The organism is Pseudomonas sp. PIC25, assembly GCF_002286785.1.
In the GTDB taxonomy this organism is placed as follows: domain Bacteria; phylum Pseudomonadota; class Gammaproteobacteria; order Pseudomonadales; family Pseudomonadaceae; genus Pseudomonas_M.
The window spans coordinates 1-57,268 of record NZ_MUJY01000185.1 but is presented as its reverse complement, the minus strand read 5'-3'; the positions used below and the strand labels follow the sequence as shown (position 1 = coordinate 57,268).

The 57,268-nt window shown below is 61.3% G+C and carries 52 protein-coding genes and 1 pseudogene (1 of these 53 cut by a window edge); 12 read left to right on the top strand and 41 right to left on the bottom strand.

Annotated features, from left to right (window positions below):
• A protein-coding gene (locus BZL41_RS25475; protein ID WP_095601845.1) for a GTP-binding protein crosses the window boundary here: on the bottom strand, nt 1-801 show its 5' portion. It extends 162 nt beyond the left edge of the window; only the first 801 of its 963 coding nucleotides appear in the window; the start codon lies at nt 799-801; the stop codon falls past the left edge of the window.
• 78 nt (nt 802-879) lie between these two features.
• Between BZL41_RS25475 and BZL41_RS25470 the strand changes: the two genes are divergently transcribed.
• Entirely contained in the window at nt 880-1,233 is a 354-nt protein-coding gene (locus BZL41_RS25470; RefSeq protein WP_095601844.1) for an NADH:ubiquinone oxidoreductase, read from the top strand.
• 5 nt (nt 1,234-1,238) lie between these two features.
• Here the strand turns inward: BZL41_RS25470 and BZL41_RS25465 are convergent, their stop codons facing one another.
• Genes BZL41_RS25465 through dksA form a run of 3 tightly spaced genes read right to left on the bottom strand, consistent with a single transcriptional unit; the run spans nt 1,239 to nt 3,495 of the window.
• Nucleotides 1,239-1,874 carry a DUF1826 domain-containing protein gene (locus tag BZL41_RS25465; protein WP_095601843.1) on the bottom strand — a complete coding sequence of 212 codons (636 nt, stop codon included), beginning with the start codon at nt 1,872-1,874 and terminating at the stop codon, nt 1,239-1,241.
• A complete protein-coding gene (gene zigA / locus BZL41_RS25460; protein ID WP_095601842.1) occupies nt 1,874-3,079 on the bottom strand; it encodes a zinc metallochaperone GTPase ZigA in 1,206 nt (401 codons plus the stop codon). The genes BZL41_RS25465 and zigA overlap by 1 nt, the downstream gene beginning before the upstream one ends.
• An 11-nt stretch (nt 3,080-3,090) precedes the next feature.
• Nucleotides 3,091-3,495: an RNA polymerase-binding protein DksA gene (gene dksA, locus BZL41_RS25455; protein ID WP_095601841.1), complete on the bottom strand. Its 405-nt coding sequence runs from the start codon at nt 3,493-3,495 to the stop codon at nt 3,091-3,093.
• A 75-nt stretch (nt 3,496-3,570) separates the two neighbouring features.
• Here dksA and folE2 point away from each other — a divergent pair, with 75 nt between their 5' ends.
• From folE2 to BZL41_RS25435, 4 genes are read left to right on the top strand one after another with little or no spacing between them, the layout of a single operon-like run.
• Nucleotides 3,571-4,470: a GTP cyclohydrolase FolE2 gene (gene folE2, locus BZL41_RS25450; protein WP_095601840.1), complete on the top strand. Its 900-nt coding sequence runs from the start codon at nt 3,571-3,573 to the stop codon at nt 4,468-4,470.
• The gene (locus BZL41_RS25445; protein ID WP_095601839.1) at nt 4,467-5,135 is read left to right on the top strand and encodes a metal ABC transporter ATP-binding protein; all 669 of its coding nucleotides are present in this window, start codon (nt 4,467-4,469) and stop codon (nt 5,133-5,135) included. Before folE2 ends, BZL41_RS25445 begins: the two co-directional genes overlap by 4 nt.
• The gene (locus BZL41_RS25440; protein ID WP_095601838.1) at nt 5,135-5,992 is read left to right on the top strand and encodes a metal ABC transporter permease; all 858 of its coding nucleotides are present in this window, start codon (nt 5,135-5,137) and stop codon (nt 5,990-5,992) included. The genes BZL41_RS25445 and BZL41_RS25440 overlap by 1 nt, the downstream gene beginning before the upstream one ends.
• 11 nt (nt 5,993-6,003) lie before the next feature.
• On the top strand, nt 6,004-6,876 hold the full coding sequence (locus BZL41_RS25435; RefSeq protein WP_095601837.1) for a metal ABC transporter substrate-binding protein: 873 nt from the start codon (nt 6,004-6,006) through the stop codon (nt 6,874-6,876).
• Between the two features lie 62 nt (nt 6,877-6,938).
• On the opposite strand, the gene BZL41_RS25430 is transcribed toward BZL41_RS25435, so the two are convergent.
• From BZL41_RS25430 to rpmH, 36 genes are all read right to left on the bottom strand, one after another.
• The gene (locus BZL41_RS25430; protein ID WP_095601836.1) at nt 6,939-9,059 is read right to left on the bottom strand and encodes a TonB-dependent siderophore receptor; all 2,121 of its coding nucleotides are present in this window, start codon (nt 9,057-9,059) and stop codon (nt 6,939-6,941) included.
• A 290-nt stretch (nt 9,060-9,349) separates the two neighbouring features.
• Nucleotides 9,350-9,892: a DUF3617 domain-containing protein gene (locus tag BZL41_RS25425; protein ID WP_095601835.1), complete on the bottom strand. Its 543-nt coding sequence runs from the start codon at nt 9,890-9,892 to the stop codon at nt 9,350-9,352.
• Nucleotides 9,893-9,959: 67 nt separating this feature from the next.
• Nucleotides 9,960-10,322 carry a GFA family protein gene (locus BZL41_RS25420; RefSeq protein ID WP_095601834.1) on the bottom strand — a complete coding sequence of 121 codons (363 nt, stop codon included), beginning with the start codon at nt 10,320-10,322 and terminating at the stop codon, nt 9,960-9,962.
• 110 nt (nt 10,323-10,432) lie between these two features.
• A complete protein-coding gene (locus tag BZL41_RS25415; RefSeq protein ID WP_095601833.1) occupies nt 10,433-10,861 on the bottom strand; it encodes a DUF1850 domain-containing protein in 429 nt (142 codons plus the stop codon).
• The gene (locus tag BZL41_RS25410) at nt 10,858-12,888 is read right to left on the bottom strand and encodes a TRAP transporter permease (protein ID WP_095601832.1); all 2,031 of its coding nucleotides are present in this window, start codon (nt 12,886-12,888) and stop codon (nt 10,858-10,860) included. The genes BZL41_RS25415 and BZL41_RS25410 overlap by 4 nt, the downstream gene beginning before the upstream one ends.
• Nucleotides 12,889-13,055: 167 nt before the next feature.
• Entirely contained in the window at nt 13,056-14,012 is a 957-nt protein-coding gene (locus BZL41_RS25405; protein WP_095601831.1) for a TAXI family TRAP transporter solute-binding subunit, read from the bottom strand.
• A gap of 372 nt (nt 14,013-14,384) precedes the next feature.
• Nucleotides 14,385-15,731 (bottom strand): sigma-54 dependent transcriptional regulator, encoded by a 1,347-nt coding sequence (locus tag BZL41_RS25400; RefSeq protein WP_095601830.1) that lies wholly within the window; start codon nt 15,729-15,731, stop codon nt 14,385-14,387.
• A gap of 132 nt (nt 15,732-15,863) precedes the next feature.
• Nucleotides 15,864-17,615, bottom strand: coding sequence for an ATP-binding protein (locus BZL41_RS25395; protein ID WP_095601829.1), 1,752 nt, complete (start codon nt 17,613-17,615; stop codon nt 15,864-15,866).
• A gap of 97 nt (nt 17,616-17,712) precedes the next feature.
• Nucleotides 17,713-18,897: a C17 cyclopropane fatty acid synthase CfaB gene (gene cfaB / locus BZL41_RS25390; protein WP_095601828.1), complete on the bottom strand. Its 1,185-nt coding sequence runs from the start codon at nt 18,895-18,897 to the stop codon at nt 17,713-17,715.
• A gap of 81 nt (nt 18,898-18,978) precedes the next feature.
• Nucleotides 18,979-19,764, bottom strand: a complete 786-nt coding sequence (locus BZL41_RS25385) for a DUF2063 domain-containing protein (protein WP_095601827.1) — start codon at nt 19,762-19,764, stop codon at nt 18,979-18,981.
• Nucleotides 19,755-20,600: a DUF692 domain-containing protein gene (locus tag BZL41_RS25380; RefSeq protein ID WP_095601826.1), complete on the bottom strand. Its 846-nt coding sequence runs from the start codon at nt 20,598-20,600 to the stop codon at nt 19,755-19,757. Before BZL41_RS25380 ends, BZL41_RS25385 begins: the two co-directional genes overlap by 10 nt.
• Nucleotides 20,601-20,656: 56 nt before the next feature.
• On the bottom strand, nt 20,657-20,908 hold the full coding sequence (locus tag BZL41_RS25375; protein ID WP_084339254.1) for a hypothetical protein: 252 nt from the start codon (nt 20,906-20,908) through the stop codon (nt 20,657-20,659).
• A 123-nt stretch (nt 20,909-21,031) separates the two neighbouring features.
• Nucleotides 21,032-23,158: an NEL-type E3 ubiquitin ligase domain-containing protein gene (locus BZL41_RS25370; protein ID WP_095601825.1), complete on the bottom strand. Its 2,127-nt coding sequence runs from the start codon at nt 23,156-23,158 to the stop codon at nt 21,032-21,034.
• A 12-nt stretch (nt 23,159-23,170) separates the two neighbouring features.
• A complete protein-coding gene (locus BZL41_RS25365) occupies nt 23,171-23,659 on the bottom strand; it encodes a CesT family type III secretion system chaperone (protein WP_168191069.1) in 489 nt (162 codons plus the stop codon).
• Between the two features lie 123 nt (nt 23,660-23,782).
• Entirely contained in the window at nt 23,783-25,771 is a 1,989-nt protein-coding gene (locus BZL41_RS25360) for an NEL-type E3 ubiquitin ligase domain-containing protein (RefSeq protein ID WP_168191068.1), read from the bottom strand.
• A 394-nt stretch (nt 25,772-26,165) separates the two neighbouring features.
• Entirely contained in the window at nt 26,166-28,016 is a 1,851-nt protein-coding gene (gene glmS / locus BZL41_RS25355) for a glutamine--fructose-6-phosphate transaminase (isomerizing) (RefSeq protein ID WP_095601822.1), read from the bottom strand.
• Nucleotides 28,017-28,026: 10 nt separating this feature from the next.
• Nucleotides 28,027-28,800, bottom strand: a complete 774-nt coding sequence (locus BZL41_RS25350; protein ID WP_095601821.1) for a DeoR/GlpR family DNA-binding transcription regulator — start codon at nt 28,798-28,800, stop codon at nt 28,027-28,029.
• A 105-nt stretch (nt 28,801-28,905) separates the two neighbouring features.
• On the bottom strand, nt 28,906-30,282 hold the full coding sequence (gene glmU / locus BZL41_RS25345) for a bifunctional UDP-N-acetylglucosamine diphosphorylase/glucosamine-1-phosphate N-acetyltransferase GlmU (protein WP_095601820.1): 1,377 nt from the start codon (nt 30,280-30,282) through the stop codon (nt 28,906-28,908).
• 160 nt (nt 30,283-30,442) lie between these two features.
• Nucleotides 30,443-30,868, bottom strand: coding sequence for a F0F1 ATP synthase subunit epsilon (locus tag BZL41_RS25340; RefSeq protein ID WP_084339261.1), 426 nt, complete (start codon nt 30,866-30,868; stop codon nt 30,443-30,445).
• Between the two features lie 39 nt (nt 30,869-30,907).
• Entirely contained in the window at nt 30,908-32,284 is a 1,377-nt protein-coding gene (gene atpD, locus BZL41_RS25335; RefSeq protein ID WP_084339262.1) for a F0F1 ATP synthase subunit beta, read from the bottom strand.
• Between the two features lie 28 nt (nt 32,285-32,312).
• On the bottom strand, nt 32,313-33,173 hold the full coding sequence (gene atpG, locus BZL41_RS25330) for a F0F1 ATP synthase subunit gamma (protein ID WP_095601819.1): 861 nt from the start codon (nt 33,171-33,173) through the stop codon (nt 32,313-32,315).
• A 50-nt stretch (nt 33,174-33,223) separates the two neighbouring features.
• Nucleotides 33,224-34,768: a F0F1 ATP synthase subunit alpha gene (atpA, locus tag BZL41_RS25325; RefSeq protein WP_095601818.1), complete on the bottom strand. Its 1,545-nt coding sequence runs from the start codon at nt 34,766-34,768 to the stop codon at nt 33,224-33,226.
• Between the two features lie 21 nt (nt 34,769-34,789).
• On the bottom strand, nt 34,790-35,326 hold the full coding sequence (locus BZL41_RS25320) for a F0F1 ATP synthase subunit delta (RefSeq protein ID WP_095601817.1): 537 nt from the start codon (nt 35,324-35,326) through the stop codon (nt 34,790-34,792).
• Nucleotides 35,327-35,338: 12 nt separating this feature from the next.
• A complete protein-coding gene (locus BZL41_RS25315) occupies nt 35,339-35,809 on the bottom strand; it encodes a F0F1 ATP synthase subunit B (RefSeq protein ID WP_084339266.1) in 471 nt (156 codons plus the stop codon).
• Between the two features lie 58 nt (nt 35,810-35,867).
• A complete protein-coding gene (gene atpE / locus BZL41_RS25310; protein ID WP_003097235.1) occupies nt 35,868-36,125 on the bottom strand; it encodes a F0F1 ATP synthase subunit C in 258 nt (85 codons plus the stop codon).
• A gap of 153 nt (nt 36,126-36,278) precedes the next feature.
• Nucleotides 36,279-37,145 (bottom strand): F0F1 ATP synthase subunit A, encoded by an 867-nt coding sequence (atpB, locus tag BZL41_RS25305; protein ID WP_095601816.1) that lies wholly within the window; start codon nt 37,143-37,145, stop codon nt 36,279-36,281.
• A gap of 16 nt (nt 37,146-37,161) precedes the next feature.
• Nucleotides 37,162-37,569, bottom strand: coding sequence for a F0F1 ATP synthase subunit I (locus tag BZL41_RS25300; protein WP_095601815.1), 408 nt, complete (start codon nt 37,567-37,569; stop codon nt 37,162-37,164).
• A 144-nt stretch (nt 37,570-37,713) separates the two neighbouring features.
• Complete coding sequence (locus BZL41_RS25295) at nt 37,714-38,586, bottom strand: ParB/RepB/Spo0J family partition protein (protein WP_095601814.1); 873 nt, start codon at nt 38,584-38,586, stop codon at nt 37,714-37,716.
• Nucleotides 38,587-38,595: 9 nt separating this feature from the next.
• A complete protein-coding gene (locus BZL41_RS25290) occupies nt 38,596-39,384 on the bottom strand; it encodes a ParA family protein (RefSeq protein WP_084339270.1) in 789 nt (262 codons plus the stop codon).
• A 10-nt stretch (nt 39,385-39,394) separates the two neighbouring features.
• The gene (gene rsmG / locus BZL41_RS25285; protein WP_095601813.1) at nt 39,395-40,042 is read right to left on the bottom strand and encodes a 16S rRNA (guanine(527)-N(7))-methyltransferase RsmG; all 648 of its coding nucleotides are present in this window, start codon (nt 40,040-40,042) and stop codon (nt 39,395-39,397) included.
• Entirely contained in the window at nt 40,042-41,934 is a 1,893-nt protein-coding gene (gene mnmG, locus BZL41_RS25280) for a tRNA uridine-5-carboxymethylaminomethyl(34) synthesis enzyme MnmG (protein WP_095601812.1), read from the bottom strand. The genes rsmG and mnmG overlap by 1 nt, the downstream gene beginning before the upstream one ends.
• A gap of 505 nt (nt 41,935-42,439) precedes the next feature.
• Nucleotides 42,440-43,807 carry a tRNA uridine-5-carboxymethylaminomethyl(34) synthesis GTPase MnmE gene (mnmE, locus tag BZL41_RS25275; RefSeq protein ID WP_095601811.1) on the bottom strand — a complete coding sequence of 456 codons (1,368 nt, stop codon included), beginning with the start codon at nt 43,805-43,807 and terminating at the stop codon, nt 42,440-42,442.
• Nucleotides 43,808-43,882: 75 nt separating this feature from the next.
• Entirely contained in the window at nt 43,883-45,550 is a 1,668-nt protein-coding gene (gene yidC, locus BZL41_RS25270; RefSeq protein WP_095601810.1) for a membrane protein insertase YidC, read from the bottom strand.
• 2 nt (nt 45,551-45,552) lie between these two features.
• The gene (gene yidD, locus BZL41_RS25265) at nt 45,553-45,798 is read right to left on the bottom strand and encodes a membrane protein insertion efficiency factor YidD (RefSeq protein ID WP_095601809.1); all 246 of its coding nucleotides are present in this window, start codon (nt 45,796-45,798) and stop codon (nt 45,553-45,555) included.
• Entirely contained in the window at nt 45,791-46,195 is a 405-nt protein-coding gene (rnpA, locus tag BZL41_RS25260; RefSeq protein WP_095601808.1) for a ribonuclease P protein component, read from the bottom strand. The genes yidD and rnpA overlap by 8 nt, the downstream gene beginning before the upstream one ends.
• Nucleotides 46,196-46,209: 14 nt before the next feature.
• Complete coding sequence (gene rpmH, locus BZL41_RS25255; RefSeq protein ID WP_003100258.1) at nt 46,210-46,344, bottom strand: 50S ribosomal protein L34; 135 nt, start codon at nt 46,342-46,344, stop codon at nt 46,210-46,212.
• 522 nt (nt 46,345-46,866) lie between these two features.
• Here rpmH and dnaA point away from each other — a divergent pair.
• The 7 genes from dnaA (at nt 46,867) to BZL41_RS25220 (ending at nt 56,291) form a co-directional block, all read left to right on the top strand.
• The gene (gene dnaA, locus BZL41_RS25250) at nt 46,867-48,375 is read left to right on the top strand and encodes a chromosomal replication initiator protein DnaA (protein WP_095601807.1); all 1,509 of its coding nucleotides are present in this window, start codon (nt 46,867-46,869) and stop codon (nt 48,373-48,375) included.
• A gap of 35 nt (nt 48,376-48,410) precedes the next feature.
• The gene (dnaN, locus tag BZL41_RS25245) at nt 48,411-49,517 is read left to right on the top strand and encodes a DNA polymerase III subunit beta (protein ID WP_095601806.1); all 1,107 of its coding nucleotides are present in this window, start codon (nt 48,411-48,413) and stop codon (nt 49,515-49,517) included.
• Between the two features lie 8 nt (nt 49,518-49,525).
• Nucleotides 49,526-50,629 carry a DNA replication/repair protein RecF gene (gene recF, locus BZL41_RS25240; RefSeq protein ID WP_095601805.1) on the top strand — a complete coding sequence of 368 codons (1,104 nt, stop codon included), beginning with the start codon at nt 49,526-49,528 and terminating at the stop codon, nt 50,627-50,629.
• Nucleotides 50,626-53,043, top strand: coding sequence for a DNA topoisomerase (ATP-hydrolyzing) subunit B (gene gyrB, locus BZL41_RS25235; RefSeq protein WP_095601804.1), 2,418 nt, complete (start codon nt 50,626-50,628; stop codon nt 53,041-53,043). Before recF ends, gyrB begins: the two co-directional genes overlap by 4 nt.
• Nucleotides 53,044-53,464: 421 nt before the next feature.
• Entirely contained in the window at nt 53,465-54,301 is an 837-nt protein-coding gene (gene dinD, locus BZL41_RS25230; protein WP_095601803.1) for a DNA damage-inducible protein D, read from the top strand.
• Between the two features lie 101 nt (nt 54,302-54,402).
• Nucleotides 54,403-55,146, top strand: a complete 744-nt coding sequence (locus BZL41_RS28255; protein ID WP_143518158.1) for a hypothetical protein — start codon at nt 54,403-54,405, stop codon at nt 55,144-55,146.
• A gap of 98 nt (nt 55,147-55,244) precedes the next feature.
• Nucleotides 55,245-56,291 carry a hypothetical protein gene (locus BZL41_RS25220; protein ID WP_095601801.1) on the top strand — a complete coding sequence of 349 codons (1,047 nt, stop codon included), beginning with the start codon at nt 55,245-55,247 and terminating at the stop codon, nt 56,289-56,291.
• 10 nt (nt 56,292-56,301) lie between these two features.
• Here BZL41_RS25220 and BZL41_RS25215 read toward each other — a convergent pair.
• Nucleotides 56,302-56,534, bottom strand: a pseudogene (locus tag BZL41_RS25215) (hypothetical protein).
• Nucleotides 56,535-57,268 lie beyond the last annotated feature (734 nt).

Genomic DNA, 57,268 nt, shown 5'->3' with positions numbered 1-57,268 from the left:
CACCAGCTTGGCCCGTCGCCAGGGCAGACTGGCCAGCCAGAGCTGGACACGCATCAGTTCGAAGCGCTGGCTCGGGTGCCAGCGCCAGCCGATACTCCAGCCTTCGGCCTGGGCATGGGTCTGGCAGATGGGCTGCGCCGGATCGCGCCAGAGCGCCGGCAGCGCCGCCGATCCCTCGGGCTGAGGCAAGGACGCGGCGCCCGCCCCCGGGCGCCGGTCGATGCCGGGCAACCGCCCCAGCGGCAGCGCCCCTTGGGACGTCCAATGCAGTGTGATGGGTGGCAACGCCTCGGCCAGCCGGGCACGGGTCGCCTCGTCGAGATGTTCCGCCTTGTTCAAGACCAGCAGCGCCGCTTCCGGCAGGGCGTCGTGCTGGCTGCCCGGCAGGGGCTGGCCGGCCACCATGGCCTGGGCATCCAGCACCATGACGCACGGTTGCACGGCCAGTACGCCTTCCCAAGGCGGCTCGCGCAGTTGCCGCAGCAGTTCGCCCGGGTGGCCGAGGCCGGAGGGTTCGATGAACAGGCGGTCGGGCTTCGCCTTACGCAGCAGCCGGCCCAGTCCGACCTGGAACGGCGCGCCGTTGACGCAGCACAGGCAGCCGCCCGCCACTTCGCCCAGGGCGATGCCGTCTTGATCGGTGGTCAGCAACGCCGCGTCCAGGCCGATCTGGCCGAACTCGTTGATCAGGATCGCCCAGCGCTCGCCGGCCGGCTTCTGTGCCAGCAGGTGGCGGATCAGGCTGGTCTTGCCCGCACCCAGGGGGCCGGCGATCAGGTGGGTGGGAATGTGTTCGAGCATGGGCTTATGGTGAGGCCTGTCCGGGCCGCAGACAAATCCACTCTGTTAAAGTGCGCGTCCGTCATCGGGAGATCGTTCATGCGCCGTTGGTTCCTTTCCTTACTGGCCGCCCTGCCCCTGTTCGCCCAGGCCGAGGCCTGCATCGTGCACAGCCGTGCCGAACGGCTGGACGTGAAAGTCTGCCAGCAGAACCGCAGCATCCCCGAAGCGCTGTTCCGCAGCGGCTTCTGCCAGCCGAAATTGCAGGGGCAGGAAGTCGAGGTGGAATTCGTCGAGCAGTGCCCGCAGGGCGCCTTCGGTATTTGCAGCGACGCCCAGGCGAGCAACATGCCGTACCGGCAGGATATCCATTACTACGGCGTGGCCAGCGATGCCGCCTTCCTCAAGCCCTATTGTGAGCAGCAGAGCAAGGGGAATTGGCTGAAGCCCTGAGCGACTCAGCCAAGCCAATCCAGCGTCAGCAACAACCGGCGTTCGCCCGGCGCCGGTTGCGGCGAGCGGTGGATGAGGCCGGCGCCTTCGTTGCCGATCCACTTCTCGCCCTTGAGCAGCGCCACATGGCCAGTCTCGATCTGCCGGATACCCTCCGACGGTTCGGCGGCCGGATCGCCCAGGCGGCGGCGATCCATCGTCCCCTCTTCCAGCCATTGGCTGCCGACCCCGGCATAGGTGGTCACCAGCCGCAGCGGCACGTGGTCGACGTGAAAGCGCGGGCACATGGCCTTGTCCAATACCCGCAGACGCAAACCGATGCGCCGGGCCTCCAGCAGGCATGCGTAGGCCCGCACCAGCCAGGCCACGTCGGCGACGAAGTCAGCGTGGCCGGGCAGCGCGGAGAAGTCTCCGGCCAGCGACGGCAAGGAGGGCTCGGCTTCGCCCTCGATCTCCAGGGTGACGGACTGCGCCAGCGGTTCGCCGCTGGCCAGCAGCCGGGCGGCGAACGCTGCCACGGCCTCGGGCAAACCGCGCTGCCACACCGCCAGATTGACCCCGTCGAGCAGCACATCGGCGAGCACGTCCGGCTGCGCGCCCAGCCGCTGCCGCACCGTTGGAGCCCATCGCCGCGCCAGCATCAGGCGGCCTCCTCGGTCCAGCGGCTGAAGGGGTCCGGCAGGCGCCGCCAGGCGTCCACGCCTTCGTTCCATTCGGAATCGGTCAACAGGCAATCATCGAGTTCGGCGCTCAGCCGGGCGAAGTCGATGTTCTGCCCGATGAACACCAGCTCCTGACGGCAGTCGCCCACCTCGGCGGTCCAGTGGCGCATGATCGCCGCCAGACTTTCCTCATCCTGCGGCCAGTGTTCGCGCGGCACGAAGCGCCACCAGCGTCCGGCGAAGCCATGCCGCATCAGACCGCCGGCCTGGGACCAGCTACCAGCGTCCTGGGGCCGGCTGGCCAGCCAGAAATAGCCTTTGGAGCGGAGCAGGCGGCCATTGGTCCATTCGCGGTCGAGGAAATCGAAGAAGCGCTGCGGATGGAAGGGCCGACGCGCCCGGTACGCCGTGGAGGCAATTCCGTATTCCTCGCTTTCCGGCACGTGTTCGCCGCGCATCTCCTTCAGCCAGCCGGGTGCCTGGGCGGCACGCTCGAAATCGAAGCGGCCGGTATCGAGGATCTTCTCCAGCGGCACCTGACCCATGACCATCGGGATGATCTCCGCCGTGGCGTTCAGGCGCCCGAGGATGGCCAGCAGTTCGTCGCGCTCGGCCTGGCCGATCAGGTCGATCTTGCTGATCAGGATGACATCGGCGAATTCCACCTGCTCGATCAGCAGGTCGGTGATCGAGCGCTCATCTTCCTCACCCAGGGTCTCGCCCCGGCTGGCCAGGCTGTCCGCCGCCTGGTAGTCGCGCAGGAAATTCAGCCCGTCGACCACCGTGACCATGGTATCCAGCCGCGCCAGGTCGGACAGGCTGCGACCCTGTTCGTCGCGGAAGGTGAAGGTCTCGGCCACCGGCAAAGGCTCGGAGATACCCGTGGACTCGATCAATAGGTAATCGAAGCGACCTTCCCGGGCGAGCCGGCTGACTTCTTCCAACAGGTCTTCACGCAGGGTGCAGCAGATGCAGCCGTTGCTCATCTCGACGAGCTTTTCCTCGGCGCGATTGAGACTGACGTCGCGCTGGACCTCGCTGCCGTCGATGTTGATTTCGCTCATGTCATTGACGATCACCGCGACCTTGCGGCCCTCGCGATTCTTCAGCACGTGGTTGAGCAGCGTGCTCTTGCCGGCGCCGAGAAAACCGGACAGCACGGTGACAGGCAGGCGTGGGTTCATGGCATTCCTCATCAGACGTTACGCAGGTGTTTTTCCAGTTGCTCCTGGCGCTCCTTGGCCTCGATGCAGAGCGTCGCGGTGGGGCGCAGGAGCAACCGTTGCAGGCCAATCGGCTCGCCGGTTTCGGCGCACCAGCCGTATTCGCCCCGGGCCAGGCGCTCCAGGGCTTCGTCGATCTTGTCGAGCAGCTTCTTTTCCCGTTCCAGCAGGCGCAGTTGCCACTGGCGCTGCTCCTCGCGGGTGGCCAGGTCGGCATCGTCCGCCGGGCGATCCTGCTCGCGCAGTTCGTCGAACTCGCCGTCTATGCGGCTGCGCAGCGATTCGCGCTGGCGCAGCAGCAGTTCCTTGAAAAAGGCTTGCTGGGCCTCGTTCATGTAGGCCTCGGGGGGCTGTTGGAGCAGTTCTTCTTCGGTCATGGCTGAATCCGGTTGGCTTCCGTTATTGTTATAACATAACATTTATGTTCGACCATTGCTGCCGAGCGAATCCCGATGAACGCCATAACCCTGCCGGATATCGCCATCCAGCCCAGCCAACAGCAGCAGCCCCTCGACTGGGTCGGCATGTGCGGCATCGCCCTGCCTCTGCTGCTCAATGGCCACCGCATCCAGGCCCATGCAGATGCCGGCGTCAGCCTGGACGACGGCAGCGCCCGCGGCATTCATATGTCGCGCCTGTACTTGGCGCTGGCCGAACTGGAGCACGAACCGCTGACGGTTCCGCTCGTGCGGCACGTGCTGGAACGCTTCCTCCAAAGTCACGAAGGGCTTTCCCAGCGCGCGGAGCTGCGCCTGCGGGGCAATCTGCTGCTCAGTCGTCCGGCACTGGTCAGTCCGCTCAGCGGCTGGAAGACCTATCCCTTCGAGGTTCTGGTGAGGCTGGATGCCGCTGGGTTTCACGTGGAACTGCAAGTGGAGATCGGTTATTCGTCCACCTGCCCCTGCTCTGCCGCGCTGGCCCGGCAGCTCATCCAGCAGCGCTTCGTCGAGGATTTCGCCCAGCGCCCGCTGAACCGCGCCGACGTACTGGCCTGGCTGGGCAGCAGCCAAGGCATCGTCGCTACGCCCCACAGCCAGCGCAGTACCGCCAGCCTGCGCGTGAGGTTGGATGGAGATGCCGTGGACTTTCCCATCGAGCGCTTTGTGGATTGCGCCGAAGCAGCGTTGTCCACGCCCGTGCAAACCGCGGTGAAACGCGCCGACGAGCAAGCCTTTGCCCTGGCCAACGGGCAGAACACGATGTTCTGCGAAGACGCGGCTCGCCGACTGCATCAGGCACTACGCGGCCTCGACGATGTCAGGGGTTTCCGGATACGCGTCGTCCATGCCGAGAGCCTGCATGCCCACGATGCCGTGGCGGAGAGCCGCTGGAGCTGGGAGGAAGTCCGATGATCCGCTGCCTGGGCTTGCAATGGGGACCGGCCGGTCGGCCACTCACTCCGCCCCTGGACCTGCATCTGCCGGCCGGCAGCCTGACCGCGATCACTGGCGCCAACGGCAGCGGCAAAAGCAGCCTGCTGAAGGTACTGGCCGGGCTGCATAAGCCCCTGGCCGGGCAACTGCGCCTGGCGGTTCCCTCGCTCGGTGGGGTCGGCTACCTGGCCCAGCAACAGAGTTTCGACCGGCAGTTTCCCATCGACCTGCTCGGTCTGGTCGCAGCAGGCAGTTGGCGCAGCCGGCTTTCCCGCATCGAACGCCGGCGGCGGCTCGAACAGGCGCTGGCCAACTGGGTGCTGGACGGACTGCAAGACCGTCCCTTGCAGGCGCTCTCCGGCGGGGAACTGCAACGCGCCCTGCTCGCCCGCCTGGAGCTGACCGACGCGCCACTGCTCTTGCTCGACGAGCCGGCAGCCACCCTCGACGAAGCCGGCCAGACGCTCCTGTGGCAGCAGATCGCCCGCTGGCAGCGCGAAGGCCGTACCCAACTCGTGGTCTGCCATGATCTGGACATCGTTCGCCGCTATTTCCCGAATAACCTTAAAATCGCCGCAGATGGCTGCCGTTTCACTTCCAATATCTGCGATTCGTTCTCCGTGCGTGGGCTGCGGGTTGCCTGATGGATGCGCTCTGGCAGCCCTTCGTGGAGTTCGCCTTCATGCGGCGCGCGCTATTCGGCGGGATCGCGCTGGCCATCAGTGCGGCGCCTCTGGGTGTCTTTCTGATTCTGCGGCGGATGAGCCTGATCGGCGACGCCATCGCCCATGGCATTCTCCCTGGCGCCGCGCTGGGCTTCTGGCTGGCCGGCCTGAGCCTGCCGGCCATGACTTTCGGCGGTCTCGGCGCCGGCCTGGCCATGGCTGGACTGGCCGCCTGGATCACCCGCCGCACTGGGTTGCGCGAGGACGCCAGTCTGGCGGCGATCTATCCCATCTCCCTGGCCAGCGGCGTGCTCCTGCTCGGCCTGTCCGGTAAGCGACTCGACCTGCTGCACCTGCTGTTCGGCTCCGCCCTGGCCGTGGACGAAACGACCCTCCATGGCATGTTGCTGGTCGCCTCCGTCAGTCTCGCAATTCTCGTGGCGATCTATCGCTGGCTCGCCCTGGATAGCTTCGACCCGCTCTTCCTGCGCAGCGTCAGCCGGCTCGGCCCGCTGGCCCACGGGCTGTTCCTGATGCTGGTGGTACTCAACCTGGTGGTGGGTTTCCAGGCCATCGGCGCGCTGATGGTGGTCGGGCTGATGATGCTGCCGGCCGCCGCGGCGCGTTTCTGGAGCAGGCGCCTGCCCGTCCTGCTGCCCCTCGCCGCCCTGCTCGCCGCCGCCTGCGTCTGGCTCGGCCTGCTGTTTTCCTACTACGCCGCGCTGCCCAGCGGTCCGTGCATCGTCCTGCTGGCCGGTGCGGCCTACCTGCTCTCCGTACTGGCCGGGCCGGTCCACGGCTTGCTGCGCCGTATTCCTTCGCCGATCGCTACCTGAGGTTCCCTTCGATGCGCCTGTTATTCGCCGCTTTGCTCCTGCTTCTGCCGCTTTCCCTATCCGCTGCGGAAAAGCTGAAGGTGGTCGCCAGCTTCAGCATCCTTGCTGACATTACCCGGCAGATCGCGGGAGACGAGGTGGTGCTGCGGACATTGGTCGGCCCCGACGAAGATGCCCACGTCTACGAACCCACTCCGGACGATGCCAAGGCCCTGCTGGCGGCCGATCTGGTGATCGCCAACGGTCTCGGCTTCGAACCCTGGCTCGACCGGCTGCTGGCCTCCGGCGAGGCGCGCGGCCAACGCATCGACGCGAGCCGGGGCGTGGTGCCGCTGACCATCGATGAGAACGGGCATCGCATCCCAGACCCGCATGCCTGGCAGAGCCTCGCCAACGGCGAAATCTATGTGCGCAACATCGCCCAGGCGCTGATGGCCGCCGATCCGACGCATGCCGATACCTACGCCCAACGCCGCGACGCCTACCTGCAACGCCTGCAAGCCCTGCTCGCCAAGGCCAGGGAGAGCCTCGGCCGGCTGCCGGCGGACAAGCGCCGCGTCATCACCAGTCACGACGCGTTCGCCTATCTGGGACAGGCCTATCAGTTGCAGTTCCGTGCACCGCAAGGGCTGTCCACGACCGACGAGCCGTCGGCCGCCGAGGTCGCCGCCCTGATCCGGCAAATCCGCAACGAGGGTGTGCAGGCGGTGTTCGTCGAAAACATCCGCGATCCGCGCCTCGTCGAGCAGATAGCCGCCGAAGCCGGCGCCAGGGTCGGCGGCACGCTGTACTCCGACGCCCTGGCGGCGGAAGGTCCGGCCAGTACCTACCTGGGCCTGTACGAGCACAATCTGGATGCGCTGATGGACGCCCTCACACCCTGACGCCCGATATGAAAAAAAAAGCCCCACGGCAGCGGTCTGCGCGTGGGGCTTCAAGGCAGGGATCAGTACTTCCAGCTGACCGACATGCTGGCGTTGCGCGGTGCGGCGTAATAACCCTGATCCCAATACAGGCTGGTCAGGTATTTCTCGTCGGTCAGGTTGTTGAGGTTGGCCGAGACGGTCCAGTGCGGGTCGATGTCGTAGCTGGCCATTAGATTGACCACGGCGTAGTCGTCCTGCTCGATCTGGGCGCCAGCACCACTCGGCAGGGTCACGTCGCGATGGATATCGTCCTGCCAGTTCACACTGGCGCCGACCTTCAACTGTTCCAGGGACGGAACGCGGTAGGTCGCGGAGGCACGTACCAGGTGCTTGGGTACATAGGTCTTGCCGTGCTCGTGATTCTCGTCCTGGATATCGACGTAGGTGTAACCGGCAACGGCCTGCAAGCCCGGCAGCACCTCGCCGGAGACTTCGAACTCGTAGCCTTCGCTCAGGTAGTTGGCGCCCGAATAGGCTTGGCGACCATTCACGAAGCCGGCACTTTCGGCAATGTTGTCTTGCTTGGTTTTGAATACCGCTGCGGAGACATTCAGCCGGCCATCGAACAACTCACCCTTGACGCCTGTTTCGTAGCTGGTCCCTTCGACCGGCGCGAGACGATTGCCACTAGCATCGAGCCTCGACTGAGGGTCGAAGATTTCCGTGTAGCTGGCATAGACCGAGAAGAGGTCGTTGATGTCGTATACCAAGCCGGCGTAAGGCGTGATGTCGTCATCGGAGCGAGACTTCTGAACGCCGTAGCTCAACCCTTCGCTATCCAATTTGGTCGCCCGCGCGCCGACGATCAACGACAGCTTGTCAGTCAGGCTGAAGCGGGCAGCGGAATAGACACTCTTCTGTTTGTCCTCGAAGGAACTGCCATCGATTGCAGCGTCGTAGAGCGGTTCCGGATAATCACCACTCCAGTCGCTCAGAGGCGGCAAGGCCGTACCGATTCCTCTTCCGTAGCGCGAAACGTCTTCAAGCTCGGACTTCGACCAGTTGGCGCCCAGCGTCAACTCATGCTCACGACCACCCAAGGCGAAGGGGCCGCTAACGTAGACATCGGCGAGCCACTGCTTGGTTTCCTCATGGTACGCGGAGGGATAGCTGAACAGCCCCAGGCCGGTATCTCTATCCGGCGTACCGTAGACATAGAACAGCTGGGAATCGCTTTTCTTCTCGACCCGTGTCAGCACACCCTTGGCTTCCCAGCCATTGTCGAAGCGGTGGCTCAATTCGGCGAAGGTGCGGTTTTCCTGGTTGTCCCAATAGGCCCAGTCCGACGAAGTGCTGGTGGAGCGGGAAAGATGTGTGGGCGAACCGTCCGTGTTGTAGAGCGGCAGCGCCCCCCACATCGGGCTGTTGGAATCGGTCTTCTGCAGTGTATGGCCGAGGGTAAACAGGGTGCTGTCGTCCAGATCGAATTCCAGTACGCCGTGGAAAACATTCTTCTCCCGGGAATAGCGATCCAGGTAGGAATTCTTGTTTTCGTTGGCGTAGACCACACGGCCGCGAACGTTGCCGGACTCGGTCAGTGCACCCGACACGTCGGTGTCGATGCGACGCAGGTCCCAGGAGCCGGCGGTCAGGTCGATGCGGGCCTGGGGCTCGAGGGTCGGTCGCTTGCGTACGAAGTTGACGGTGGCGGACGGATTGCCGGTGCCTGTCATCAGACCGTTGGCACCGCGTACGATCTCGATGCGCTCGAACGGCGCGGTATCGATGCTGCCGTCGAGGTTGCCATAGACGAAGGGCGTGCCGAGGCCGTCGTATTGGAAGTTGGTGATGTCGAAGCCGCGCGCGGTGAAGTAGGTCCGGTCGGTTTCCACTTCTTCCACGGAAATACCGGTGGTGTTCTTCAACGCGTCGTTGACACTGGTGAGCTTGAAGTCGTCCAACTGCGCACGGGTGATAGTGGAGATGGACTGCGGTGTTTCGCGCGGCGTCAGGTCCAGCTTGGTGGCGGCGCTGCTGCTCTTGGCCTTGTAGGAATCCTGCTCGGCCTCCTTGGTGTCACCGACCACGGTGAGCGTATCGAGTACTGCCGCATCGGAGCTTTCCTGGGCGATGGCCCCTTGCAAAAGGCCGAGCGAAAGCGCGGACGCCACGCAGGTGGCCAGACCGGTCTTCTTGATCACTGTTTTTCCCCGTAGATATTGGTTGGCCTCGTCCGCCTGACTCCGAAGCGGCGACGGCCTTTTAAGCGAGCATCGTCAGGCCGGGGCTATCCGAGCCAACCAGAGCCAGAAACGAATGCTAATAATTATCGATAAATAATCGCATCGGGACGTGGCCAGGTCAACGCAATTGAGGCTGATTAGCATTTGCCAGGCGGGAATGGGGCGAAGCAAGCCGTCCGCGCAAAAAAGCGCGGCAAGTATGTCGGGAAAAATCGAGCGCTGCGCCGGTCAGGCCGACGCAGCCGTGGTCAGGGTTGCAGCCGCACCGGGGGGACGTTGCCGCAGTCCTCGCCAATCCAGCGGGAAACGTATTCCATCTCGCTCTGCTGGGCCTCCTGGCCGCTGCGTTGGTGGGTGCCGGTTATCCGCGTGACGTATTCGCGATCGCTGATGAAGCGGGTCTCTCCTTCGCCACTGGCCTCCGGACAGGTGAAACGGAACGCCCAGCGTTCGGCACTGCGCTCGGTGAACTCATTCTTGCAGCCACCCTGTTGGTGCTGCAGCGGAATGTTATCCGCCTTGACCTGCTCGGCCGTCAGGCAGATGCGTACACCCTTGTCGCCCACCTGGACGCCCTGCTTGGCCATCATGTCTTCCATCATCTTGCGCTGCTCGGGCGGCAGGCTCTTCATGCGCTCCAGCATTTCCTGCATACCGGGTAGTTGCTGCCCGTCGACCTGCATCTTGTTGGAGCTGACTTCCCACAAGCCGGGCCGGATCACCTGAGCATGGGCCAGGGGAGCCAGCAGGCAGACCGCCGTCGCAATCGTCGTCGCAAGGTGTTTTTTCATGGCTGGGCATCCGATTCGCCGAAGATTCGAACTGCAAGCGTAGAACATCGTTCTGGAACCATACCCATCAGAAGCTACGGCCGTCGACCTGAACCACCTTCAAGCCGGAACGGTCCAGCTCGGGCAGGCAGCGGACATTGACCGCCGCAGTCTCCGTCCCACTGGGGTCCTTGCCGAAGCCGAAGGGCGCACAACCGCACACCGGGCAGAAGTGATGGTCGATGACGTGCTTGTTGAAGCGATAGGTCGCCATGTCCGCCTCCGGCGTGACCAGCCGCAACTGCCGTCTCGCCACGAACCACAGCAGGTATCCCTTCCGGCTGCAGTGGGAGCAGTTGCACTCTATGACCTGTTCGATTTCGCCCTCCACTTCGAAGGTAATTCGTCCACAGTGGCAGCTTCCCTTGTGGATAACCGTATGGGTGTTCATGGCTTCCTCCTGAAAAGACGGTGCCCTTCACCATAGTCGAAGCAATCGAGAACGCGGAAAAGAAAAACCCCGGCACTTGGCCGGGGTTCTTCCGATACGACGCGGGCTTCTCAGCCCTGCCCGCTTCCCTCGCGGGTCGCGGGGCTGCCCGGCGTGGTGACCGCACAGCTCCAGAGTTCCAGCGCCGGCTGGCTCGCTTTTGGCGGGCCGAGCCATTCACTCAAGTCGTGACAACGCTGGTCGAAACACAGTTGGTAATCCCCCGCCTCGGGCGTTCTGCCCAAGCGCAGCGGCTGCAAGGGCGGTAGCTGGCGCTGGTAGTGCCAGGTGCCCTCGCGAAGTTCGGCGCCGTCCGGTATTTCCATGCCGGCGCCAGAACCCTTGACCCGCGCCTCGCCGAGCAGCAGGCCGCTCGTCGTCACGCGGTAATCCTCTTCCCAGCGCACCTTTTCGATGGTGTGCCGCCAGGCCAGGGTGAAGGCCGGGACGGGCAGTTCCGCCCAGACGGCCCCGGCCAGTCCCATGCACAGACCGATCACGCGACCACCGGCTTGCCATCGCGGCGCAGGCGCCAGAAGTGCACGGCGAGCATGCCAACGCCAAGGGCGAAGCCCAGTTCGTCAGTGATCGGCAGTGCCATGACCAGGCAGGCCCCGGCGGCCAGACCGAGCAGGCGCTCCCACCAGAACAGCTTGCCGTGCAGGTAGCCCACCGAAGCCACACCCCAGAGAGCGATGGCGAACATGGCCTTGACCGCCACGTAGGCCGTCATCATCAGGCTGTCGCCTTGCAGCATCAGCGCTGGCGAATACACCGCCATGAACGGCACGACGAAACCGGCGATGGCGATACGCACCGCCCACAGGCCGATCTTCAGGCCGGTTTCCTTGGCGATCGGAGCGGCAGCGAAGCAAGCCAACGCCACGGGCGGGGTGAGGTCGGCGAGGATGCCGAAGTAGAAGACGAACATGTGCGAGACGATCAGCGGAACGCCAAGTTCCAGCAGCGCCGGCGCCGCGATCGAGCTGGTGATGATGTAGTTCGGGATCGTCGGGATACCCATGCCCAGGACTAGGCAGGTGAGCATGGTCAGCACCAGCGAGAGCAGCAGGTTGTCCTGGCCGATGGCAAGAATGTAGCCAGCGAAGGTGGAGGCCACGCCAGTCAGCGAAACCACGCCGATGATCACGCCGACCAGGGCACAGGCGATGCCCACCGGTACCGCATGGCGCGCACCTTCCACCAGCGCATGCAGGCAGATGACCAGGGTGTCGCGGCCGCCCTTGAGGAACCAGCAGGTCGCCACCAGCACACCGATCACTGCGAACACGACGCCGATACCCAGCTGGAAGAACCCGGCGCAGAGCAGCCCCAGGGCCACCCAGAAGGCGACCCGCAGGCCCTTGGACGATACCCGCAGGATGATTGCCGAGCCGAGGATCACGATGGCCGTCAACGCCAGCCCCACCATGCCGGAGAACAACGGCGTGCGGCCAGAGAACAGCAGGAAGACCAGTATGCCCAGCGGAATCAGCAGGAACCAGCGTTCCTTCACCGCCTTCCACGGATTCGGGCACTGGTCTTTCGGCAGACCCTTGAGGTTGGCGCGCTTGGCTTCCAGGTGCACCATCCAGAACACCGAGCCGAAATACAGCAGCGCCGGAATCAGGGCCGCCTTGGCGATTTCGACGAAGGGCACGTTGATGGTTTCGGCCATGATGAAGGCCACGGCGCCCATCACCGGCGGCATCAACTGGCTGCCCATGCTGGAGGTCGCCTCCACGGCGCCGGCGAAGGCCGGGCGGTAGCCGAAGCGCTTCATCAGCGGAATGGTGAACTGGCCAGTGGTGACCACGTTGGCCACGCCGGAACCGGTGATGGTGCCCATCAGCGCGGAAGACACCACGGACACCTTGGCCGGACCGCCGAGCTTGTGGCCGAACAGGCCCATGGCGAAATCGGTGAACAGCTTGATCATCCCGGCCTGCTCGAGGAACGAGCCAAACAGGATGAACAGGAAGATATAGGTGGCGGATACATAGGTCGGGGTGCCGTAGAAACCTTCGGTACCGAACGCCAACTGGTTGACGATCTGGTCGAAACCATAGCCCCGGTGCGCCAAGTCGCCCGGCAGGTACTCGCCGAACAGCCCATAGGCCAGGAACAAGCCACAGATTATCGGCAGCGCGATACCCATGACCCGCCGCGCCGCTTCGAACACCAGCACCATCAGGACCAGGCCGATCACCATGTCGCCGCTGGTGAGGTCACCGGAGCGCTGGATCAGGTCGGCTTCGAAAATCCACTGGTAGGCCGCCGTGCCCATACCGGCGAGGCCGAGCAGCCAGGCCAGCGGCTGCCAGGGACGCCCCTTGCCGAACGCCGGGAAGCTGAGGAAGACCAGCATCAGCAGGAAGCCGATGTGCACCGCCCGCAGCACCTGGGTGGAAACCAGCGGGAAGGCGGCGGTGAAAACCTGGAAGGTGGAAAACGACAGAGCGACGAAGAACAGCGCCTTCGGCCAATCGCCCGTCGCGGCCGCAAGGCCTTGATGATGCTCACTCATGGAGGGTTTCCCTCATCTACTGCAGGTGATGCCCGGAAAAACCGCTAACAAAACCTGCCGCTACCCCCAGTCAGGATAGCGCTGGTTTTATTAGCGTCTCTGCGCGGGTAAAGCCCCTCTCCTCGCGGAGAGGGGGCTGAACGGGAACAAACGTTGACGGCAGCGGCTCACTTGAGCACGCCGGCCTCCTTGTAGAAACGCTCGGCGCCCGGGTGCAGCGGGATCGGCAGGTTCTGGGTGGCGGACTCCAGCTTGATGTCCTTGGCTGCGGAGTGGGAAGTGGCCAGGCGATCGAGGTTGTCGAACATCAGCTTGGTCATCTTGTAGGCCACGTCATCGGAAACGCCTTCATGGCTCACCAGAATGTTCTGGATCGCCACGGTGGGAACGTCTTCGTCCTGACCGTCATAGGTCTTGGCCGGGATCACAGCGGCCTGGTAGGCGGCGTTGTCGATCTTGCCGACGACATCCTGCGGGATCGCGACGAAGCTGATCGGCATGGTCGCGGCCAAGTCGCGGATCGCAGCCATGCCGAGGCCGGACGATTGCAGGGTGGCATCGAGCTGGCGGTTCTTGATCAGTTCGACGGACTCGGCATACGGCAGGAATTCCACCTTGCCCATGTCCTCGTAGCTCAGGCCGGCGGCCTTGAAGATGGCGCGGGCGTTCAGCTCGGTGCCGGATTTCGGCGCGCCGACGGAAATGCGCTTGCCCTTCAGGTCAGCCAGGGTCTTGATGCCGGATTCCTTGCTGGCCACGATCTGGATGTAGTTCGGGTAAGTCGAACCGATGGCGCGCAGCTTCTTCAGCGGGGCCTTGAAGCCGGCGTCTTCCACGCCGTTCCAGGCATCGGCCACCGAGTCGCCCAGGGCCAGGGCCAGTTCACCACGCCCGGCCTGCAGGAGGTTGAGGTTCTCCACGGAAGCCTTGGTGGCCTGCACGGAGGTTTTCGAGCCTTCGATGCCGTTACTGTAGATCTGCGACAGGCCGACGCCGATCGGGTAATAGACGCCGCTGGTGCCGCCGGTGAGGATGTTGATGAAGGTCGGCGCCGCGAGCGCGGCGGTGCTGGCAGTGAAGGCCGCGGCAGCGGCGAGAAGGCTGAAACGCTTGATCAGTCTCATGGAAGAATCTCCGTCGTTGTTATTTGGTTGTTGCAGAGTTTTTCACTGTAGACGAGCTCACACGGGTGAGTACCCGTCCGGTTTTTTCACAGGAAAACGAGCACCGATGCGAACCCGGCGGTTGGCATCCGATGAAGGGAAGTCGAAGTCGTGCGGGGGAGATGGCAGTTCATACAGGCCTCTTGTCTTTTTTATTGGACCGTCGCGGAGTTCCGCGCAATCGAAGCCTGTTATTGCAGGGGCCGTGCCAAAGCCGGTTGGCAGCGGTTTAGAGCGTTCCGGACGGGAAGCGGCGCCGGCAATGAGCGGAATTCCGCCCATGAAGAAAAGTCGCTCGGCAAAAATCCGCTCCCTCAGGCACTCGGATGAGGCTCACTCTTCCTCGCTACTACCCGCCGGCAGGTAGCTGCTGCGGCTGAGGCCGTGGCGCTGCATCTTCTCATTGAGCGTGCGCCGGGGGATCTGCAACAGCGCCATCACGTCACTGATATTGCCCTGGCAGCGCTGCAAGGCGGTGTGCAGGCACTGCGCCTCGAACGCTTCCATCTGCTCGGCCAGCGACTGTGGCCCTTGCTGGGTCTCCTCCGAAGAGGTCAGACCGAGGGCATACCGTTCGGCCGCGTTGATCAGCTCGCGGACATTGCCTGGCCAGTTATGCGCGACCAGCCGCGACAGCTCCTGCGGCGTCAGCGGTTGCAGTTCGCGGTTATGACGCTCGGCGGCGACCGCCGCGAAATGGTTGAACAACAGGGGAATGTCTTCGCGTCGTTCGCGCAACGGAGGAATGCGCAACTCCGCGACGTTTAAGCGGTACAGCAGGTCCTCGCGGAAACGCCCGGCACGGACTTCGTCCTGCAGGTCCGGCTTGGCTGCGCTGATCACCCGCAGGTCGACCTGGATGCTGCGATTCGATCCGAGGCGCTCCAGAGTCTTTTCCTGCAATACCCGCAGCAGCTTGACCTGCTGCGCCAGCGGCAGGCTCTCCACTTCGTCGAGGAACAGCGTGCCGCCGTCGGCATGTTCGATCCGCCCGATGCGCTTGCCCTGGGCGCCGGTGAAAGCACCGCTTTCATGGCCGAACAGCTCGCTCTCGAAGATGCTTTCCGGAATCGCCGCACAGTTCAGCGCCACGAACGGCTTAGCCACTCGCGGGCTGAAGTCGTGCAGGCAGCGGGCGACCCGCTCCTTGCCGCTGCCGGTTTCGCCGCGAATCAGCACGTTGACCGAGGTACCGGCCAGTTCGAGGATTTGCCGGCGCAGGTTTTCCATGGGACGGGAAACACCGAGCAACTGGGCTTCGATGCGGTCCTTGAGGGCAAACTGTTGGCGCAGCTGGCGGTTCTCGCAGACCAGCCGGCGTTTATCCAGCGCGCGCCGCACGCTGTCCAGCAAACGCTCGGGATTGAACGGCTTTTCGATGAAATCGTAGGCGCCCTGGCGCAACGCCTGCACGGCCATCGGCACGTCGCCATGACCGGTGACCATCAGTACCGGCAGGTCCGGATCCAGATTCTGCAGGCGTTCGAGCAATTGCAGGCCATCGCTGCCGGGCATGCGCACGTCGCTGACCACCACGCCGGGAAAGTCCCGGTCGACCAGGGCCAACGCCTGGGCTGCATCGACGCACACGCGCACCGTGAAGCCGGACAGTTCCAGCCACTGCTGCACCGCCTCGCGGATAGCCGCTTCGTCATCGACAAAAATGACCTGACCGTTCATGACGTTACTCCTGCTCGATGCCTGGACCTCACGAGCCTTCCCGCAAGCCCGCGCAGTTTAGCCACGCGACACCCGCCACGCCCATGTTCCCTGGCGACCGGCGGGGCACCATTGCCGTCAGTGCGACCGGTGTCACGCTGGCGCAGCGGGAAGCCGCAAGGTGAATACCGCTCCTTCTTCGCCGTTCGAGGCCTCCAGACTGCCGCCCAGTTCGCGGACGATGCCGTAGGACACCGCGAGACCCAGGCCCAACCCCTGGCCCACCGGCTTGGTGGTGAAGAACGGGTCGAAGACGTTACCGATATGTTCCTCGGCGATACCGCCGCCGCTGTCCTCGATACTGAGCTGCCACTGCCCGCCCTGGGCCTCGATAGTCATCCGCAGCATCCGCCGCTCCTGGCCGGCCATGGCATCCAGCGCGTTGTGCAGCAGATTGAGCAGCACCTGTTCGAGCCGGATGGCGTCGCCGAGGACCTGGGCCACGGGCTCCAGGTGCTTGATCACCTCCACCTGTTCGGCGCGGATACGCGGGGCCAGCAGTTGCAGCGCCTGCTCGAGGACGTGATTCAGGCTCAGGCGCTCGCGCAGCCCGCCCGGGCTCTTGCGGGCGAAGGTCTTGAGGTGGCCGGTGAGCGCGGCCATGCGCTGGAGCAGTCCGTCGATCCGCGCCAGTCCGTCGCGCACGTCGTCCTGGCGACCGCCGTCGAGCAGCAGGCGCAGACTGCCGAGCTGCATCTGCATCGCAGTCAGCGGCTGGTTGATCTCATGGGCCAGCGCCGCGGACATCTGTCCCAGGGCGGCCATCTTGGCGGCATGCACCAGTTCGTCCTGGGCGGTACGCAACTCGGCGGTGCGCTCTTCCACCAAGCGCTCCAGCTCCTCGCGGCTGCGCTGCTGGAGACGCCGATTCTTCTCCCGCTGGGCCAGGTAGAGCAACAGGAACGCGAAGGTCATCCAGATGCCGGCGGCGGCCAAGCGGTAGCTGCGCACGCTGTCGGCAACCAGGGTCGGCTCCATCAGCAGGTTCAGGCTCCAGCCCTCCTCCGGCAACGCCAGCCGCTGCCAGAGATAGACGCGCCGGCCTTCCGGGCCATCCACGCGACGCAACTCGGCATCCTCGGCGACGGTCTGCAGCGGTTCGCTGGGCAGAGGCTGCAGGTTCTGCTCGGCATATTTGCGCGATTCCACGAGTTCGGCCCGCACCGGATCGCTCAATTCGTTCAGATAGCGGAAACGCCACGCCGGACGATTGGACAGGATGACGATATCGTGGCTGTCGGCGACCAGCATGGTGCCCGGCTGGCTGGCCCATTCGCGCTGCAGGTCTTCCAGCTCCAGCTTCACTACCAGCACCCCGAGCGGCTGGCCGCCGCCGTCCTTCACCACGTGGGAGAGGAAATAGCCCGGAATACCGGTGGTCACGCCCACCGCGAAATAGCGCCCGGCGTCGTGACGGATCGCATCCTGGAAGTACGGGCGGAACGCGTAGTTGTTGCCGACGAAGCTGCTCCATTCGCGCCAGTTGCTGGAGGCAATGGCTTCGCCGCCGCTGTCCAGCAGATAGAGCACCGCAGAGCCCGCCTCGGTGTTCAGCCGCTCCAGGCGGCGATTGAGCGCCTGGCGCAGGGTCGGATTGGCCGGGTCGTCGAGCAGGCTGCGGATGTCGCTGTCCAGCGCCAGCAACGCCGGTACCGAGCGGAAGCGCTCGACCAGGGTGTGCATGGTCTGGGCATAAAGGGCGAGTTGTCCGCGCGCCTCGACGCTGCGCTCCTCCCAGGCGCGCCGCTCGGCAAAACGCCCGGCGAGGAGCATGCTTATCAGCAACCCGAGAAAGATCAGCAGAACGATCAGGGCAACGCGAAAACGCACGAGAATGGCTGGCATGAACGACTCTGGCGAAACGGATCGCCCATGTTAAGCCATCTCTCGCGCCGCGCCACGCTCCCGCAGCGCTCGATGCCGCCGCTCCGCCAGGCGGCGCTCAGACGTACAGGTCGCGGCGCGACCAGGGCAAATCGTGGGAACCGTCCCCGTACGGCTTCACAGCGAGAATCTGGTGGAGGTTGATCCAGCCCTGCTCGAAACCGTAGGCGCAACCGGCCAGGTACAGCCGCCAGATGCGCAGCGCCTGTTCCGGCACCAACCGGACCGCTTCCTCCAGGCGTGACTCCAGGTTCGAGCTCCAGAAATTCAGGGTCCGTGCGTAATGCAGGCGCAAGCCTTCCACATCGACGACTTCCAGGCCCGCCTCGCTGATCCGCGCGGTCATGATGGCCACATGCGGCAATTCGCCGTGGGGAAACACGTAACGGTCGATGAACTCGCCAGCTCCGCGGCCGACCTGGCGACCATCGGTGTGCTTGGCGGTGATGCCATGGTTCATCACCAGACCGCCGGGACGCACCGCGCCATACAGCCGCTCGCAATAGAGCGCCAGGTTGGCATGGCCGACATGCTCGAACATGCCGACGCTGACCACCTTGTCGAAGCGGCCGTCCTGCGGCAGGTCGCGGTAGTCCAGCAGTTCGAGTTCGACCCGGTCGTCCAGGCCCTCGGCCTTGACCCGTTCCCGCGCCAACGCAAGCTGTTCGCGGCTTAGGGTAATACCGAACACCCGCGCGCCGAACTCACGGGCGGCGAAGCGAGCCAGGCCACCCCAGCCACATCCGACGTCGAGCAGGTAATCGCCAGGCTTCAACCGCAACTTGCGGCACAGGTGGCGGAGCTTGGCCTGCTGGGCCTGTTCGAGGTCTTCCTGCCCGGTTTCGAAATAGGCGCAGGAATAGACCATGTCGCGGTCCAGCCAGAGCGCATAGAAGTCGTTGGACAGGTCGTAGTGGTAGGAGATCGCCGCCGCATCGGTGTCCTTGTCGTGGGCGCGGCGCTCGGGCGGGGTGGTGTTTTCATCGGAGATCAACGCCCGGCTGAGGGCATCGCAGAGACGGATCACCTCGCTGATGGAGCCCTCCATTTCCAGGCGTCCTTCGACAAAGGCCTCTCCCAGGGCACCCAGGGTAGGTTGTTCGAACTGGGTGATCAGGCCGGGGTCCTTCACGACCAATGTCACACTCGGGATGGGGCCCAGTTCGAGTTCATACCCGTTCCATAGGCGCAGCCGCAAAGGCAGCTGGATTTCCCGCAACACTGGTGGAAGCAACGCCAACATGAGGTGTCCCCCCCGGTTCGCATAACTCTCAGCAAGCGTAGACCACTATAATCCTTCTCCACTCTATGAAGCTGATAGGTCTCAGCTATCGTCCGCTCTACCGGAAAACCCCGCCAGCAGCCCCTCACCGACCCAGCGCTTCAACCACACGGCCGTCTGCAACGCGGCGTTCTCGCTCCGCTCGCTCAACATGGCGCAGAGTTCGGCAAAGCAGAGCCTATCCACGGCCATGCCTTTCAACGCCTCGGCTTCGCCATCTTCCAGGCTGCGGTAGCGGCTGATCAGGTCCTGACGCCAGATCAGGCAGTGGTTTATCTCATTCAGCCTCCGGCTTCCGGGCAGGCCGCTGCCTTCCTTGTGCGAACGCCAGACCTCCACACTGTTGTAGCGACAACTCAGCCACTGCGCGCTGGGTTGTAGGCGAACCCGCAGACCGGGCCAGTCATCGGCGGGCATCGCCGCCATGTCCGCGAGCGTCAACGGCTCCCCTTGGGCGGCATCGAACGCCAGGGTGAACGCCCACTCCAGGCGCGCCAGTTCGGCCAGGGCCTGATCCCCGCGTTGTTCGATGAACGCGGGCAGACGCTCGCCCAGCCAGCGCAGGCTGTAGTGACGAGAGGGACAGTCGCGCAGGTAGTCCAAGGCCATGCCCTCGAACGCTTCGCCGAGCCTGGCACTTACGGCCGGATAATCTTCGGCCAGGGCCTGAATCAACCGGGCACGGTAGGCGTTGTGGTAGATCGCCAGGCCTTCGTCGACGCTGAGGGCAGGACTGCCGACCAGACTGGCGCGCAGCGCGGCATCCGGCTCCGTGCGATCGTCCAGCAGGTAGGCTTCCATTTGCCGCTGCCATTCGCTCAGACGCATGCGGCCTCCCGAGCGAGCACTGCTTGCCCCAGCGCCCTGGCCTTGCCCAGTTCGGCCAGCAATTCGTCCAGCGGAGGGAAGTTGTCGTCGCGTTCGAGCAGCGTCGCCACCGGCCCCAGGTGCGCCAGGGTGCGCTGGTAGAGCTGCCAGACCGGATCGCTCACCGGCTGGTCGTGGGTATCGATGAGGTAGGCGCCGTAATCGCTATGCCCCGCCAGATGCAGTTGGCGGATGCGTGCTTTCGGCAGCCCGCTGATGAATGTCCAGGGGTCAAAACCATGGTTGCGGGCGCTGACATAGACATTGTTCACGTCCAGCAGTAACTCGCAGCCGCTAGCTTCGCTGAGCGCGGCAAGAAACTCCCATTCGCTGAACGACGCCTCGGCGACACGCACGTAACTGGAAACGTTTTCCAGCACCAGCGGACGTTCGAGGAGGTCCTGCACCTGGCGGACCCGCTCGGCGACATGCCACAGGCTTTCTTCGGTGTAGGGCAGCGGCAGCAGATCGTGCAGCTGGTGAGCGCTGCCACGGCTCCAGCACAGATGGTCGGAAATCCACGCCGGGCGAACGGTTTGTGCCAGACGCTTGAGACGTTGCAGGTAGTCCCTGTCCAACGGGTGTGGGCCGCCGATGGACAAGGACACGCCGTGCATCACCAGCGGGTAACGCTCGCCAATGGCCTCCAGGTAATACAGCGCCTTGCCGCCATCGACCAGATAGTTTTCCGAAACGATTTCGAACCAGTCCACAGGCGGATGGTTTTCGAGAATGTCCTGGTAGTAGGCCGTGCGCAACCCCAGGCCATAACCGAGACAGGAATCGGCAATCGACATAAGGCCCTCCTTTCAAGACTGGGCGGGAAGCCGGAGAGGCGTCCCGCCCGGAGGCATCAGTCGCCGACCTTGCCGCCCGCGGACTGGCACTCGGCCAAGGTCATGCTCTTGAAGCCCTGTCCCTTGCAGGCGCCCTGCCCTTTGCACGAGTTCTGTGCAGTCTTGCAGTCGTTCTGCCCCTTGCAGGCATTCACGCCATAGCAATGCACCATGGCTTCCTCCGCCACGACCTGGGCTGGCAAGCTGGCGAACAGCCCCGCAGCCGCCAAAGCCAGTGCCGCACCGGTGATGCTGGTTTTTGCGCTCATTCCATTTGTCCTCTTCTGATATTTGGGTGGTCGGCGTTGCTGATAGATCAATCCCGACAGACAGGTAGAGTCGCCTTTCCTGAAAGCGTTACAGCCGCTTCGCAAAATCGCTCCGGCGCCCCCTCAACCCAACCGCGGACGCTTGCTGGACGACGGCTCCCCCGACAACGGCGAGTACGACGGAAGATTGGTCTGAGTCAACTCGTTCAGCTTGCTCGCGCAAAGCTCATGGAACGCCTGTTCGCGCTGCTTACCAAGCTCCGCGAGCGCCTTCCAGTCGGTTTTGCCACCCTGCCCGTAGGCCTGCTCCTCAAGTTCCCGAAACTTGCGCTCGGTGGCTCGCCATTCCACGCCATACCGAAGTTTGACCATGCTCCGCATCGGTTCCCAGTCGGCCAGAAAACTGCGCAACATGCCGGGAGCCTCCAGCGAGGCCTGGATTCTTCGCTCTGCCAGCCGCAGATCCTTGTCGCGCACCTGGGAACAACCCCGGTACAGCATGTCCTGGTTTCCGAACGTCAGGCCGAACGAGCGTTGCAAACCGACCTGGAAGGCCAAGTGCACCTCCACCTCGTCCACTCCTCTCAAGCCTTTCACCTTGTCCTTGGCGATATGGTCGATCTGGTCGCGGATGAACATTTCACGCCCCAGAGCCAGGAGCTGCTTGCTGCTCACTCCACCTTGCCCCGCGCGATCATTGACCTGCTGCAGTTCCATGTTGTTCAGGCCCACCGCGATGCGGTCCCGGCAGGACGAAGTGGCTTCTTCGGCGATACCGAGATAGATCGACAACCGGGTATCGTCCGGGTCCTCCAGCATGCGGGTCAGGTCGCCCAGCATGTTCCGCATCCGCTGCTCGAGACGGGGACGAGTCTGCTCGTTCTTGAAATCCGCTGTCTGGTCCATGAATTCCAGCCAAGTATTCAAATGCCCAGCCCGCTCCTCGCGGCCGAACGCTTGCCACTTCTGTAGCTGCTCGGGCGTCAGGTCCTTTATCCACTTGGCCACGTTGGTGTCCAGCGGCTGGGTCGCGCGCTCAACCGGGTCCCCCTCGTCTTCCGTATAGGAAATCAGCGGCCCTCCTTCTTCGTGAATACGAGCGAAGTGACTGCGTATGCCCTCGGACAATGGGTTTCCTCCCACCTCCACGTCGCAACTGTGGGGAAGCTGGGCGATTTCCTCCGGCAGCGACGTCAAGCGGCAGTGGGCGACATCCAGGACGGCGAGATTATTCAGTTGCGCGATTTCCGGCGGGAGCAGCGAAATCTGATTCAAAGAGAGTTTCAGCACCTCCAGAGACTCGATCGACAGGATCACGGGAGGAATTTCCTGAAAGCCGATCTGGTTGGCCTTCAACTTGACCAGCGGCAGGACGGCCAGGTCATCGGGAAGCTCTTGCAGCATATTCGAACCAATATTCAGGTTCTGCAGCGACGTCATCCCTTTCATGCCATCTGGCAACCTGCTGATCTGGTTGAATGAGACGTTCAGCTTTTCCAGGTTACTGAGTCGGGTCAGCGAATCCGGCAGGGCTTCCAGGTTGTTGCTGTCTACAGCCAGCCGTTTCAGATTGGTGAGCTTTCCGATGTTTTCCGGCAGTCTGGTCAGTTCGTTGTCCGGCAGATGAAGCGTTTGAAGCTTCGGCATGTTGCCGAATTCGGGGAGTTCGGTGATGGGACAACCCAGCACACTCAGGTGCCTCAACTCAGGTAGATCCAACAGCGTAGCGGGAAGCCTGTCGACATCGCAGCAACTGATCTCCACCGTCTTCAACCGCTCCCGGATATCGGGATGGCCGAAAACATCCGGCAGTTCGCCAAACTTCAGGTTCTCCAATACCAGCAGATCGCGATTGCGCCTCAGAACATCCAGAATCCTAGATTCCGCAATACGCCTGTCAGCGGCCATCGCGGGATTATCGGCCCCGTCCACCCATTGCCTCAGTTCAGCCTCCAGCGCATTGGATGGTGCGGAAGAACTGGCTTCGCCCACAGCCGCCTGAGGAATCTGAGGCAACACCCAACCCGGGCCGAGCATGGGGAGGTGGATGTTGCCCTGATAGGTCGCCAGAAGCTGCGCTATCGGATGAAGCTGTCCCGCATCGGGAACATGTAGACCAGGAGGTAACTGAAGAGCCGGGGCCCGATTGCCCGGCTCCCAGTGAAGGTTGTCGGCTTCCGACCCGGAGGTCTGGGATGAAGAGGTACGAGACGAGCTGGAAACGCTCGGCGAAAGGGGCGGCGTATTCATCGAAGACTCCGATCAAGCAAAACGTTGACGAAACGAAAGGGACGGGTGGAAAGCCCCTGGAGGCTCCGGTTTCGACGATGCCGCGGCGGAGACGATAGCTTTTCCCAACTCATCGCGCAGATGGACGCATCGACCGATGAAATGCCGCAGGGTCTTGGGGGCATCCAGCGTGGCCTTATCGATCGTCACCACGCGATGGAGCAGCAGTTGCCGGGTCTCGGGATTGAGGCCGATATGGGTGCCCTGCATCAGGACGGCTTGCAGATTGAGGGCGAGCGCCATGGCCAGGAAATGGCCATCGCTTCTCGGGTCGATTTCTTTCAGGGAAGCATAGAGATGCCAGCGAGCATCGTGATCGGGAATCCAAAGCAGGCAACTGACGCCTTCCGGCGCATGTACGACAGCCTGTCCCTGGGCATCGAAAACGAGCGTATTACCGAGGCCGGTTCGCCCGCGTGAAAATGCTTCCGTGAGCCAGGCTCGAGCATCTTGGGGGTACATGGGAAATCTCGCGTTGCGGTGGGAACAAATGGTGTGTGGCGATCCCCGGTCGGAGAGTTCCCGGTCAATGATGGCCGATACCAAGCGTAAGGCCCGTAGCAGAGCCTTTCGTTTTGCCATCACTCAATCCAGGCGGGCGCGTTTTGCCGCCGGTTCTTCCGGGTCGCGCGATGCGGATGGCAGTTCCCTTTTCAGTAATTCCTCGACCTTGTTCGCGCACAGCTCGCGAAAAGCCTGCTCCCGCCTTACGCCCAGCCCCGCAAGTGCCGCCCAGTCGGTATTTCCATCCTGGCCATAGGCCTGATCTTCCAGCGCTTCGAACTCTTTTTCGATATTCCGCCATTCCGCCGGGTGCCGCTGGTTCACCAACTGCCGTATCGGCTCCCAATCGGCCAGGAAGGTGCGCAACACGCCGGGCGTGTCCAATTGCTGCCGAATTTCCTGAGCCGCACGCTTCAGATCCTCCCCGTCAACCTCGGATAAAGACGAATAGAGCAGGTCCTGGCTGCCCAGTGTCAGGCCCAGTTGGTCACGCAGACCGACCAGATAGGTGAGATGGACTTCCACGCCCTCTTCCTCATCGTCCCCTTTGGGTAGCTCCTTTGCCTTTTCCTCCGCTATCAGGGAAATCTGATCGCGAATGAACATCTCACGCCCCAGGGCGATCAATTGGCTGTCGTTGTAATCGCCACGACTCGCTCGCTCACTGACCTGTCGCAGCTCCATCCCGTCCAACCCCATCAGGGCACGATCCTCACATCTCGAGACGGCGTCCCGGGCGATCTCCAGATAGGTTGGCAACGGACTTTCCCTGGGGAGACGAGCGGGGTCGATGTTTTCCAGCATGCGGGTCAGGTCTTCGAGCAGGGATTGCATCCTGTGTTCGAGGTGAGGGCGGGTCTTCTCGTTCCTGTAATCCGCAGTCTCGCGCATCGCCTCCAGCCAGGAGTTGAATTCTCCGACTTGCGCACCGAGCTCGACGTTATTCGCCAGCCGTTGCCATTTCATCACTTGTTCGCGCGAAATATCCTTCAGCCATCCGGCTATGTTCGTCTCCAGGGATTGGGTTGCTTGTTTTCCGACATGGATCTGCGGCCCTCCAACTGCGTGTCGCAACCGGTCAACAAGGGCCCGGGGAAGCGGATTACCACTCAACTCGACATTACATGTCTCTGGCAACTGGCCAATTTCTTCGGCAATCGAGGTTATCCGGCATTCGGAAAGATCCAGGTACTGTAGGTTGCTCAATTGGCCGATTTCCGGGGGGACCGACGCCAGGGCCGTGTTATTGAGTCGTAGCTCTTCCAACGACGCCATGGCGAATACCACCGGCGGTATTTCTCGAAGTTCGGGCATTCCGTTGATGAACAGTTGCTCGAGCGGCAACCGGCCCAACGACTCGGGGAGGTCGCTCAAGCGGTTGAAACCGACATCAAGCTTCTCCAGGTCCAGCAGATCGCCCAGGCTATCCGATAGTCCATGCAGGCGGTTGCCTGGGACAGTAAGCTCTCTCAGCGCCGTGAGACGCCCAATGGATTCCGGCAGAAACTCCAGTCGGTTCCTATCGAGAATGAGCGCTAAGGGAGAACCCATCCTGCCAATGCTCTCTGGCAATTCAGTCAATCGGTTATGACTGAGGTTCAGGGATAGCAATCCGGGCATTTCTCCGAACTCGGGAAGATGGCTGAGGCCGGCGTTTTGCACACTCAGAATCTCCAGTCGAGGGAGTTGCAGGAGCGAAGCCGGGAGCGTATCGAGCCGGCAGTCGTTCAGTCTCACGGATCTCAACCCCTCCTTGACCTCGGCCCGATCGAAGATGTCGGGCAAGGTTCCCAGCGCCAGGCCATTCAGAACCAGTTCCTCTTTCCCTTGCAGCACCTCCTGGAGATGCTGCGCGGCCGTCGCTCGCGAGGCGCGCATGTCCGGCGTGCCGGCTTCTTCCAGCCAATTCGTCACGCTCGGATCCATGGCATGGGCCGATGTCGTTGACCCGCCCGCCTCTGGCTGCGGAATGCGAGGCAGAACCCAGCCCAGCCCGACACTCGGTAACTGGAAGGCGCCCTGAAAAGCGCTCAGAGCGCCCCTCATCAAGCCCAGGATATTGCTCGTCATGGGTGGCGGTTGGAGCGCCGGAACGGGGTTTCCCGGTACCGATTGCGCGGTGTCGTCCAAGGCCTCGGACGAATGGCTGCTGCAGGAATGGAAGGAAGTGGAAGGTGAGTGAGGTATCCGATCCATTCATAGGGCTCCGACTAATGACGAAAGGCATTGCCAGGCCGAAACCATCCAAACGTTCACTGAAAAGACGCTACAGCCTCATGGACTGAAGCGTCAGGACGTTGGTCTGAATGGATATGCCGTTGCGGCAACTCTGCCTTGAGTGGCATTCGCGACGAAGAAATTCCGGGCGAAGGACGAGTTGACAGGCAGAGGAGAGTTTCTGCCTGTGGCGAACCCGGCCGCGCGAATATTGATGATGCGCGCGCCAGCCGGGATGATCAGCCGGTTACTCGACGGTTACCGACTTGGCCAGATTCCGTGGCTGGTCGACGTCGGTGCCTTTCAGTACGGCGACGTGGTACGAGAGCAGTTGCAGCGGCAGGGTGTAGAGGATCGGCGCCAGCACGTCATGGATGTGCGGCATGTTGACCAGATGGGTGCCCTCGCCGTTCTCGATACCCGCTTCGCCATCGGCGAAGACGATCAGCTCTCCGCCGCGCGCGCGGACTTCCTGCAGGTTGGACTTGAGCTTTTCCACCAGCTCGTTGTTCGGCGCCACGGTCACCACCGGCATGTCGGCGTCCACCAGGGCCAGCGGGCCGTGCTTGAGTTCACCGGCCGGATAGGCTTCGGCGTGGATGTAGGAGATTTCCTTGAGCTTGAGCGCTCCCTCCATGGCAACCGGATACTGGGCGCCACGCCCCAGGAACAGGGTGTGGTTTTTCTCGGCGAACAACTCGGCGACTTTCTCCACGGTCTTGTCCATGGCCAGCGCTTCGCCAAGGCGGGTCGGCAGGCGGCGCAGCTCTTCCACCAGTTCGGCTTCGACGCCTTCCTCCAAGCCGCCGCGCACCTTGCCCAGGGTGAGAGTCAGCAGCAGGAGCGCCACCAGTTGGGTAGTGAAGGCCTTGGTCGAGGCCACGCCGATTTCCGGGCCGGCCTGGGTCAACAGACAGAGGTCAGACTCGCGCACCAACGAGCTGGTGCCGACGTTGCAGATCGCCAGGCTGGCCAGGTAGCCCCCTTCTTCTCTGGAACGTGCCTTGGCATTGCGCAGCGCGGCCAGGGTATCGGCGGTCTCGCCCGACTGGGAGATGGTGACGAACAGGCTGTCCGGCTGCACCACCACCTTGCGATAGCGGAATTCGCTGGCGACTTCGATCTGGCAGGGAATCCCTGCCAAGGCTTCCAGCCAATAACGCGCCACCATGCCGGCGTGGTAGCTGGTGCCGCAGGCGACGATCTGGACGTTCTTCACCTTGGTGAACAGCTCGGCAGCCTGGGGGCCGAATGCCTGGACCAACACCTGCTCCTGACCGATGCGGCCCTCCAGGGTGCGCTGGACCACCTTCGGCTGCTCGTAGATTTCCTTCAGCATGAAATGGCGGTATTCACCCTTGTCGGCGGCTTCCGCGCCTTCGTGATACTGCACGGCTTCGCGCTGCACCGGCTGGCCGGCGCTGTCCCACAAGCTGATGCGGTCGCGACGGATCTCGGCGATGTCGCCTTCTTCCAGATACACGAAACGGTCGGTGACTTGGCGCAGGGCCAACTGGTCGGAAGCCAGGAAGTTCTCGCCGATACCAAGACCGATCACCAGCGGGCTGCCACTGCGAGTCGCCACGAGGCGGTCGGGCTGGTCAGCGCTGATCACCGCCAGGCCATAGGCACCGTGAAGCTCTGGCACCGCTGCCTTGAGCGCGGCAGTGAGGTCGCCGGTTTCCTTCAGCTTGTGGTGGAGCAGGTGGACGATCACCTCGGTATCGGTATCGGAGACGAAGGCGTAGCCCAATCCTTTCAGGTGGATGCGCAGTTCTTCGTGGTTTTCGATGATGCCGTTGTGCACCACCGCCAGACCGTCGCCGGAGAAATGCGGGTGGGCATTTCGTTCGCACGGTGCGCCGTGGGTAGCCCAGCGGGTATGGGCAATCCCCAGGCGACCGGCCAGGGGCTCGTCCTTCAGCGCCTGTTCCAATTCGGCCACCTTGCCGGAACGGCGGCAGCGCTGTAGTCGGCCGGCCTCATCCAGCACCGCCACGCCGGCGCTGTCATAGCCGCGATATTCCAGACGCTTCAAACCTTCCAGCAGGATGGCGGTGATGTTGCGTTCGGCAATGGCGCCAACGATGCCACACATAGAGTTCTCCTCAGGCTTCCACGGCGACGCAGAGCAGGGTGATGCCGCGTGCCGTTATCTGTTCGCGCGCCTCGGTCGAGAGGCGTTCGTCGGTGATCAGGGTATCGACGCTGCTCCAGGGCAACTCGAGATTGGGAATCTTGCGGCCAACCTTGTCGGCCTCGACCATCACGATGACTTCCCGGGCCACTTCGGCCATGACACGGGAGAGTCCGAGCAATTCATTGAAGGTGGTGGTACCGCGTTCGAGATCGATGCCATCGGCACCGATGAACAGTTGGTCGAAATCATAGGAGCGCAGGACCTGTTCGGCGACCTGCCCTTGGAAGGACTCCGAATGCGGGTCCCAGGTGCCGCCGGTCATCAGCAGCACTGGCTCGTGCTCCAGCTCGCGCAGCGCATTAGCCACGTTCAGCGAATTGGTCATCACTACCAGCCCAGGCTTGTGGCCAAGCTCCGGGATCATCGCTGCGGTGGTGCTGCCGCTGTCGATGATGATCCTCGCATGCTCGCGGATGCGCCCGGCGGCAGCGCGCGCGATGGCTTTCTTGAAGGGAGAAACCGGCTGGGTATCTTCGCCGATCAGCTCGTGGGGAACGGGCACTGCACCGCCATAACGGCGCAACAGCAGTCCATTCTTCTCCAGCGCGGCGAGGTCCTTGCGGATGGTGACTTCGGAAGTGGCGAAACGCTTGGCGAGCTCGTCCACGCTCACCTCGCTCTGCTCGGCGAGCAAGGCGAGAATGGCATGGCGACGTTGCGGAGTGTTGCGTTTCGACATTATTAAGTTTCGATTCGAAAGTTAATGGTGCGAATCAAAACATAAACAAGCGGCAAGCGGCAAGCGCTCAGTGCGGGACGGCCGCGTGCCGCCAAGCTTTTACTTGGGTTATGGCTTGCGGTTTGTAGCTGCTTTGGTCGGCCTTTTCCAGCCTTCGATATTGCGCTGGCGGGCACGTCCTACGGCAAGGCTGTCCGCCGGCACATCGGCCGTGATGGTCGAGCCCGCCCCGGTGGTGGCGCCGTTCCCCAGCGTCACGGGAGCGACCAGAGCGGAATTGGAGCCGATGAATACGTCTTCGCCGAGAACCGTGCGATGCTTGTTGGCGCCATCGTAGTTGCAGGTGATGGTGCCCGCGCCGATGTTGGTCCGGGCGCCGATCTCGGCATCACCCAGGTAGCTCAGGTGACCTGCCTTGGCGCCCGCCCCCATGTGCGCGTTCTTCAGTTCGACGAAGTTGCCCACATGTGCCTTGGCCTCCAGCACTGTGCCGGGACGCAGACGGGCAAACGGACCACAGTCGCTACCCTCGCCCATCTCGGCACCTTCCAGGTGGCTGTTGGCCTTGACCACCGCGCCCTTGCGCAGGGTGCTGTCCTTGATCACACAGTTCGGGCCGATCTCGACACCCTCCTCGATCACCACCCGGCCTTCGAGAATCACGTTGATGTCGATCAGCACGTCGCGGCCCACCGTCACCTCGCCGCGCACATCGAAACGCGCCGGGTCGCGCAACGTCACGCCCTGAGCCATCAGGCGGCGGGCAGCACGCCGCTGATAATGGCGCTCCAGCTCGGCAAGCTGGATGCGGTCATTGGCGCCCTGCACTTCCATCGCATCGTCGGGCTGCTCGGTAGCGACCACCAGGCCGTCCTGTACCGCCATCGCAATCACGTCGGTCAGGTAGTACTCGCCTTGGGCATTGTCATTGGAAAGCCGCCCCAGCCAATCGGCCAGACGCTTGCCCGGTACCGCGAGGATGCCGGTATTACCCTCGCAGATTTGTCGCTGGGCAGGCGTTGCGTCCTTGTGCTCGACGATAGCTTTCACTACGCCGTTTTCGTCACGGATGATGCGACCGTAACCGGTCGGATCGTTGAGATCGACGGTGAGCAACGCGATCTGCTCGGGCCCGACTTTTTCCAGTAGGCGGCGCAGGGTTTCCACCTCGATCAACGGTACGTCGCCGTAGAGGATCAGCACGCGTTCGGCCGACAACACCGGCAATGCCTGGGCAACGGCATGCCCGGTGCCCAGTTGTTCGCCCTGCAGGACGAAATCCAGATCGTTTGCGGCCAGCCGTTCCCGGACCTCGTCGGCGCCATGCCCGATCACCACGTGGATTCCCTGCGGCGACAGTTGGCGAGCCGTGTCGATGACGTGGCCCAGCATGGGTTTTCCGGCTACGGGATGCAGCACCTTCGGCAGGGAGGAGCGCATGCGAGTGCCTTGGCCAGCGGCGAGAATGACGATATCGAGGGACATGACGAATCCTGGTGTCGGAGGCTGGAGAAACCTCGATGCAGACAGCTTTCGCTCCGCCGGGTTTCGCTCTTGCCAGCCCATGGGTGGAACGGCAGAAAAAGAAAAGGGTAGCCAAGGCTACCCTTTTACTCGCTTGCGATGAAGCCGAAGCAGGGGCCGGTCAGCCACCGAACTTCTTGCGCATCTGCTGGACGGTACGCAGCTGGGCTGCGACTTCCGCCAGATGGGCGGCGGCGGAACCGTAATCGAACTCCGCGCCCTTCTCGTGCAGTGCCTTCTCGGCGGCCTTGAGGGCCTCCTGAGCTGCAGCTTCGTCGATATCGGCCGCGCGCTGAACGGTATCGGCAAGCACCTTCACCATGTTCGGCTGCACTTCCAGGAAGCCGCCGGAGATGTAGTACACCTCCGCCTCGCCGCCCTGCTTGATCAGGCGGATCGGGCCCGGCTTCAGGTCAGTGATCAGAGGTGCGTGGCCCGGCGCGATACCCAGATCACCCAGGTTGCCGTGCGCGACCACCATCTCGACCAGACCGGAGAAGATTTCGCCTTCTGCGCTGACGATATCGCAATGGACTGTCATAGCCATATCTAACCTCACGTGAGCGCCCGTTGCCGGGCGCACCGATTACAGCTTCTTGGCTTTTTCGATGGCTTCTTCGATGCCGCCGACCATGTAGAACGCCTGCTCCGGCAGGTGATCGTAGTCGCCGTTGAGGATGCCCTTGAAGCCCGCGATGGTGTCCTTCAGGGAAACGTACTTGCCCGGGGAGCCGGTGAAGACTTCCGCCACGAAGAACGGCTGCGACAGGAAACGCTGGATCTTACGAGCACGGGATACCAGCTGCTTGTCGGCTTCGGACAGTTCGTCCATACCGAGGATCGCGATGATGTCCTTCAGCTCCTTGTAGCGCTGCAGTACGTACTGCACGCCGCGAGCGGTCTCGTAGTGATCCTGACCGATCACGTTCGGATCCAACTGACGCGAAGTGGAGTCGAGCGGATCGACCGCCGGGTAGATACCCAGGGAGGCGATGTCGCGGGACAGAACCACGGTGGCGTCCAGGTGGGCGAAGGTGGTCGCCGGGCTCGGGTCGGTCAGGTCGTCCGCAGGTACGTATACGGCCTGGATCGAGGTGATCGAACCGGTCTTGGTGGAGGTGATGCGCTCTTGCAGAACGCCCATTTCCTCGGCCAGAGTCGGCTGGTAACCCACCGCGGACGGCATACGGCCCAGCAGCGCGGACACTTCGGTACCGGCCAGGGTGTAACGGTAGATGTTGTCGACGAACAGCAGAACGTCGCGGCCTTCGTCACGGAACTTCTCGGCCATGGTCAGGCCGGTCAGTGCCACGCGCAGACGGTTGCCCGGCGGCTCGTTCATCTGGCCATAAACCAGGGCCACTTTGTCGAGAACGTTGGAGTCCTTCATCTCGTGGTAGAAGTCGTTACCCTCACGAGTACGCTCACCCACGCCGGCGAACACGGAATAACCGCTGTGCTCGATGGCGATGTTACGGATCAGCTCCATCATGTTCACGGTCTTGCCCACGCCGGCACCGCCGAACAGGCCGACCTTACCGCCCTTGGCGAACGGGCATACCAGGTCGATCACCTTGATGCCGGTTTCCAGCAGCTCGTTGCCGCCAGCCTGATCCGCGTAGGACGGCGCAGCGCGGTGGATACCCCAGCGCTCTTCTTCGCCGATGGGACCGGCTTCGTCGATCGGGTTACCCAGTACGTCCATGATCCGGCCCAGGGTCGCCTTGCCGACCGGAACGGAGATGGCAGCGCCAGTGTTGGTCACGTCCAGGCCACGCTTGAGGCCTTCGGTGGAACCCATGGCGATGGAACGGACAATGCCGTCACCCAGCTGCTGCTGGACTTCCAGGGTGGTTTCCGCGCCCACGACCTTCAGCGCGTCATAAACGTTCGGCACCTGATCACGCGGGAATTCCACGTCGATAACGGCGCCGATGATTTGAACGATACGTCCGCTACTCATTTTTGGTTCCTCTAACTTTTGAACCGTTTTACACCGCGGCAGCGCCGCCGACGATTTCCGAGATTTCCTGAGTGATCGCAGCCTGACGCGCCTTGTTGTAGATCAGTTGCAAATCACTGATCAGCTGGCCGGCGTTGTCGGTAGCGTTCTTCATCGCGATCATCCGCGCCGCCTGTTCGGCAGCGTTGTTCTCGACCACCGCCTGGTAGACCTGCGATTCCACGTAGCGTACCAGCAGGCCTTCGAGCAACTGCTTGGCATCGGGTTCGTAGAGGTAGTCCCAGTGGTGCTTGAGCTCCTGGCTCTCATCGGCCACCAACGGAACCAGCTGTTCCACGGTCGGCTTCTGCGTCATGGTGTTGACGAACTTGTTGGAGACCACGTACAGGCGATCGATACGGCCATCCAGGTAAGCATCCAGCATCACCTTGACGCTGCCGATCAGATCGTTGATCGACGGCTCTTCGCCCAGGTGGCTGATGGCAGCGACGACGTTCCCGCCAAAATTGCGGAAGAACGATGCGCCCTTGCTGCCGATCACGCAGAGGTCGACCTCTACGCCTTGCTCACGGAAACCCGCCATGTCCTTGACCAGGGTCTTGAACAGGTTGGTATTCAAGCCACCGCACAGACCACGGTCCGAACTCACCACGATGTAACCGGCACGCTTGACGTCGCGCTCGATCATGAACGGATGGCGGTATTCCGGGTTGGCGTTGGCCAGATGACCGATCACCTGACGGATGCGCTCGGCATAGGGACGGCTGGCAGCCATGCGCATTTGTGCCTTGCGCATCTTGCTGACCGCCACCTTTTCCATGGCGCTGGTGATCTTCTGCGTGCTTTTGATGCTCGCAATCTTGCTGCGAATCTCTTTTGCGCCTGCCATTTCACACCTTTCGGGTTAGCAGGCGGGGGTCTTGCGACCCCCGCTGCGGCTTACCAGGTTTGGGTGGCCTTGAACTTCTCGATGCCGGCCTTGATGGCAGCGTCGATCTCGTCGTTGAAGTCACCCTTCTCGTTGATCTTCGCCATCAGATCGGCGTGATCACGGTTGAAGTAAGCAATCAGCGCAGCTTCGAAGCTGCCGACCTTCGCCAGCTCGACGTCGGTCAGGAAGCCACGCTCGGCGGCATACAGCGACAGCGACATTTCGGCGATGGACATCGGCGCGTATTGCTTCTGCTTCATCAGCTCGGTAACGCGCTGACCATGCTCAAGCTGCTTGCGGGTGGCCTCGTCCAGGTCCGATGCGAACTGGGCGAAAGCCGCCAGTTCACGGTACTGGGCCAGGGCGGTACGGATACCACCGGAAAGCTTCTTGATGATCTTGGTCTGCGCGGCACCACCCACGCGGGATACCGAAATACCGGCGTTGACCGCCGGACGGATGCCCGAGTTGAACATGGCCGATTCCAGGAAGATCTGACCGTCGGTGATGGAAATCACGTTGGTCGGAACGAATGCGGAAACGTCGCCGGCCTGGGTTTCGATGATCGGCAGAGCGGTCAGGGAACCGGTCTTGCCAGTCACGGCGCCATTGGTGAACTTCTCGACATACTCTTCGGAAACGCGGGAAGCGCGCTCCAGCAGACGGCTGTGGAGATAGAATACGTCGCCCGGGTAAGCTTCACGTCCCGGCGGACGGCGCAGCAGCAGGGAGATCTGGCGATAAGCCACAGCCTGCTTGGACAGATCGTCATAGACGATCAGCGCATCTTCGCCGCGATCGCGGAAATATTCGCCCATGGTGCAGCCGGCATACGGAGCCAGGAACTGCAGCGCAGCGGATTCGGAAGCGGAAGCGGCCACCACGATGGTGTTGGCCAGCGCGCCGTTCTCTTCCAGCTTGCGTACGACGTTGGCGATGGTCGACTGCTTCTGACCGATTGCGACGTAGACGCAGCGGATGCCGCTGTTCTTCTGGTTGATGATCGCGTCGACGGCCAGGGCGGTCTTACCGATCTGACGGTCACCGATGATCAGCTCGCGCTGGCCACGGCCGACCGGGATCATGGCGTCGACCGACTTGTAACCGGTCTGTACCGGCTGGTCGACCGACTTACGCCAGATCACGCCCGGAGCGACCTTCTCGACGGCGTCGGTGGCTTGAGCATTGATCGGGCCTTTGCCGTCGATCGGGTTACCCAGGGCATCGACCACGCGACCCAGCAGCTCCGGACCGACCGGAACTTCCAGGATGCGGCCGGTGCACTTGGCGCTCATGCCTTCTTGCAGGCCGAGGTAGCTACCCAGTACAACGGCGCCGACGGAGTCTTGTTCCAGGTTCAGCGCCATACCGTAGACGCCACCAGGGAACTCGATCATCTCGCCGTACATCACGTCGGCCAGGCCGTAGATGCGCACGATACCGTCGGAGACGGAAACGATGGTGCCTTCGTTACGGGCTTGGGAGGAGACGTCGAGTTTCTCGATACGCCCCTTGATGATTTCACTAATTTCGGAAGGATTGAGTTGCTGCATTGCTCTGCTGCCCCTTCAAACTCAAGATTTCAACGCTTCGGCCAGTTTCGCGAGCTTGCCGCGAACCGAGCCATCGATAACCAGGTCGCCGGCGCGGATCACGACACCACCGATAAGGCTGGCGTCCTCCGCGGCGTGCAGACGCACTTCCCGGCTGAGCCGTGCGCTGAGAACCTTGGCGAGTTTGTCTTGCTGTTCTGCGCTCAATGCGAAGGCACTGGTCACTTCCACGTCCACCGACTTTTCCTGCTCGGCCTTGTACAGCTCGAACAGTTCGGAAATCTCCGGCAACAGCAGGAGACGCTCGTTCTCGGCGAGAACGTGGATGAAGTTCTGTGCCTGGGCGTCGAACTTGTCGCCGCACACCTCGACAAAGGAGGCGGCCTTCTGTGCACTCGTCAGACGCGGGGCCTTGAGTACGCGCTGCATAGTGTCGTCCTGCGACACCGCCGCAGCCAGGCCGAGCATGGCCGACCAGGCGGCCAGCTGCTGATGGGCCTGGGCGTACTCGAAGGCAGCCTTGGCGTAAGGTCGGGCCAGCGTGGTCAGTTCTGCCATGATCGCCCTCGCTTAGATTTCGGCGGCCAGTTTGTTAACCAGCTCCGCATGCGCGTTTTGATCGATAGTGGCGCCCAGGATCTTCTCGGCACCGCCAACGGCCAGAGCACCCAGTTGGGCACGCAGGGCGTCCTTGACGCTGTTGAGTTCCTGTTCGATCTCGGCTTGAGCTTGCGCTTTCACGCGATCCGCCTCGGTACGGGCCTGTTCACGGGCCTCGTCGACGATCTGGTTCGCGCGCTTCTTCGCCTGCTCGATGATCTCGGCTGCCTGGCTCTTCGCCTCGCGCAGTTGCTGGCTCACTTTGTCTTGAGCCAGCTCCAGGTCACGAGCCGCGCGATTGGCAGCGTCCAGACCGTCAGCGATCTTCTTCTGGCGTTCGCGCAGAGCCGTGATGACCGGAGGCCACACGAACTTCATGCAGAACAGCACGAAGATGAAGAAGGCAACGGACTGGCCAATCAGGGTTGCATTAATGTTCACGCCAACACCTCGCTCGTTCGTTGTCCGTCAAACCAATCAACTCGAAAATATCGAGTGATCAGCCGGCGATTTGACCAACGAAGGGGTTCGCGAAGGTGAAGAACAGGGCGATACCCACGCCGATCATGGTCACGGCGTCGAGCAGACCGGCGACGATGAACATCTTCACTTGCAGCATCGGGACCATTTCCGGCTGACGCGCAGCGCCTTCCAGGAACTTGCCGCCCAGCAGACCGAAACCAATGGCGGTACCCAGGGCACCCAGGCCAATCAGCAGTGCAACGGCGATAGCGGTCAGACCAACTACAGTTTCCATCTTTCCTCCCGACTTTATGTCGTATTGGTTAAGGGTTTTTAGGTGAAGCGGTAAAGCGAAAACGGTTTGTACAAGCGCCCTTGCGGGTTACGGGCCGACCTTGGCGGTCGCCCGCGGCCTTTCCCCGAAAGAAAAGGCCGGGTAAAACGTCAATCAGTGGTTGTCTTCATGGGCCATCGACAGATAGACGATGGTCAACATCATGAAGATGAACGCCTGCAGCACGATGATCAGGATGTGGAACACTGCCCACGCCCACTGCAGCGCGATACCCAGTGCGCCAAGCAGCAGGCCGCCGCCGAACATGATGGCGATCAGGATGAAGATCAGCTCGCCGGCGTACAGGTTGCCGAAGAGACGCAGAGCCAGAGACACCGGCTTGGCGACCAGGGTCACGAATTCGAGCAGGAAGTTGACCGGGACCAGCAGAGCCTGGACCACGACATTCTTGCTGCCGAAAGGATGCAGGGTCAGCTCGCCGAGGAAGCCGCCGATGCCCTTGACCTTGATGCTATAGAAGAGGATCAGAGCGAAGACCGACAGGGCCAGGCCGAGCGTGGCGTTCGGATCGGTGGTAGGTACCACGCGGAAGAACAGGTGCTCGTCGCCGGCGAGGGTGGCGGCTACTTTCGGCAGCCAGTCCACCGGGATAAGGTCCATGAAGTTCATCAGGAAGACCCAGACGAAGATGGTCAGGGCCAGCGGAGCGATGAGGGGGTTACGGCCATGGAAGGTATCCTTCACGCTGCCGTCGACGAACTCGACCATCACTTCGACGAAGTTCTGCAGCGCGCCCGGCTGCCCGGAGGTAGCACGCTTGGCGGCGGCACGGAACAGGAAGATGAAAAGCAGGCCGAGCACCACGGAAACCGCCAGGGTGTCCACATGGAATGCCCAGAAGCCCATTTCTTTGGCTTCCTGTGCGGTGTGGGCGAAGCTCCAGCCGTTGACCGGGTGTTGCCCATAGGTCAGGTTCGACAGGTGGTGCTGGATATAGCCCGAAGCGGTTTCTGCTGCCATATATCCCTCAAACGCTCTAAGGTCTCGAAAGTCTTGTTCTCATCAGCAGGGGAGCGAACCAACTGACCATCAGGGTCAGGAGAAAGACGCCGAACACGGCCGGCGCCTCCAGTGGCTTCACACCTGCGAACGTCAGTGCGAAAAGCACTGCCGTCAGAATCAGTTTTCCCGCTTCGCCGGCATAAAAGGACCGGACGATGTTTTGCGCAGCCCGCGCTCCACTGAATCGGAACGCCTTATGGGCGAAATACACGTTGGGCAGCCAGGCGATCAACCCGCCGCACAGCCCAGAATAACCAGCCACCATTCCCCGCCACTGCCAGAGAACGACTGCGGCGAGCAGCAACACGACCAATTGCACGAGCAGGACCGGGAGTGCCGGCGTTCGATGGAAAGGCAGGCGGTTTGGCGCGCGGTTTTCCATCGCAATTGTTCCCCTGACGTCGGCGCTGTAAATCAACGACTTGGCATATTTTGTGCCGACAAAATGCGCGCAGAGTATAGGGGGGGTTCCTACCCGGTTCAACTGCCGGGTAGTGATTTCCGACTACCGCTACAGAGCGAATTTTTAGCGGATGTGAGCGAGAACGCCTTGCAACTCGTCCAGCGAGTTGTAGCGAATGACCAGCTGTCCCTTGCCTTTCTGGCCGTGCTTGATCTGAACCGGGGAGCCCAGCCGCTCTGCAAGGCGCTGTTCCAGGCGGGCAATGTCCGGGTCTGCCTTTGCTTTGTCGGCAGGCTTTTCCTTGGCATTCAACCACTGGCGGACCAACGCCTCGGTTTGTCGGACAGTCAGACCACGTGCGACAACATGTCGCGCCCCTTCGATCTGCTGTTCTGCCGGCAACCCAAGCAACGCCCGGGCATGTCCCATCTCCAGGTCGCCATGGGCGAGCAGGGTCTTGATCTCCTCCGGCAGCGAGATCAGCCGCAGGAGGTTGGTGATGGTGACCCGCGATTTACCAACGGCCTCGGCGACTTGCTGCTGGGTCAGTTGGAATTCCTGTTGAAGGCGTTGCAGCGCGACGGCTTCCTCGATGGGATTGAGGTCCTCGCGCTGGATGTTTTCGATCAGGGCCATGGCGATCGCCGCTTCGTCCGGCACTTCGCGAACCATCGCCGGAATCCTGTCCAGGCCGGCCTGCTGGCTCGCCCGCCAGCGACGCTCGCCGGCGATGATCTCGTACCGGCCTTCACCGATCGGCCTGACCACGATCGGTTGCATCACGCCCTGGGCCTTGATCGACTGGGCCAGTTCTTCCAGCGCGGCAGGATCCATATCCCGACGAGGCTGGTACTTGCCCCTCTGGATCAGGTCCAACGGCAGGTGCTGCAGTTCGCGGTCGCCGCTTTTCGCAGCTTCTTCTTCCAGGGCAGTGACGCTGGTTCCTCCCAGCAAGGCGTCCAAGCCTCGTCCGAGCCCTCTTTTCTTGGCGGCCATGCGGTTTCCTTATGCGGTAACGGTGGCGGCGTTCGCACGCTGCCGGCGGACCAGTTCGCCGGCCAGCGCCAAATAGGCGATTGCGCCACGGGATTGCTTGTCGTAGACCAGCGCCGGCATGCCGAAGCTGGGCGCCTCCGCGAGACGTACGTTGCGCGGAATCACGGTCTGATAGAGCTGATCGCCGAAATGTTCCTTGAGCTGCGCGGAGACGTCGTTGGTCAGGCTGATCCGCGGGTCATACATGGTGCGCAGCAGGCCTTCGATCTTCAGCGTCGGATTGAGCAGCTTGCCGATACGCTGGATGGTGTTGACCAAATCGGACAAGCCTTCCAGGGCGTAGTACTCGCACTGCATCGGGATGATTACTCCGTCAGCGGCAACCAGCGCGTTGACCGTCAGCATCGACAGCGACGGCGGGCAGTCGATCAGGATGTAGTCGTAGTTTTCGCGAATGGGGGCCAGTGCATAGCGCAACCGGCTCTCCTTCATCTTCATTTCCAGCAGGGCGACTTCGGCCGCTGTCAGATCGCGGTTCGCCGGCAGGAGCTGGTAGCCGCCATGCTCGGAGAACTGCATGGCATCGACCAGGCTGCATTCGCCGATCAGCACGTCGTAGATCGAATGCTCCAGTGCCTGTTTATCCACACCGCTGCCCATGGTGGCATTGCCTTGCGGGTCCAGATCGATCAGCAGCACCCGTCGCTTGGTCGCGACCAGGGAAGCGGCCAGGTTGATGCAGGTGGTGGTCTTGCCCACACCGCCCTTCTGATTGGCGATCGCGAATACCTTGGCCATGCTGTCCCCCTTAAGCCGTGCGGCGCAGTATCAGCAGATGGCGCTGGCCTTGGCAACCGGGAACCTTGAGGACGTGCGTCCGTTCCAGTCGGAAGTCCTCTGGCAGGGCCTGTAGCTCGTCGTCCGGGTGTACGCCTTTCATGGCCAGCCAGCGGGTGTCGCCATTGCCGAGATGACGCGTCCAGTTGGCGAAATCCTGCAAAGCGCTGAAAGCCCGCGAGCAGATACCGTCGAAGGGTGTCGCCGGCGTAAACGCCTCGACCCGGCTGTGGATAACTTCGAGGTTATCGAGCTTCAGCTCCAGCTTTACCTGGGTGAGGAATCGGGTTTTCTTGCCATTGGAATCCAGCAGCGTGAAATGGCGTTGCGGAAACAGGATTGCCAGCGGAATGCCCGGCATTCCACCTCCGCTACCGACATCCAGCCAGTTGTCTCCGCCCTCTGCGACGTAAGGCACCACGCTCAGGCTATCGAGCAGGTGGCGGGAAACCATCTCGTCCGGATCGCGCACCGCGGTGAGGTTGTAAGCCTTATTCCACTTGATCAGCAGGCCGAGGTAGCCCAGCAGACGCTGCTGCTGGTTGTCGTTGAGTTCGATTCCGAGTTCATGCGCGCCACGCGTGAGTTCCTCGGCGTGGCGGGGGGTTACCAAGCTCATCAGGCGCTCTGCTCCAACTGGCGCCCGGCGCCCCGCTTCTTCAGGTGGATCAACAGCAGGGAAATGGCCGCCGGCGTCACGCCCGGAATGCGCGAGGCCTGGCCAAGCGTCTCAGGGAGAGCCTGGCCGAGCTTGTGCTGAATCTCCTTGGACAGTCCAGAAATGGTGCTGTAGTCCAGATCCTGTGGTAGGCGCGTGTTCTCGCTCGCACGCAGGCGCTGAATCTCTTCCTGCTGGCGATCGATATAGCCGGCGTACTTGGTCTTGATCTCGACCTGCTCGGCGACTTGCGCGTCCTCCGCGCCGCCACCGGTCACCTCGGCCAACCCGGCATAGTCGATCTCCGGCCTGCTGAGCAGGCTGAGCAGGTTGTATTCGTGAGTCAGGGGCGTGCCGAATCGCGAAGCAATGGTCTCGCCCTCCGGCGTGCCGGGGCGGACCCAGGTGCTCTTGAGGCGCTGCTCTTCCCGCTCGATGCTTTCCCGCTTGGCGCAGAACGCCGCCCAGCGCGCATCGTCCACCAGCCCCAGTTCGCGGCCCTTTTCGGTCAGACGCAGGTCTGCGTTGTCTTCGCGCAGGATCAGCCGGTATTCGGCGCGCGACGTGAACATGCGATAGGGCTCCTGGGTGCCGAGGGTGATCAGATCGTCCACCAGCACGCCAATGTAGGCCTCGTCGCGGCACGGGCACCAACTGTCCTTGCCAAGCGCCCGCAGTGCCGCGTTGGCGCCGGCGAGCAATCCCTGGGCACCGGCCTCTTCATAGCCGGTGGTGCCGTTGATCTGGCCGGCGAAGAATAGGCCACCGATGACCTTGGTCTCCAAGCTGTACTTGAGATCGCGCGGGTCGAAGTAGTCGTATTCGATGGCATATCCCGGGCGAACGATGTGGGCGTTCTCCATGCCACGGATACTGCGCACGATCTGCAATTGCACGTCGAACGGCAACGACGTGGAGATGCCGTTGGGATACAGCTCGTTCGTCGTCAGACCTTCCGGCTCGAGGAAGACCTGGTGGCTGTCCTTGTCGGCAAAACGATGGATTTTATCCTCGATCGACGGGCAATAACGTGGGCCCACCCCTTCGATCACGCCGGAATACATCGGCGAACGATCCAGGTTGGCGGCGATGATTTCGTGCGTCCGCGCATTGGTATGGGTGATCCAGCAGCTAATTTGTTGCGGATGCTGTTCTTTCGAACCGAGGAACGACATGACCGGAATGGGCGTGTCCCCCGGCTGCTCGGTCATCACGGAAAAATCCACGGTACGACCGTCGATACGCGGCGGAGTCCCCGTCTTCAAGCGGCCGACGCGTAACGGCAGTTCGCGCAAACGCTGGGCAAGGGCAATGGACGGCGGGTCTCCGGCTCGGCCGCCTGAATAATTCTGCAACCCAATGTGGATAAGTCCACCGAGGAAGGTCCCTGTGGTCAGCACCACGGATTCGGCTAAAAAGCGCAATCCCATCTGGGTGACAACGCCGCGGACCTGATCGTTTTCGACGATCAAGTCGTCGGCTGCCTGCTGAAATATCCACAGGTTCGGCTGGTTTTCCAAAGCCTGCCGGATTGCTGCCTTGTAAAGCACCCGGTCAGCCTGTGCACGGGTCGCACGTACTGCAGGCCCCTTGCGGCTGTTGAGTACACGGAACTGGATACCGCCTTTGTCCGTGGCCGTCGCCATGGCACCGCCAAGCGCATCGATCTCTTTCACCAGATGGCTCTTGCCGATGCCGCCGATGGCAGGGTTGCAGCTCATCTGCCCGAGGGTTTCCACATTGTGGGTCAGCAGCAGAGTTTTCACGCCCATGCGTGCAGCCGCGAGTGCAGCTTCGGTACCGGCATGACCGCCGCCGATCACGATCACGTCAAAACGGGAAGGAAAATCCACACGCACCTCGTGCCTGTCCGATTGGGTATTGGGGAAAGGCGTGAAGTATAGGGAGTTAGGCCGTTCGAAAGAAGCCTTCTGGACAAAAAATAGACAGCGCCTGCCAACCCTGTGATTCAGGATCAGTACGCTCAGGCTTTTAAGAAAAAGAGAGAAAGAATTTTAAAAGACTCTTTTTATGTTTATACCTTGAGGAACTTTATTTCTGTGGATAACCGACGCAAGGCCTTAGCATTCAAGGCATTCAAGGAAGGATAAGCCTGTGCCGTTCCTGCCTATAGTGTGGTAGGAGAGTGTAGGTTACCTGTGGATGAAGCTGCTGTTTATCAACAGGGGGTTTTTCCAAAAGCTTTTCACCAGGGTTATGGACGTAGTTCCGGGGCAGTTATCAACAGGGCTTAGCGGTCTTGTGGGCCTTCGATGCGCGCAGTGGAAACGGCTCGTGATGACAAGCGGAGATAGGCGCTTCGGCAAGCGAAACGCCTAGGGAGAGGCACCTGCTGGGTTACTTGCCGATGCAGAAGCTGGAGAAAATGCGACCGAGCAGGTCGTCCGAGCTGAATGCCCCGGTGATCTGTCCCAGCGCCTGCTGAGCCTGTCGCAGGTCCTCGGCAAGCAGTTCGCCCGCCCCTGCCTGCGTGAGTTGATCGCGGCCATGATCCAGATAGGTGCCTGCCTGGCGCAAGGCTTCGAGATGGCGCCGCCGTGCGCTGAAGCTGCTTTCGGCGGTCTGTTCGTACCCCATGCAGGCCTTCAGGTGTTCCCGCAGCAACTCCAGGCCCTCGCCGGACTTTGCCGAGAGGCTGAGAGTGACATGGCGATCCTGGCTGACTTCCAGAGCGATGTTTTCGCCGGTGAGGTCGGCTTTGTTACGGATCAGGGTGACTTTGGCCGGGTCCGGCCGCGTGTCGAGGAATTCCGGCCAGAGCGAGAAAGGGTCAGCCGCTTCCGGGGCGCTGGCATCCACGACCAACAAGATGCGATCGGCTTCGGAAATCGCCTTGAGAGCGCGCTCCACGCCAATTCGCTCCACCTGATCCTGGGTATCGCGAAGGCCTGCGGTGTCGACGACATGCAGGGGCATGCCGTCGATGTGGATATGTTCTCGCAGCACATCCCGGGTCGTACCGGCGATATCCGTGACGATGGCCGCCTCGCGCCCCGCCAGGGCGTTCAGCAGGCTCGACTTGCCGGCATTCGGGCGGCCGGCAATGACCACCGTCATTCCGTCGCGCAGTAAGGCACCTTGCCCCGCTTCGCGCAGGACTGTGGATAACTTCGCTCGAACGCCATCCAGCAGTCCGAGGACATGACCATCGGCGAGAAAGTCAATCTCTTCTTCCGGGAAGTCGATGGCAGCTTCGACGTAGATACGCAGTTCGATCAGCCGCTCCGTCAGGTCGTGGACCCGACGGGAAAACTCGCCCTGCAGGGAGCGGAGGGCGTTACGGGCAGCTTGTTCGGAACTGGCTTCGATCAGGTCGGCGATGGCTTCCGCCTGGGCCAGATCAAGTTTGTCGTTGAGAAAGGCGCGTTCGCTGAATTCGCCGGGACGTGCCTGACGTGCTCCCAGTTGCAGACAGCGTTGCAGCAGCAGATCGAGTACGACTGGGCCGCCGTGGCCCTGAAGCTCCAGAACGTCTTCTCCGGTAAAAGAGTTCGGCCCCGGGAAGAGCAATGCGATTCCTTCGTCGAGAACCAATCCATCCGCATCGAGGAAAGGGCCATAGTGGGCATGGCGAGGTTTCAGTTCCCGACCGCTGATGTCTTTGGCCATGCCAACGGCCAGTGGGCCGGACACACGTACGATCCCGACACCGCCACGACCTTGGGCGGTGGCAATAGCAGCAATGGTTTCGCGGACGGCTGTCATGGTCTGTCTCGTTGAAGGGCGGATAGCAAGACGCCCCACGAAGGGGGCGTCTTTTCAGGCTGGTAAACCGGTCGGTCAGGCCTTCGCGGCGCTCTCGATGCGCCGGGTAATGTACCACTGCTGGGCGATCGACAGGACGTTGTTCACAACCCAGTACAGCACCAGACCGGCCGGGAACCAGAGGAAGAAGAAGGTGAAAATGATCGGCATCAGCTTCATCACCTTGGCCTGCATCGGGTCCGGCGGGGTGGGGTTCAGCTGCTGCTGGATGAACATCGTGGCACCCATGATGATCGGCAGGATGAAGAACGGATCCTTGATCGACAGGTCTGTGATCCAGAACATCCAGGGTGCCTGGCGCATTTCCACGCTTTCCAGCAGTACCCAGTACAGGGCGAGGAAGACCGGCATCTGCACCAGGATCGGCAGGCAGCCGCCCAGCGGGTTAATCTTCTCCTTCTTGTACAGCTCCATCATCGCCTGGGACATTTTCTGACGATCGTCCCCGTACTGCTCCTTGAGCGCCTGCAACTTCGGCGAAACGGCACGCATACGTGCCATCGATTTGTAGCTGGCCGCGGACAGGGGGAAGAACGCCATCTTGATCAGGATGGTCAGTACGATGATCGACCAGCCCCAGTTACCGAGCAGGCTGTGGATATGTTCCAGCAGCCAGAAGATCGGCTGGGCGATGAACCAGAGGAAGCCATAGTCGACGGTCAGCTCGAGGCCGGGAGACAACTGAGCCAGCTTGCCCTGGATCTTCGGACCGGCATACAGCATTGCGCCGGTTTCGGCGCTGGCGCCGGCAGGTACATTCAACGCCGGGCCGGTGAAACCAATGATGTAGTTTCCCTGGCTGTCCTTGCGGGTCTGAACCAGATTGCTGTCGTTCTTGGAAGGTACCCAGGCCGTGACGAAGTAATGCTGCAGCCAGGCGACCCAACCGCCCTGCACGGTTTCCTTGTAGGACTGCTTGTCCATGTCCTTCATGGAAACCTTGGTGTAAGGCTCGTCACGAGTCCAGAGGGCTGCGCCCAGGTAGGTAGCGGTCCCGGTGGCGGTGCTGGAGGACGGATCGCTGCTCGCGTCGCGTTTTAGCTGTGCGAACAGATTACCAGTCCAGGCCTGCGCGCCTTGGTTTTCGATACGGTAGGACACGCCAAGGTCATACTGGCCGCGCTTGAAGGTGAAGCGCTTGGTGTAGTTGACCCCCGCTTCGCTGAACTTCAGTTCCACGACCAACTCATCCTGGCCGTTGGCCAGGCGATAATCGCGCTTCTCGCTGGAGTAGAGCGGGCGGCCGTTGGCGCGGGCATCCGGCCCATTCGCACCGGTAAGCCCACTCTGCGCGAGGTAGAGGCGTTCACCGCCGTTATCGAACAGTTGGAAGGGAACGTCCGGACGATCCTGGCGGCGCGGATACTGCGGAAGCGTCAACTGAACGATGTCGCCACCGAGTGGGTCGATGGCCAAGTTCAGCACGTCGGTTTCCACGCGGATCAGTTCGTTGCTGGCCACGGCGGGAGCATTGGCCGCATCGGTATGCTCCCCGCTGGCGGTCGGCACATCGTCGCTGGCTTTACCGGAACTCGGCGTTTCCGGCAGCGCTGGGGTTGCGCTGTTCGCAGCGGTACTCTGTGTCGGCAAGGCGGCTTGGCCGTAATCCTGGTTCCACTGGAGAACCATCAGATAGGACACGACTGCCAGGGCGACGATCAGGATCGAGCGTTGAATATCCATGATTACTCGGCCATCGAAGGGGGTCGGGAGGTTGGGGCGGGTGGAACCGGATCATATCCGCCGGGATTCCACGGGTGACAGCGGCCAAGCCTGCGCAGGCTCAGCCAGCCACCACGCAAGAGGCCATGGATTTCAATGGCCTCTTGCGCGTAGCAGGAACAGCTGGGGTAGAAACGACAGTGGCTGGCCATCAGGGGGCTGATGGCGTAGCGATAAAACTGGATCGACGCGATGGCCAGTTTACGCATGGGGACTATCGGACACCCCTGATTCGGTTCGGGCTTCTGGACGAGAGCGACTGCGCGCCAAGCGTCTCCAGAGTTTCTCGAACTGCTGTCTGAGTTCGGGATTTTCCAGATCGCCGAGACCTTTGCGCGCGATCACCACGATATCCCAGCCGACCAGGCTTTCCTGGTTGTGCCGGAATGACTCGCGAATCAGGCGTTTCAGGCGATTGCGCTCGACGGAGAGCTTTACGGCCTTCTTGCCGATTACCAACCCCAGGCGGGGGTGATCCAGCAGATTGTCGCGCGCGAGAAGCAGAACGTGCTTGCCAGGAACCTTGCCGGTGGGGGAGTCGAATACCGCTTTGAAGTGCCGGGATGTCAGCAGGCGCTTTTCCCGGCCGAAGCCTCGACTCACCACCCGTTCCGGGATGTTCAGACGGTCAGGCGCTTGCGGCCTTTCGCGCGACGACGCGACAGGACTTGACGACCGTTCTTGGTGGCCATGCGAGCGCGGAAGCCATGTACACGAGCGCGCTTGAGAGTGCTGGGTTGGAAGGTGCGTTTCATGATGCGATACCTGGGTGGTCCACTACGGGCCGGAATGGCCCCCGTTAAAGAGACCGGCAATTCTAGAGAAACCGGCGCCTCAGGTCAATTTCCAACCAGGCTTTGGCTAATCAAGAAAAAAGAAGAGAAATATATGAAAGCTTTTCTGAAGAGTTAGTGATGTTTAGGCAGAGGCTGGTCTGTGGAAAACCCTTGCCAGGCCAGAACCCATCGGTGGTAGAAGGAAGGATAAGCTTGTCGAGAACGAGTGGGATGTATGTGGGGACCCGCTGGGTAAGCTGGGGATGGATGGGGCACTTACCCACAGCGGAGCCATCCCCAGGCTTTTCCCCTCGTCGGAACACCTGGTTGGTGGCGTGTTATCCACATGATTTGATCAGCCCTGGAAAAAACCTACGAATCGAATAAGGCTTTGATTTTCCATATGACTGAGCGGCGCTTCGTGTGGATAACTGAGGCTGCCGAGGCTACAATAACGGCTTGTTTTTTGCCTTAGCCGCCTTTCCTACGTAGGGGATATCCGTGTCCGTGGAACTTTGGCAGCAGTGCGTGGAGCTTCTGCGCGATGAACTGCCTGCCCAGCAATTCAACACCTGGATCCGCCCGTTACAGGTTGAAGCCGCCGGCGACGAACTGCGTGTCTATGCACCCAACCGCTTCGTACTGGATTGGGTCAACGAGAAGTATCTGGGACGATTGCTCGAGCTGTTGGGAGAGCGCGGTAACGGTCTGGTGCCTGCACTCTCCTTATTAATAGGCAGCAAGCGCAGCTCCGCCGCCAGGCCTGCCCCGACCGCCCCTGCTTCGGCTGCTACGGCGGCTGCCAACGCGGCAGCGAAGGTGAATCCGGTTTCCGCCCCTGTGGCTCCTGCCACCGAACCGGTGCAAACAGCGATGGCGCTGGATAATTTGCGTGCCAGCTTCGATTCCATGGCGTCCACTCCTTCGGTGGCCCCGGTTCCGGCAGTGCGTACCGAGCGCTCCGTTCAGGTGGAAGGTGCGTTGAAGCACACGAGCTATCTGAATCGCACCTTTACATTCGAGAATTTCGTCGAGGGCAAGTCGAACCAGCTTGCGCGCGCGGCCGCCTGGCAAGTCGCGGATAACCCCAAGCACGGCTATAACCCGCTCTTCCTTTATGGCGGTGTGGGTTTGGGCAAGACCCACCTGATGCATGCGGTCGGCAATCACCTGCTGAAGAAGAATCCGAATGCCAAGGTGGTGTACCTGCATTCCGAGCGCTTCGTGGCCGACATGGTCAAGGCGTTGCAGTTGAACGCCATCAACGAGTTCAAGCGCTTTTACCGGTCGGTGGACGCGCTGCTGATCGACGACATTCAGTTCTTTGCCAAGAAGGAGCGTTCTCAGGAAGAGTTCTTCCACACCTTCAATGCGCTTCTCGAAGGTGGGCAGCAGGTCATTCTCACCAGCGACCGCTATCCGAAGGAGATCGAGGGGCTGGAAGAACGCCTGAAATCACGTTTTGGCTGGGGCCTGACGGTGGCGGTAGAGCCGCCGGAACTGGAAACCCGTGTCGCCATCCTGATGAAAAAGGCCGACCAGGCCAAGGTCGATCTGCCTCACGACGCCGCATTCTTCATTGCCCAGCGCATCCGCTCCAATGTGCGGGAGCTGGAAGGCGCCTTGAAACGGGTGATCGCCCATGCACACTTCATGGGGCGCGACATTACCATCGAATTGATTCGCGAGTCGCTGAAGGATTTGCTGGCGCTACAGGACAAACTGGTCAGCGTCGACAATATCCAGCGCACCGTGGCTGAGTACTACAAGATCAAAATTTCCGATCTGCTCTCCAAGCGCCGCTCTCGTTCGGTGGCGCGGCCACGTCAGGTGGCGATGGCGTTGTCCAAGGAGCTGACCAACCACAGCCTGCCGGAAATCGGCGATGCCTTCGGCGGGCGCGATCACACCACAGTCTTGCACGCCTGTCGTAAGATTGCGGAACTTAGGGAGTCCGATGCGGATATTCGCGAGGATTACAAGAACCTGCTGCGAACGTTGACCACATGAGTCCGACGCAGCTCCACGAGGCAAGGGACTAGACCATGCATTTCACCATTCAACGCGAAGCCTTGTTGAAACCCCTGCAACTGGTCGCCGGCGTCGTGGAACGCCGCCAGACCTTGCCGGTGCTTTCCAACGTTCTGCTGGTGGTTGAGGGCCAGCAGCTGTCACTGACCGGGACCGACCTGGAGGTCGAACTGGTCGGGCGGGTGACGCTCGAAGAAGGCGCCGCCGAGCCCGGAGAAATCACCGTACCGGCACGCAAGCTGATGGATATCTGCAAGAGCCTGCCGAACGATGCGCTGATCGATATCCGCGTCGACGATCAAAAGCTGGTTCTGAAGACCGGGCGTAGCCGCTTTACCCTCTCGACCTTGCCGGCGAACGATTTCCCTACCGTGGAAGAAGGTCCTGGCTCGCTGACCTTCACCCTGCCCCAAGCCAAGCTGCGCCGTCTGATCGAGCGCACCGGGTTTGCCATGGCGCAACAGGATGTCCGCTATTACCTGAACGGTATGCTGCTGGAAGTCAGCGCCGGCTTGCTTCGTGCGGTCGCCACCGATGGTCACCGTCTGGCGATGTGCTCCATGCAAGCGGGCATCGAGCAGGCCGATCGTCATCAGGTGATCGTTCCCCGTAAGGGCATCCTGGAGTTAGCGCGTCTCCTCACGGAGCAAGACGGCGAAGTCAGCATCGTGCTCGGCCAGCATCACATCCGTGCAACGACGGGTGAGTTCACCTTCACCTCCAAACTGGTGGACGGCAAGTTCCCTGATTACGAACGCGTTCTGCCGCGCGGCGGCGACAAGCTGGTCATCGGTGACCGTCAGTTGCTGCGCGAAGCTTTCAGCCGCACGGCAATTCTTTCCAACGAGAAGTACCGGGGCATTCGTTTGCTGCTGGCGTCCGGCCTGCTGAAGATTCAGGCGAACAACCCGGAGCAGGAAGAAGCCGAGGAAGAAGTTGCGGTTGATTACAACGGCGGAAACCTCGAAATCGGATTCAACGTCAGCTATCTGCTCGACGTGCTGGGTGTAATGACGACCGAACAGGTTCGCCTCATCCTTTCCGACGCCAACAGCAGCGCCCTGCTTCAGGAAGCCGATAACGACGATTCCGCATACGTCGTAATGCCGATGCGTCTGTAAGCCGTTCAATGTCCCTCAGCCGCGTTACAGTCACCGCGGTGCGCAATCTGCACCCGGTGACGCTCTCTCCTTCCCCCCGAATCAACATCCTCTACGGCGACAACGGCAGCGGAAAAACCAGCTTGCTGGAAGCCATTTATCTTCTCGGTCTTGCACGTTCTTTTCGCAGCACACGTCTGTCGCCGGTAATTCAGCACGAACAGCTTTCTTGCACGGTTTTTGGTCAGATCGATCTGGCCGAGGGTGGACAGTGCAATCTGGGGGTTTCTCGTGACCGTCAAGGGGAATTTCAGATTCGTATCGATGGGCAGAACGCTCGCAGTGCTGCCCAGTTGGCGGAGAACCTGCCGCTGCAACTGATTAATCCGGACAGCTTTCGTTTGCTCGAAGGCGCGCCGAAAGTTCGTCGTCAGTTTCTGGATTGGGGAGTGTTCCACGTGGAACCTCGTTTCCTTCCGGCCTGGCAACGCCTGCAGAAGGCCTTGAGGCAGCGGAACTCGTGGCTTCGGCATGGTACACTTGACCCCGCGTCGCAGGTGGCCTGGGACAGAGAATTGTGTCTTGCCAGCGACGAAATCGACAGTTATCGCCGTGTCTATATCCAGACATTGAAGCCCGTTTTCGAAGATGTTCTCAGCCATTTGGTTGAACTGAGTGGTCTGACGCTCAGCTATTACCGCGGATGGGACAAGGACCGTTTGTTGAAGGAAGTGCTCGAATCGTCGCTTCTCAGAGATCAGCAGCTCGGTCACACACAGGCGGGGCCGCAGCGCGCCGATCTTCGCTTACGCCTCGGCGCACATAGCGCGGCGGATATCTTGTCTCGAGGCCAGCAGAAACTTGTCGTTTGCGCGTTGCGCATCGCTCAGGGCCATTTGGTTAACCAGGCCAAGAGAGGACAGTGCATTTATTTGGTAGATGACCTGCCCTCGGAGCTGGATGAGCAGCACCGCAAAGCGCTTTGCCGTTTGTTGGAAGATTTACAGTGCCAGGTGTTCATCACCTGCGTTGACAAAGAATTGTTGAGAGATGGCTGGCAGACGGATACGCCAGTCGCCATGTTCCACGTGGAACATGGTCGTATCACCCAAGACCATCGGAGTGAAGCATGAGCGAGAACAACACGTACGATTCCTCCAGTATCAAGGTGCTGAAGGGCCTGGATGCCGTACGCAAGCGCCCCGGTATGTACATCGGGGATACCGACGATGGAACCGGTCTGCACCATATGGTGTTCGAGGTGGTCGATAACTCCATCGACGAAGCGTTGGCCGGCTATTGCTCCGAAATCAGCATCACTGTTCATCCAGACGAGTCCATCACGGTTCGGGATAACGGCCGGGGCATTCCGGTGGATATTCATAAGGAAGAAGGTGTTTCGGCAGCGGAGGTCATCATGACCGTGCTGCATGCCGGCGGTAAGTTCGATGACAACACCTACAAGGTATCCGGTGGTCTGCACGGCGTAGGCGTTTCCGTCGTGAATGCTCTGTCCGAAGAGCTGCGCCTGACCATTCGCCGCTCCGGCAAGGTATGGGAGCAAATCTACCGCCATGGTGTGCCCCAGGCGCCGCTGGCCCCGGTCGGTGACACTGATGGGACGGGCACAGAGATTCACTTCAAGGCTTCCGCCGAGACCTTCACCAACATCCATTTCAGTTGGGACATCCTGGCCAAGCGTTTGCGCGAGCTGTCGTTCCTTAACTCGGGCGTCGGCATCGTTCTCAAGGACGAGCGGAGCGGCAAGGAAGAGCTGTTCAAATACGAAGGCGGCCTCAAGGCCTTCGTCGAGTATCTGAACACCAACAAGACCGCAGTGAACCAAGTGTTCCATTTCAATGTGCAGCGGGATGACGGTATCGGCGTCGAAGTCGCTTTGCAGTGGAACGACAGTTTCAACGAAAACATTCTCTGCTTTACCAACAACATCCCGCAGCGTGACGGCGGTACGCATTTGGCAGGCTTCCGCTCCGCCCTCACCCGTCACCTGAACAATTACATTGAGCAAGAAGGTCTGGCGAAGAAGTTCAAGGTCGCCACTACCGGCGACGATGCGCGCGAAGGCCTGACGGCGATCATCTCGGTCAAGGTTCCCGATCCCAAGTTCAGCTCGCAGACCAAGGACAAGCTGGTGTCCTCCGAGGTGAAGACCGCGGTGGAACAGGAAATGGGCAAGTACTTCGCCGACTTCCTGCTGGAAAATCCGAACGAAGCCAAGGCCGTGGTCGGCAAGATGATCGACGCGGCGCGTGCCCGCGAGGCGGCACGCAAGGCGCGGGAGATGACCCGTCGTAAAGGCGCGCTGGATATCGCTGGCCTGCCCGGAAAACTTGCCGACTGCCAGGAAAAAGACCCGGCGTTGTCGGAACTCTACATCGTGGAGGGTGACTCCGCAGGCGGTTCTGCCAAGCAGGGCCGAAACCGCAAGACCCAGGCGATCCTGCCGCTCAAGGGCAAGATCCTCAACGTGGAAAAGGCTCGCTTCGACAAGATGCTCTCCTCCCAGGAAGTCGGTACGTTGATTACCGCTCTTGGCTGCGGTATCGGCCGCGAGGAGTACAACATCGAGAAGCTGCGTTACCACAACATCATCATCATGACCGATGCTGATGTCGACGGTTCGCACATCCGTACCCTGCTGCTGACTTTCTTCTTCCGCCAGCTCCCCGAGCTGATCGAGCGCGGCTATATCTATATTGCCCAGCCACCGCTCTACAAAGTGAAGAAAGGCAAGCAGGAGCAGTACATCAAGGACGACGAGGCGATGGAGGAATACATGACTCAGTCGGCCTTGGAAGAGGCCAGCTTGCATGTGAACGAGAGTGCGCCGGGGCTGTCCGGCCCGGCGCTGGAAAAACTGGTCAACGACTACCGCACGGTGATGAAGACGCTTTCCCGCCTTTCTCGCCTCTACCCGCAGGAACTGACCGAGCACTTCGTTTACTTGCCCCGTGTGACCGTCGAGCAACTGGCCGACCAGAGCAGCATGCAGGGCTGGCTGGAGCAGTTCCAGGCGCGGCTGAAGCTGGCCGAGAAGTCAGGGCTGACCTACAAGGCCAGTCTGCGTGAGGATCGCGAGCGTCATCTGTGGCTGCCGGAGGTGGAGCTGGTTGCCCATGGCCTCTCCAGCTACATCACCTTCAATCGCGATTTCTTCGCCAGCAACGACTACAAGACGGTCACCGCATTGGGCGATCAATTGAACAGTCTGTTGGAAGAAGGCGCTTACGTACAGCGTGGCGAGCGCAAGAAACCGGTCTCCACCTTCAAGGATGCACTGGCCTGGCTGATGACCGAAAGCACCAAGCGGCATAGCATCCAGCGCTACAAGGGGTTGGGCGAGATGAACCCGGAGCAGCTGTGGGAAACCACCATGGACCCGAACGTGCGCCGTATGCTCAAGGTGACCATCGAAGATGCCATCGCGGCCGACCAGATCTTCAATACCTTGATGGGCGACGCGGTGGAGCCCCGTCGCGACTTCATCGAAAGCAACGCCCTGGCGGTCTCCAACCTGGACGTTTGACCGCCTGTCGACGGGCAGATTAATTGGCATGTTTGTGCGAGTTATTGGCATGCAAAAATCGCCCACTACCCCGGCCTAGCGCCGGGGTTTTCCTTTGTGGATTAGGGTATTAGCGATAGGTGCAGAACCCGCCACTGGTAGGTTATGTAGTGAGGCTACAGAGAAATGTTGGAAAATCTCGTTTTGGCGGGGCCGGAATCTGGGAGATTCTGAGGGGGAGGCGGAGCGCTGCAATTCATGGCAATCAAAATAGCATCGCCCATGGCAGCCCATCGCTGATGGGTAGGACGATGCGGCACGCTTGAGACCACACCACAGTTCCCGACTGTGGCAATAAGATAGAAGTCCTTCAGCAAAAGGGGGGATTGGTTACGCCTGAACGCCCTTGCGATAGACCTATTGAACACCAAGGAGAAGGCTAATGAACGAGCAGCACCAGTCGTTTGAACAGCTGAAGCAGACAGACGAGCACGGCGCGGAATACTGGTCTGCGAGGAGCCTGTCCAAGCTGCTTGAATACTCAGAGTATCGGCATTTCCTGCCGGTACTGGCACGAGCTAAAGAGGCCTGCGGCAACAGTGGGCACGCCATTGAAGACCATTTCGAGGATGCGCTCGGAATGGTCACTATTGGCTCGGGTGCCCAGCGTGAATTGCAAGATGTAAAGCTTTCGCGCTATGCCTGCTACCTGGTTGTCCAGAACGGTGATCCTTCCAAGCCGGTGATCGCTGCTGGGCAGACCTACTTCGCCGTTCAGACACGCCGCCAGGAGCTGGCTGACGACGCTACCTTCCAGCGGCTGAAGGAAGATCAGAAGCGCTTGCTATTGCGCAATGAGCTGCGAGAGCACAACAAGCAGCTTGTCGAGGTGGCCCAGCAGGCAGGCGTGGAAACGGGGTTGGACTTCGCCATCTTCCAGAATCATGGCTATCAGGGCCTCTATGGAGGACTTGATCAGAAAGCCATTCACCGGCGAAAAGGCCTGAAGAAGAGTCAGAAGATTCTTGATCACATGGGCTCAACTGAACTGGCAGCCAACCTGTTCCGTGCTACACAGGCCGAAGAAAAGTTGCGCCGAGATAACGTCAAGGGCAAGCAACAGGCCAACCAAGTTCATTTCGAGGTCGGCAGAAAGGTTCGGGAGACCATCGCCGAGTTGGGAGGCACCATGCCTGAAGACCTCCCGACCCCGGAAAACAGCATCAAACAAATCGAGTCCGCAACCAAGAGGCTACAAGACAAATCCGTAGAGGAATGAGTAGTGAACGCTAGGATCAACCAGGGCAGTATCAACAAAGCCCTCTGGGCAGCCTGCGATACCTTCCGGGGCACTATGTGAGAGATCCACATGTAGAGGCGGTGTACTTCGCAGTCAGTTCCTCCGAGGACATCTCCTACGAGAATCCGGAGCCACTGTCGTTCTCGAATCACCTGGGCGATTTTTACCTGGTTGATGGGGAGCTGAAAGTTGTCCCTACCGAGCATTTTGGCAGTGGCCAGGAAGCCAGTCAGGCCATTGAGCCGTTTCTTCGGGCCTGGGAGATTGAGTCAGATCTCAAGCGCAACCTAGGCACGATCAGATTTACATACAGCCGCGCAGATGAGGTTGATCGCAACCCTCCCCCTCCGGGTGAACCGCAGATCGTCACGTTAGAAGGCTGCTCAGTGATCACTCTCAGCTCCAGTGTTAGCTGCCACCTGACACTTAGACGCTATCCTCAACCACCAGAAAGCTTCAGCGCGTCAGAGTTCGCCCAACATGCCTACCGACGATGGCTCGGGTATCGACGTGGGAATGAGCCTTTACAGGCCATGGCCTATTTCATCTTGACCCTGCTTGAGCGTCAGGCGGGAAATCGAGCGCAAGCTTGTGTTCAGTTCATGATCGATAGAGCAGTCCTAAACCGGGTCGGTGAGTTATCCACTGAAAAAGGCAGTGCCCTGACGGCTCGGAAGGCTAAATCAACGGACTTTGATGAGCTCTCGCACCTTGATCAGGAATGGTTGGAGCGAGCGGTCAAACGGCTGATTTTCAGGCTAGGTGAACAGGCATCAGGTCATCCACTGGAGCCTATAACGCTAGATAACGTCGAGCGGTTCTGATTGATTTCTAGCCCTGTGCAGAGCAGTCCACGTTCACCGCAACCCATGTATTGGCGGTAGGATTGGAGCCCACTACTAGCCTGTGTGCGGGATGACTTATGAAGCTGGTTCGAGACGCAAGAACTCTCAAAACCAAGGCACTCTGCTCTCTTCGCACGGGTATGCAGGCGTTCAATAGCTTCGATGACGATGGGCGAATCACTACGGTACTGCTGCACCTTCAGCATGCCTGCGAGATGTTGTTGAAGGCCGTGCTGGTGCAGAACAAGGCCAAGGTCTTCGACAAAGAGGCAGGGCGCTCGATTAGCTTTGATAAGTGCCTCGGACTCTGTACGGCGCACTTTGGCCTGACGGCGGAGGAAGCCGGCGCGATGCGTGCCATTGATAGCCTTAGGGATGCGGCCCAGCACTGGTTTGTCGTGGTCGCCGAGGATCTGCTCTACCTCAACACGCGAGCATTGATCACTGCGTTTGATGCCTACCTTCAGCGTGCGCTGGAGGATGCGTTGATAAATCACATCCCCACTCGCGTTTTGCCCGTCTCGACTATGCCTCCCGGTGATTTCGAGTTCCTGGTAGATCGCGAATATCGGTTGATTCGGGAGTTACTGGAGCCGGGTCGTCGGCATCGGGACGAAGCCCGTGCACGGATTCGCTCCTTGCTGGCGATGGAGTCGATTGCCGTGGAGGAGGTCGTTATCTCCGAGCGAGACATCGACCGTATCGAGAAGGCGGTGCGGGCAGGGCAGGACATTCTTGAGGTGTTTCCTCGACTCTCCACGGTGGGGACGCGTACAGACGGTGAAGGAGTGAACTTGGTCGTTCATTTCTCTAAGAAGGAAGGCGCTCCTGTGCGCTATCTCAGAGGTGACGATCCTGCTGATGCGGCGGCGGTACGTGAGCTGGATCTTCAGAAGAAGTTCTACCTGGGAGCAGCAGAGCTTGCCCAGAAGCTCGGACTGACCCAGCCCAAGGCCAAGGTTTTGCGAGATCATTTAGGGATCGACGAGGATGTGAATTGCCGTCATGTCTTCGAGTTTGGTTCAGCCAAGCATCCGCGCTTTTCGGATAATGCGTTCAGGCGAATGCGTGAGGCGCTGAACGACCTCGACATTGAGGAACTATGGCGGGCGCGACGCCGATAGGCTGTGTGGGCTAGAGCTCCACCGTCAGTGCCTTGATCCCCACCCCCTCACAAAACCGCCCCACCGCCGCCAGTGAGCGCCACAGCCGCACTGGCTCCCGTCGCGAGCGCACCGCCAGCCATTTCACCCCGAGACGCAACTCCAGGCGCGCCAGGCCTCGTCTTCGCGCAGCACTCGAAATTCCCGCGCCGCCCCAGTCTCGACCAGTGCCTGCAAAGTGTACTGCTCAATTGCCTTTTTCATCGCCCCTGCGCTCCTGCCCAGCCAGTCCCCTGGCATCTGGTATAGCGCAGGGGCAGCTGCCGGCCACCGCGACGAGGCACAGTGCTCCAGGCACTGCTCGACCGTGAGGACATATTGCTCCAAACCGATGCGGGGCAAGCCTTTGACGGCTTCTTCCGCTGCTTTGCGATGAGCACCGTAGCGTCGAATTCCGCGAACAGCTGCGCTCAATCCTGGAAAGCCAAGCCGATAATGGCGCTACGGTGGTTTGGTATCGCAGCCGATTCGGGGAAATCCAGGCTGCTGATGTAGGACAGCCGAGCTTTGCATCCCATGACAGATGGGGATTCCCTTGGGCTTTGATCCCTTTTACTCTGGGCTCCATTGACAGGTTGTCAATCCGCTCAGCCCAGCATGCACCTGGCTTGGAGGCAGCGGCTCTTGAGGCTTGTAGTGCCCGGAATGTAGGGCATACGGAAAATGCCATTTATTCCGGTCATTTCGACGGGGAATGCCACTTTATCTGGCTCAATCATGCCAATAACGGCGCCCATTTTTCGCCTAAGTCATTGATTTATATAGGTGGTGAATGCCACGTTTATCGCCCGTCGACACGCCGAGCGGTCTGATCCAGGCATGAAAAAGCCGGCCTCAGGGCCTAATGCTGTTCACTTAAGCGGAGCAGCCTTCCGATCCACTGGATAGCGGGTCTTCGAAATCTTCACCGTCCTGGGCCTTGATGGCCTTGGGCGGTG

Coding starts and splice junctions, on each gene's coding strand:
- dinD (WP_095601803.1), top strand. CDS start 53,465: ATGAACGAGCAGCACCAGTCGTTTGAACAGCTGAAGCAGACAGACGAG.
- rsmG (WP_095601813.1), bottom strand. CDS start 40,042: ATGAGCTTGGTAACCCCCCGCCACGCCGAGGAACTCACGCGTGGCGCG.
- BZL41_RS25320 (WP_095601817.1), bottom strand. CDS start 35,326: ATGGCAGAACTGACCACGCTGGCCCGACCTTACGCCAAGGCTGCCTTC.
- yidD (WP_095601809.1), bottom strand. CDS start 45,798: ATGCGTAAACTGGCCATCGCGTCGATCCAGTTTTATCGCTACGCCATC.
- yidC (WP_095601810.1), bottom strand. CDS start 45,550: ATGGATATTCAACGCTCGATCCTGATCGTCGCCCTGGCAGTCGTGTCC.
- mnmE (WP_095601811.1), bottom strand. CDS start 43,807: ATGACAGCCGTCCGCGAAACCATTGCTGCTATTGCCACCGCCCAAGGT.
- BZL41_RS25465 (WP_095601843.1), bottom strand. CDS start 1,874: ATGCTGGCGCGGCGATGGGCTCCAACGGTGCGGCAGCGGCTGGGCGCG.
- BZL41_RS25445 (WP_095601839.1), top strand. CDS start 4,467: ATGATCCGCTGCCTGGGCTTGCAATGGGGACCGGCCGGTCGGCCACTC.
- BZL41_RS25220 (WP_095601801.1), top strand. CDS start 55,245: ATGAAGCTGGTTCGAGACGCAAGAACTCTCAAAACCAAGGCACTCTGC.
- BZL41_RS25375 (WP_084339254.1), bottom strand. CDS start 20,908: ATGAGCGCAAAAACCAGCATCACCGGTGCGGCACTGGCTTTGGCGGCT.
- BZL41_RS25300 (WP_095601815.1), bottom strand. CDS start 37,569: ATGGAAAACCGCGCGCCAAACCGCCTGCCTTTCCATCGAACGCCGGCA.
- BZL41_RS25290 (WP_084339270.1), bottom strand. CDS start 39,384: ATGGCCAAGGTATTCGCGATCGCCAATCAGAAGGGCGGTGTGGGCAAG.
- atpB (WP_095601816.1), bottom strand. CDS start 37,145: ATGGCAGCAGAAACCGCTTCGGGCTATATCCAGCACCACCTGTCGAAC.
- BZL41_RS25440 (WP_095601838.1), top strand. CDS start 5,135: ATGGATGCGCTCTGGCAGCCCTTCGTGGAGTTCGCCTTCATGCGGCGC.
- BZL41_RS25360 (WP_168191068.1), bottom strand. CDS start 25,771: ATGACGAGCAATATCCTGGGCTTGATGAGGGGCGCTCTGAGCGCTTTT.
- BZL41_RS25340 (WP_084339261.1), bottom strand. CDS start 30,868: ATGGCTATGACAGTCCATTGCGATATCGTCAGCGCAGAAGGCGAAATC.
- dnaN (WP_095601806.1), top strand. CDS start 48,411: ATGCATTTCACCATTCAACGCGAAGCCTTGTTGAAACCCCTGCAACTG.
- BZL41_RS25385 (WP_095601827.1), bottom strand. CDS start 19,764: ATGCGTCTGAGCGAATGGCAGCGGCAAATGGAAGCCTACCTGCTGGAC.
- zigA (WP_095601842.1), bottom strand. CDS start 3,079: ATGAACCCACGCCTGCCTGTCACCGTGCTGTCCGGTTTTCTCGGCGCC.
- recF (WP_095601805.1), top strand. CDS start 49,526: ATGTCCCTCAGCCGCGTTACAGTCACCGCGGTGCGCAATCTGCACCCG.
- gyrB (WP_095601804.1), top strand. CDS start 50,626: ATGAGCGAGAACAACACGTACGATTCCTCCAGTATCAAGGTGCTGAAG.
- atpG (WP_095601819.1), bottom strand. CDS start 33,173: ATGGCAGGCGCAAAAGAGATTCGCAGCAAGATTGCGAGCATCAAAAGC.
- glmS (WP_095601822.1), bottom strand. CDS start 28,016: ATGTGTGGCATCGTTGGCGCCATTGCCGAACGCAACATCACCGCCATC.
- BZL41_RS25405 (WP_095601831.1), bottom strand. CDS start 14,012: ATGAGACTGATCAAGCGTTTCAGCCTTCTCGCCGCTGCCGCGGCCTTC.
- BZL41_RS25425 (WP_095601835.1), bottom strand. CDS start 9,892: ATGAAAAAACACCTTGCGACGACGATTGCGACGGCGGTCTGCCTGCTG.
- atpA (WP_095601818.1), bottom strand. CDS start 34,768: ATGCAGCAACTCAATCCTTCCGAAATTAGTGAAATCATCAAGGGGCGT.
- glmU (WP_095601820.1), bottom strand. CDS start 30,282: ATGTCCCTCGATATCGTCATTCTCGCCGCTGGCCAAGGCACTCGCATG.
- folE2 (WP_095601840.1), top strand. CDS start 3,571: ATGAACGCCATAACCCTGCCGGATATCGCCATCCAGCCCAGCCAACAG.
- BZL41_RS25365 (WP_168191069.1), bottom strand. CDS start 23,659: ATGTACCCCCAAGATGCTCGAGCCTGGCTCACGGAAGCATTTTCACGC.
- dksA (WP_095601841.1), bottom strand. CDS start 3,495: ATGACCGAAGAAGAACTGCTCCAACAGCCCCCCGAGGCCTACATGAAC.
- rpmH (WP_003100258.1), bottom strand. CDS start 46,344: ATGAAACGCACCTTCCAACCCAGCACTCTCAAGCGCGCTCGTGTACAT.
- BZL41_RS25470 (WP_095601844.1), top strand. CDS start 880: ATGCGCCGTTGGTTCCTTTCCTTACTGGCCGCCCTGCCCCTGTTCGCC.
- BZL41_RS25410 (WP_095601832.1), bottom strand. CDS start 12,888: ATGAGTGAGCATCATCAAGGCCTTGCGGCCGCGACGGGCGATTGGCCG.
- BZL41_RS25295 (WP_095601814.1), bottom strand. CDS start 38,586: ATGGCCGCCAAGAAAAGAGGGCTCGGACGAGGCTTGGACGCCTTGCTG.
- BZL41_RS25370 (WP_095601825.1), bottom strand. CDS start 23,158: ATGAATACGCCGCCCCTTTCGCCGAGCGTTTCCAGCTCGTCTCGTACC.
- BZL41_RS25435 (WP_095601837.1), top strand. CDS start 6,004: ATGCGCCTGTTATTCGCCGCTTTGCTCCTGCTTCTGCCGCTTTCCCTA.
- BZL41_RS25420 (WP_095601834.1), bottom strand. CDS start 10,322: ATGAACACCCATACGGTTATCCACAAGGGAAGCTGCCACTGTGGACGA.
- BZL41_RS25380 (WP_095601826.1), bottom strand. CDS start 20,600: ATGTCGATTGCCGATTCCTGTCTCGGTTATGGCCTGGGGTTGCGCACG.
- atpE (WP_003097235.1), bottom strand. CDS start 36,125: ATGGAAACTGTAGTTGGTCTGACCGCTATCGCCGTTGCACTGCTGATT.
- atpD (WP_084339262.1), bottom strand. CDS start 32,284: ATGAGTAGCGGACGTATCGTTCAAATCATCGGCGCCGTTATCGACGTG.
- BZL41_RS25400 (WP_095601830.1), bottom strand. CDS start 15,731: ATGAACGGTCAGGTCATTTTTGTCGATGACGAAGCGGCTATCCGCGAG.
- BZL41_RS25395 (WP_095601829.1), bottom strand. CDS start 17,615: ATGCCAGCCATTCTCGTGCGTTTTCGCGTTGCCCTGATCGTTCTGCTG.
- cfaB (WP_095601828.1), bottom strand. CDS start 18,897: ATGTTGGCGTTGCTTCCACCAGTGTTGCGGGAAATCCAGCTGCCTTTG.